We start from the raw sequence: 55,955 nt of genomic DNA on the forward strand, positions 1-55,955 counted from the left end.
CTGTATCTTATTTGAGCTGATTTTAGTGTAGAAAATACTGTTTAAAGTAATATTCTCTCTTTTTTATTTTTTAAAAATCATTTGCGGAATCTCTGTGAACCGTCAGCATTAATTGAAGGGTTAATATAAATATGTTATAATTAGTTAAAATGCAGATGGTGCAGTATTCTAGTCAGCATACTATCTTTGAAGGCGGGCCTAAAAATCCGTCAACGGGCATATCGATGAAGTTCTTTGTAATGGCTGCTGACGCCCAGTCGGGGGCCATTGCAGGGAGATAAGGGCTTGGGGCGATCCACAACGGCATGTGGGCGTTGACCCCTTTCCCGCGGAGGCCTGGTCGAGTTATTAAATACATAGCAAGGCCAGGTTCACCTGTTCTAACCGCAAGGTTGAGCAGTGTAGCCTGCTTTGAAGTGGTACTGGAGACAGTAGCAAAACACAGGCGCCTGGATCCAGCCCTGGGTTGAACCTGCTGGAAACCAGTACTGCAAAAGAAGCTAGGAGATAGTTTAAATGCTGTCAAGGAAAACTTCTAGACTGTCCAGAAGGGATATAATAGGGATTAAAGTGTGTTCTGAGTGGTAATCCAGCTCTGCAGTGGGAGACCCTGCAGCGGGAATTTAAAGAGAAATCTCCTGAATGGCGACAGACAGGAATTCCCGGGGAAAACCTGCTGGACCTATGACACAGCATTTATCTATTATATTACCATCTGTTATTTTATTAATTGAGGTGAATATATTGGCTAATTTAAAGAGCAGTATTATTATTGCTATTATGACTTTTTTTATTGCGGTAAGTGTCTCATCAGTCTCGCAGACACAGGTACAATTTGTACCCCTACCGATGGCAGTAATAATACTGTTAATTATTATTATAGTAGGTGTTTTATCTGATATGGTTGGAGTGGCAGCTACTGTTGCCAGGACTGAACCGTTTAACGCAAAGGCAGCAAAAAAAATATTTGGTGCTAAAACTTCCCTTTATCTGGCGAAAAATGGTGATAAAGTAGCAAGTTTAATGTGTGATATAGTTGGTGATATCTGTGGAACTATCAGTGGTGCAATCAGTGCAGTTATTGCAATTGATTTGATTAACTACTATGGTTTTTCGAATTTATGGACCAATCTGACATTAATTGGACTGGCTTCAGCCTTAACTGTTGGTGGAAAGGCATTTTTTAAATATTACGGAATGAAGAACTCGACAAAGATTATTTTTCTAGTTGGCCGTTTTCTAGCATTTTTTCATCTGACTTATGATAAAATTTACGGTTTTCTAAAAAAGAGGTGGATTTAATTTAATGAGTGACTATTTAGCGAAAATAAATGGAGTAGATGATTTAAAAAGATTAAAGGGGTCTCAGCTGAAAGAACTGGCTGCTGAAATTAGAGAATTTTTACTGGAAAATATTTCAAAAACAGGCGGCCATCTGGCTTCAAACCTGGGAACAGTAGAACTGACAATTGCCCTGCATCATTATTTGAACAGTCCCACAGATAAAATTATCTGGGATGTTGGCCACCAGGCTTATACCCATAAAATTTTAACCGGACGCAGAGACTGCTTTGCAAATTTGAGACAGAAAGACGGAATGAGTGGTTATCCCAAGTGTGCTGAGTCTCCTCACGATATCATTGGAGCCGGCCACAGCAGCACTTCAATTTCAGCAGCAGTTGGACTGGCTATGGCAAGAGAAAACCTTGACGAAATGGGAGATATTTACGCAGTAATCGGTGATGGAGCCCTGACTGGCGGAATGGCTTTTGAAGCCCTAAACCATGCCGGTCATATTGGTGCTGATATAAATGTGATTTTAAACGATAACGAGATGTCAATCTCCAATAATGTGGGAGCTATTTCTAATTATTTAGCCAATTTAAGAAATGATCCAACTCTAAAAAGAGTCAAGGAAGATATAGAATTTTTAATTAATAAGATTCCCCGCTTTGGTAAGACTGTTTCTAATACAGTTGATCGGGTTAAGAGCGCTTTAAAATACAGCTTTATTCAGGGAGTTCTTTTTGAAGAATTTGGTTTTAACTATCTGGGACCTGTAGATGGTCATGATATCATCGAATTAATGAAATACTTTAAGCAGGCAGAAGCGATCGAAGGGCCTGTGCTTTTACATGTTATAACTAAAAAAGGAAAGGGCTACCCACCTGCTGAAAATAACCCTGATAAATTTCACGGTGTTGGAGCTTTTAATATTGAAGACGGCAGTTCAAAGACGGTCAAAACAAAAGCAAGCTACAGTAAAGTCTTTGGTGAAACTCTAACTAGAATGGCTGAGTCAGATAAAAAGATCGCTGGAGTGACAGCAGCAATGCCCTCTGGAACAGGAATGGAGATATTTGCTCGTTCTTACCCAGAAAGATATTATGATGTCGGGATAGCCGAACAGCATGCAGTAACTATGTCAACAGGTCTGGCCAGAGGTGGAATGAAACCTGTCTGTGCAATTTATTCAACTTTTCTGCAGCGGGCCTATGATCAGGTTATTCACGATGCTGCGATTCAGAATTTAGATTTAACTATCGCTGTCGATCGAGCAGGTATTGTCGGCAATGATGGTGAAACTCATCAGGGGTTATTTGATTATTCTTTTCTGCGCCCTGTGCCCAATTTAGTTATGATGGCTGTCAGAGATGCAGAACAGCTGCAGCATATGTTATATACTGCTGTTAATTATGAGGGTCCAGCTGTACTCCGCTATCCACGGGGTAGTGCTGCTGGAGATTATAAGCCTCTTAAAGTTGAAGAATTAAAAAATCTGGAGATCGGTAAGGCAGAGGAGTTAATCAAAATCGAAGCAGAAATGGATCTCACCATTCTGGCAGTTGGCTCAACTGTCTATCCAGCTCAAAAAGCAGCTGAAATTTTAAATAATAATGGCTATAAAACAGCTTTAGTTGATGCTCGTTTTATTAAGCCTCTGGATGAAGAAATGATCACCAGAGCACTTAAGAACTCAGAAAATATTATTACTGTTGAAGAACAGGTACTGGCTGGAGGTTTTTCTTCTGCTGTCCTGGAGTTTGCTGCCGACCGAGGTATTTCTCCCAAAAATATTAGGAGAATTGGTGTTGGCGATGAGTTTGTCAGCCAGGGCGGAATGGATGAAATGAAGAAAGAATATCAGCTGGATGCCAGAGGTATTCTTAAAAATGCACTTTCTTTGCTTGCTCAGGCAGAGGAGGTAAATAAGTTATGGCCAGAAAAGAAAGATTAGACATTGTAGTAACTGAAAGAGGTATGTTTAGAAGCCGCTCTCAGGCAAAAAGAGCAATTATGGCCGGTCTGGTTTTTGTTGATGGTCAGAGGGAAGATAAGGCAGGAACTCAGATTGATCCGGAAGCTGAAATTGAGTATCGGGGTGATAAAAACCCTTATGTTAGCCGAGGAGGTCTTAAGCTGGAGAAGGCACTTGAAATTTTTGCTGTTGACCCTGCAGCTAAAGAAGCAATTGACATCGGTGCCTCTACAGGTGGTTTTACTGATTGTCTGCTTCAGCACGGGGCGACAAAAGTTTATGCCATTGATGTCGGTTACGGTCAGCTGGCCTGGAAACTTCGTCAGGACAAAAGAGTTGAGGTGCTGGAGAGATGTAATTTCCGCCATTTAGAAAAGGATCAGCTGCCGGTTGAAGTTCCACTGGTAGTCACTGATGTTTCTTTTATTTCCCTGCGGCTGATTGTACCGGGGGTTAAGAAATTTATTAAAAACAATGGTGATTTTATTGCTTTAATTAAACCACAGTTTGAAGCCGGCAGAGAACGGGTCGGCAAAAATGGTGTGGTTAAAGACCCGGCAGTACATATAGATGTAATTGAAAGCTTAAGTGATTTTTTTCTTAAAGAGGGTTTTGAACCACTTGCCCTAAATTATTCGCCAATTACCGGTGCCCAGAGTAAAAATATTGAATATTTAGTTCATCTCAGATATTGCGAAAATAAGCCTGAATTTGACCGCCAGAGCTGGCAGGATAAAATAAATAAAACTGTCAGGACGGCCCATACAGAGCTGGGGGGTTCTTAAAATGAAAGCTGCATTAATAGTTAATTTAGATAAAAAAGAAGCCTTTACTGTTGCTGAAAGAGCTGTTGAGTGGTTTGAAAAAAGGGATAAAGAATTTCTGATTGAAAAGAGGGCTGCCTATCAGCTTGGTCAGAAAAAAAGAGGAGCAGATTACCAGCAGATTAAAAGAGAAGCAGACTACATAATAATCATTGGTGGTGATGGAACTTTTCTGCACAGCTCTCACCATTTTATCGGCAGTGAGATTCCACTCCTGGGAATTAATGTCGGCCACCTGGGCTTTTTAACAGATGTAGAAACTGATGAATTGATCAAAGCACTGGAAATGATCGATAATAATAATTATAATATCGAAAAGAGAATGATGCTGCAGACAGAACACTACCGAAGTGAAGAAAAAATAAACAGCAGTTATGCCCTCAATGATTATGTCATTAATCGAGATCCAGATTCTCAGATGCTTAAAATAGAGCTTTATATCAATAATGAGCTTGTCAATAATTTTCGGGGTGATGGTTTGATTATTGCTACCCCAACTGGATCTACAGCTTACTCTCTTTCGGCTGGAGGACCAATTATTAATCCCCGTCAGATCAAAGCGATTTTGATTACTCCAATCTGTCCTCATAATCTCCACCTGCGGCCGATGGTGATTTCTGCCGAAGAAAGAATCAGAATCAAAGTAGATAGTGATGGCCGCTCTGTTAAAGGCTGTGCAGATGGCAGACAGAAGAATGAGATTATTCCCGGTGATGAGATTTATATCAGTGGGGCAGACCAGGAATTATCAATTATTAAATTGCCTGACCGAACTTTTTACACTACTGTTAAAGAAAAAATGCACCTTGCCTAACTGTAACCGACAGGAGGAAAAATTATGCTCAGTGATCTACAGGTTAAGAATTTCGCCTTAATCAATAAGGTGAACATTAATTTTAAACAGGGATTAAATATTTTAAGCGGAGAAACCGGTGCCGGTAAATCTATTATTATCGGAGCCCTGGATCTTTTGCTTGGAGCCCGGGCAAATACTGATATAATCCGCAGTGGTAAAGAAGCAGCCTATATCTCTGCTTTTTTTCAGCCTGAAGAGCTCGAAATAATTAATCAAATTTTGAGTGAGGCCGGAATCGAAAAAGAGGAGAGTGGAATCCTGATTGCCAGGGAAATTCGGGAAAATGGGCGCAACCGCACCCTGATTAACGGTCAGCTTGCCACCCTGAAAATCGTTAAAAAAATCAGCCGCTATTTGATTGACATCCACGGTCAGCATGAGCATCAGCTGCTTTTGGATCAAAGCTCTCACCTGATGGTTCTCGATGCTTTTATCGGTGATAAAATTAAGCCTTTAAAAAGCGAAATTAAAAGTCAGTATCAAAAACTGCTTCAGCTGCGCCAGGAGCTCTCTGAAATTGAAATTGATGATTCTCAGCGGGCAAGAGAACTGGATATTATTAATTTTCAGATTGAAGAAATTGAAGAGGCAGCTTTAAAAGAAGGTGAATACGAAGACTTAAAAGAGGAATACCAGACCCTTTCTCACGGAGAGGAAATCTACAGAGTTGTGGCAGAATTAATATCTGCTCTTAGTGGTGATGATTACAAAGATAAGGGGATAATGGACCGGCTCTCAGTTCTAAAAAATAAATTTGCAGAAATTGAAGATTATAATCAGGAACTAAAAGAGCTAAATCAAAAATTTGCTGATATTTATTATGGTCTGGAAGAGTTCAGCTTTGATTTAAGTGATTTTGAAAGTTCTTTTGCCTATGATGAGGAAAGAATCTCAATGATTAGTGACCGTCTGGATCTGATCAATACTCTGCTGAGAAAATACGGAGAAGATGTGGAGACGGTAATTTCTTATCTGCAGGAACTTTATCAAAAAAGGGATAAATTAGAGAATGTTGAAGAAAAAATTGCTTCACTAACTAAAAGGGAACAAGAATTAAAAAAAGAGCTTACTGATAAGTCTAAAAAGCTTTCCCGGCACCGAAAAGAATCTGCTAAAAATCTAGAAACACAGTTAAAAAATGAACTTCAGGATCTGGCAATGGAAGATGTCAGGTTTAAAGTTGATTTTAAAGAAAAAGAAATTTCTGCTGATGGTACTGACCAGATTGAATTTTTAATTTCTCCCAACCGGGGTGAAGAGTTAAAATCACTTTCTAAAATTGCTTCCGGAGGAGAGTTATCGCGGATAATGCTCTCACTAAAAACCATTACCGCTGATCTTGATCAGGTTGATACCCTGGTTTTTGATGAGGTTGACAGTGGTGTTGGTGGCAAAACAGCTGCCAAGATGGCTTCAAAACTTACCCAGATTTCCAGAGACAGACAGATTATCTGTATTACACATCTGCCTCAGCTGGCAAGTGCAGCCAACCATCACTTCTTAATTCAAAAAGAAAAGGGAGAAAACAGAACTTTTACTCAAATTTATGCTTTAGATAGAGCCGAAAGAGTTAAAGAGATTGCCAGGATGATTGGTGGGACAAAAATGACTGAAAAAACTCTTGCTCATGCAGAAGAATTACTGCTGATGGCTGAATAATAAGGAGATACTATTTTTATTAGGGATCATAATTTATAAGGGATATTAACAACATATTTTCAGCAGGGACTGAAAATGCTTTTTTAAATAAATGAGGGGGAAATATTATGGAAAAGACTATTGATATTTTGATTGTTGATGATAATAAGGAATTTTGTCAGCTCTTAGCTGAATTTTTTGATGAAAATGATGATTTTAATGTAGTGGGAATGCTTTATGATGGTGAGCAGGCTTTAGAATATCTTGAAAACAATAAAAAGCCGGATGTATTGATTTTAGATTTGATAATGCCTCATCTGGATGGAATTGGAGTCTTAGAAGAGTTAAACTCCAAAGAACTAATAGATGAAATGAAAATTGTTGCTTTAACTGCAATGGGACATGATAAAATAATGAAAACAGTCCTTGAACTTGGAGTTCATTATTATATTATGAAACCCTTTGACCTGGATAAATTGACCCAGAGAATAAAACAGCTGATGGAAGCAGAGAGTAGCGCTGCTGATAATTTTACAGTTCAAAATGCAGAATTAGAGGTTGAAAATGGAAACTACAAGCCCCTGATAACTAAAATTATTCAGGAACTTGGAATCCCGGCGCACATCAAAGGCTACCGCTATGTGCGTCAGGCTGTTGAACTGGTAATTAAAGATATGGATTTACTTGGTGCGGTAACTAAAGAACTTTACCCCCAGGTGGCAGAGAAATTTGATTCTACCCCGAGCCGTGTTGAGAGAGCTATTAGACATGCAATTGATGTTGTCTGGCAGCGGGGAAATCAAAAAGCACTGGAAAAATACTTTAAAAATAATATTAACGAAAATGTTAAGCCGACCAATTCACAGTTTATTGCCAGAATCGCTGATACAATAATGGTTAATTTAAAAGTTTCATAAACGGAGGCTTATAATGGAGATAAAAAAAGAAAAAAAGACTGCAGGTAAAACAATATATGAAGGAAATATTTTAAGATTATACAGAGATGAAGTTGAATTTCCTGACAAACATAAATCCGCCCGAGAAGTAGTAGAACACAGTGGTGGGGTTTCTGTGCTGGCAGAAAATGAAGCTGGAAAGGTTTTATTAATCAAACAGTACAGATACCCGGTTGATGAAGTTATTTATGAAATTCCGGCCGGAAAATTAGAGCTGGATGAAGATGTGGTTGACTGTGCCGGCAGAGAATTGCGGGAAGAAACAGGCTATAGTGCTGAAAAATTTACTAAGTTATTTGAATTTTTTCCAACCCCGGGTTACAGTACCGAAACAATTTATATCTATCAGGCGGAAGATTTAAGATTTGTCGGTAGAGATTTAGAAGAGGGAGAATATATTGAAGTTGTTCCTAAAAGTAGAGAAGAATTAAGGGAACTGCTTAAAGCTGGAAAAATTAAAGACAGTAAAACTCTGATCGCAGTAATCTATTATCTTGGTGATTTTTAATGTTAAAGCAGTACTTTGCAGACTTACATATTCATATTGGCGGGGGCAGTGACGGCAGTCCTGTCAAAATAACTGCTTCCCGAAAGCTCAACTTTCCCAATATTTTAAAAGAAGCTGCTTTTAAAAAAGGGCTTGATATTATTGGGATTATCGACTGTGCTTCACCAGTGGTTTTAAAAGATATCGATAGAATGCTGGCTGCCGGTGAGATGAGAGAGCTGCCTGAAGGAGGAATACTCTATTCAGACCAGCTGCTGGTTTTACCAGGGGCAGAAATTGAAAGTAGAGAAAAAAATGGTGGTCAGGTTCATTACCTTGCTTTTTTTCCCAGAATAAAACAGATTAAGAATTTCAGCACCACAATGGATAATTATATCACTAATATAACTTTAAGCTCTCAGGCTGCCAGTCTAACAGGAGATGAGCTTTTAAAAATTGTCGATTATCATGGAGGAATCCTAATTCCCGCTCATATCTTTACACCCCATAAAAGTTTTTACGGCAGAGCTTTTAGTAATTACAGCCAGGTTTTTTCAGATGAAGAGTGGGACAAAATTCCTGCTATTGAGCTCGGGCTCAGTGCAGATACTGTGATGGCAGATTTAATGCCAGAATTAGCTGCCAAAACTTTTTTAAGTAACTCTGATGCTCATTCACTTCCCAAAATAGCCAGAGAATATAATATTATGGAACTGGAAGCTCTAAATTTTAAATCAGTACTGAAAGCTTTGAGGCGGGAATCCGGTCATCGAATTAGCAAAAATTACGGTTTAAATCCTGAACTCGGAAAATATCACCGCAGTCACTGTGAGGAATGTGACAAAATTTTCAGTGGTTCTAAAGCTGTACTAAAGTGTCCTGACTGTGGTTCTGATAAAGTTGTAGTTGGGGTAAAAGATAGAATTTTAGAAATTGCAGATAACTTAAGCCCCCAGCATCCTGACCACAGGCCGGAATATACCTATCAGGTTCCACTGCTTGATATTCCGGGGATTGGTAAAAAGACTGCCGCTAAGCTTTTTGAAAACTGCGGTACAGAAATGGATGTTATTCACAATCTAGCTCAGGCTGAGCTGAAAGAGTGTATGAGTTCTCGAGTTTTTAAAAAGATTAAAAAAGCCCGTGAACATGATTTTAGTTTCCAATCAGGTGGTGGCGGAACTTACGGCAAAGTTTTATTTTAATTTTTAAAGATCTTTTCTTCAATTTTAAAATAAAAAAGAAAGAAGGTTAAATTATGGCAGATATGAAATTAAAAAAATATGCTGAATTACTTGTTAACTATTCACTTGAGATAAAAAAAGGAGATCAGGTTTTAATCCAGGGCGAAGATGTCAGTCAGGATTTGATCAAAGAAGTTTATATAGAAACTTTAAAAAATGGAGGCCACCCGCTGGTAATCACTAAATTTGCCGAGCAGGAAGAACTTTTTTATAAACATGCCTCCGAGGAACAGCTTGATTACAGTGCACCATTTACCAAATATTTAATGGAAAATGTCGATGCTTCTTTAAGAATTCTCGGCCACAACAACACAAAAAATTTAGCCGGTGTTGACCCAGAAAAAATAAAAAAACATTCAATTGCCAGAAAAGAAATAAGCGAAATTGTAATGAATCGGGCTGCAGAAGGTTCATTAAACTGGAATATCTGTCAGTACCCAACTCACGCTGATGCTCAGGAAGCAGGAATGTCTTTAGCCGATTACAGAGAGTTTGTCTACAGAGCCTGTCACCTTAATAAAAAGGATCCGGTTGCATACTGGACTGAATTTGGCAGGGAACTGGAAAGAATCGCTAAGATTTTAAATCAAAAAAATGAGCTGCATTTCATCTCCAAAGATACAGATTTAAAGTGTAAGGTTGGCGGCAGAACCTGGGTTGCAGATAAGGGTAAGGAAAATTATCCAGGTGGTGAAGTTTTTACAGGACCGATTGAGGACAGTGTTGAGGGTAGGATTAGATTTTCTTTCCCCGGGATATACAGCGGCAAGGAAATTGAAGATATCCGACTGGAATTTAAAAATGGAAAGGTGATCAACGCCTCAGCTGCTAAGGGTGAAGAATTACTGCATTCACTGCTGGATACAGACGAAGGTTCCCGCTATGTAGGAGAGGTAGCAGTAGGCTGTAATGAAGGAATTACCCAATTTACAAGAAACATGTTGTTTGATGAGAAAATTGGAGGTACAATTCATCTAGCACTGGGCCGCAGTTATCCAGAAACAGGCGGCGAGAATATTTCTACTATCCACTGGGATATGCTCTGTGATATGAAAGACGGTGGAGAAATTTATGCTGATGGTGAATTGATCTATCGTGATGGTAAATTTATAATTTAGTTTTTTTTTGAATAATTATTTCTAAACAGAGAAAAATTCAAACTAAATCAACTTTTAACTAAAATTTTTTCCATTGATTTTTAGAGAAAAATAAAAAATTACTAATTTGGAGGTTTTAATTATGCTTGAAGATATTAAAAATAATGCCGAAATTATTGCTGACGAGCTTGATTACAGGCCCGAAATTGGACTTATTTTGGGTTCAGGGCTTGGTGTAATGGCTGAGGAAATTGAAAATCCTGTTTATATAGATTATGGTGAGCTCAATAACTTTCCTATTTCCACAGTTGAGGGTCATGCTGGTCGCTTTGTGATTGGCGAGCTGGAAGGAAAAAAAGTTATTGCCATGCAGGGAAGAACCCATTACTACGAGGGTTATTCAATGCAGGAACTGGTTATGCCGGTTAGAATAATGAAAGAAGTTGGAATTGAAAAATTGATTCTGACTAATGCCGCTGGTGGAGTTAATGAAGAATTTTCTGCCGGGGAATTTATGATTATTTCTGATCACATCAACTTAATGGGAGATAACCCGTTAATTGGTGAAAATTTTGCTGACTTTGGTCCTCGTTTTCCCGATATGTCTGAGGCCTATAACAAAGAACTAATTGAAGTAGCAGAAAATGTTGCTAGAGAAAACGGTATTTTGACCAGAAAAGGTGTTTATGCTGCTGAATCAGGTCCCAGTTATGAAACACCGGCTGAAATTAAATTTTTAAGAACAATTGGCGCTGATGCTGTTGGAATGTCTACAGTTCCAGAAGTAATTGCAGCCAACCATATGGGGCTTGGAATTGTTGGAGTATCCTGTATAACAAACATGGCTGCAGGAGTTTTAAATCAACCTTTAGATCATAAAGAGGTTGTAGAGATTGCCGAAAAAGTAAGACCTGATTTTATTAAACTGATGAGAGGTATTATTAAAAATATCTAGCAGGAGGGTTTAGAAATGCGTGCATATGATATAATATATAAAAAAAGAGAAGGTCAAAAACTTAATAAAGAAGAGTTAGAATTTCTAATTAACGGTTATGTTGAGGGAAATATACCTGATTATCAGATGTCAGCCTGGGCAATGGCAGTTTATTTTCAGGGGATGGATGCTGAAGAAACTGCTGATTTAACCATGCTGATGGCAGAGTCAGGTGATATGATAGATTTAAGTCCGATTGAGGGGATTAAGGTTGATAAACACAGCACCGGTGGAGTTGGAGATACAACTACTCTTATTTTAGCTCCCTTAGTTGCTTCAGCCGGAATACCAGTTGCTAAAATGTCAGGCCGCGGTTTGGGCCATACTGGAGGTACAATTGATAAATTAGAATCAATTCCTGATTTTAATACTTCTTTAAGCAGAGATAAATTTTTCGATAATGTAAATCAGCATGGAGTAGCAGTTGTCGGTCAGACAGGAAATTTAACCCCGGCTGATAAAAAGCTTTATGCCTTAAGGGATGTTACAGCTACAGTGGAGTCAATTCCTCTGATTGCCAGCAGTATTATGAGTAAAAAACTGGCTGGAGGAGCGGACGCAATTGTACTTGATGTTAAAACCGGTAATGGTGCTTTTATGAAAGACTTTGCCAGTGCTAAAAAGCTTGCAGAAGCAATGGTTGCTATCGGTAAAGAAGTTGGCAGAGATACAGCAGCTTATATAACTGATATGAATCAGCCCTTAGGTAATGCAGTGGGGAATGCATTAGAAGTTAAAGAGGCTATTAAAACCCTTAGAGGTGAAGGACCGGAAGATCTAACAGAACTCTGTATTGAACTTGGTTCTGGAATGCTGCAGCTGGCAGGTAAGGTTGAAAATGCAGCAGAGGGCAAAAAGATTTTAAGAGAGAACTTAAAAAATGGTAAGGCTTTAGCTAAATTTGCTGAGATGATAACTGCTCAGGGCGGTAATGCAGAAGTTGTTGAAGATTTGTCACTGCTGCCAACTGCTGCTGGAGTTTTTGAAGTAAAAGCAGAACAGTCAGGTTATATTTCGGAAATTAAAGCTTTAGATGTCGGCCTGGCAGCAATGATTTTAGGTGCTGGTCGTGAAAATAAAGAATCCGAAATTGATCTTGCTGTTGGTTTAGAGCTAAATAAAAAAACCGGAGATCAAGTCAGTCAGGGTGACACTTTAGCAGTTTTACATTATAATGATGATAAAAATCTTGAAGAAGCAGAGCAAAAACTACTTAAAGCGTTTACGATTACTGATGCAGAGAAAGCAAAAAACAAGTTAATCTATGAGATAATTAAATAAGTGAATTTTTAGAGGTGAGTTTATGACTATTTTTAATGGTGAGCGTCTGGAAACTGAACTCTTCCAGTTAGATAGAGAAAGAATGGCTGATGGCTGGTATTCAGATGTTTATTTTCGTAATATTGCAGGTATTTTAACTGCTATCTCTGAGGAAGGCTATCAGTTTCAGGGACAGGATATTGGAAATATTGAAGTGGAAATGCAGATTTTTCCCAGACGTCAGCCATTTTGTATTCTTGGTGGGATAGATGAAGCACTTTCAATTTTAAAAACTGCTACAGGCTATAAAGATGAAGACGGAAACTTTATCAACACCTCATCTAATTTAGAGGTAGAGGCCTGTCATGATGGGGAAAAGGCATATTATAAAGGTAATCCTCATAATGTTGATCCGGTAATAAAAATTAGGGGTAGGTATCGTGATTTTTCAATTTTAGAAACTCCAATGCTTGGCTCACTAACAGAAGCCTCAAGAATTGCTACCAATGTCTATGAGGTGATGGTTGCCGCTCGGGGAAAAGATATTCTTTTCTTCCCGGCTCGTTTTACCCATTATAAATCACAGGCGATGCACGGTTATGCTTATTCTTTAGGGGTTAATGCCTATAATAATGAATATGGAACTAACACTCAGCGCTATATTTCGACTGATGAGCAGGGAGCCTGGTGGGGAGGAAAAGGTGGTGGAACTATCAGCCATTCTTATGTAGCTTCATTTTTGGGTGAGACTGCCGAAGCAATGCTGCAGTTCTGTCGTTTAATGCCGCTTGATGTGAACCGGATTGCTCTGGTTGATTTTGATAATGACTGTGTTAATACAAGTTTAGAAGTTTTAAAGGCGATGTTCGATAAATATCTTGAATTATTAAAAGCCGGACAGGAAGAGGAAGCAAAAAAATATAAATTATTTGGGGTAAGACCTGATAATTCCTCTGATTTAAGAGACAAAAGTGTTGAGCCACTCGGCAAAAAAGAACTTGATAATGGTGTTAATTCCAGACTTATTTTCAACCTGCGCAACGCCCTGGATAATGCCTACCAGGAGTGGGATTTAAGACCTGAAGATCTGGAAATAGCTAAAAATTACTGTCAGGATGTAAAAATTATTGCAACTGGTGGTTTTAACCCGGCAAAAATTGATCGTTTTGAATCATCACAGGTACCGGTGGATATTTATGGAGTCGGTAGCTGGCTCTTATCCAACTGCTCCTGTGAGGGAACCAAAAATGATTTTACAGCAGATGTTGTTAAGGTCAAATATGATGGGGAATGGATTGACCTGGCAAAAGTTGGCCGTTCAGCTGCGGAAAATCCAAAACTGGAGAAAATTGACCTCAGTAAAATTGGATAGAAATAAAATTTTGATTATAATTCAGGCTGTCTCTATTGAGGCAGTCTTTTAAAGTGGTGAATAATAATGAAAAAGAAAAATGAATTATTAGATAAACTTCTTAATTCAATGGCAGAAGAATATTATACTTTTAATGGTCAGATCATCAAAGTTAATAATTTAAAAGAAGTTGATTTCAAAAAAATAGCTTTAAAAGTTGATCAGGAAGATCAAAGATATTATGTCGAAAACAATTATCTGATTGATGAAGATAATGTTTATTTTAATAAAGAAAGTGTTAACCTGTTAAAATATAAAATTCAGTTTTTAGGCAAATTAAAAGCAGGAGAGCATAAGGTTAGCTATCATAAAAATTATAAGTATCAGAGTTTAAGTATTGATCTGGACAAGGGTCTTGATTTATTAAAAAAATATCAGAAGAACAATCATAATCAGGCATCTTTCCTCCACTATAAATCAGATTTAATAAAGCAACTGCCTGAAGAGAGACGAGAACTGCTCTTAAAACTTGCTGCAGAAGCTGCTGAGCTGGGATATAACCTCTATCTGGTTGGAGGCCAGGTTAGAGATTTATTGATCGATCTGCCGTTAAATAAAGATCTTGATATCTTACTTGATGGTGATTTAGAAGACTTTTTTGCTCATTTAGAAGCTAAATTTGGTTATGACTATGATTACAACAACAAGTTTTCCACCGGCTTTTTACACAATGAATACGGCTACTCAATTGATATAGCAAGCTGCCGGGAAGAAAAGTATCATTTCCCTGGTTCCCTGCCGCTGGTAGAAAAAGCTGATCTTTTTTCTGATTTGTTTCGCCGTGATTTTACAATTAACACCCTGGTAATTGATCTGCATCCAGATAGAAAAGGTTTTTTATATGATTTTTTTGGTGGTCTTACTGATTTAAAAAATGGGATCCTCAGGGTGCTTCACAATTACAGCTTTCGGGATGATCCTTTAAGAATTCTAAGGGGAATTCGCTTTCAGACTTTAAAAGATTTTAAATTAAGTGCTGAAACTGTAGAATTAAGCAGGCGTTCTTTAAAAAATTATGATTATCATAAACTGGCCTTAGAAAGAATTTTTACAGAACTTGCCTACCTTTTTGACGCCAGAAAAGATATTTCGCAGTTTTCATCTATTCTCTTAAATCAAATTCCAGTTTTAAATTTGATTAGAGATAATTACCAGTTTAACAGCAGTATAGATGCTGATTTTCTGAAGGGAGAAAAATTGCTTGCTTTAAGCAGAGAAAAAGGGCTGGAAGTTAATCATTTCCTTGTCAGATTAATGATTTTGTTTTATAATAATAAAGAAAGCGTAATAAAATCCTGGCCGCTTTCGATTCCGGAAAAGAAAACTTTTATTCATAAAAACTGGGAAGAGCTTAATGCTTCAGTTTTTGACCTTAAAGATCCGGCTTTGAGATTTAGGGAACTGGAGTCCTATCAGGCAGAAGAACTAATTATGTATACGGTTCAGAATTATAAGCAGGAATATGTAGAAGAAGTTTTTAATCACCTGCAGCTCAGAAATGAGGTAGAAATACCTATTTCCGGTCACGATCTGCTGGAGATGGGAGTGGAGCAGGGACCGGAAATCAGAGAATATTTACTTGAAGTCCGGGATCAGATACTGCGCAGACAGCTCAGTACTCGCGCTGAGGCTTTAGAATATCTAAAAGAAATTATTTAATTTAAATAGATTTATTGAGAGGTGAAATAATGAGTACAGTTTATGAACTACTATTATTAATACCCGTGCTTTTACTTTCTTTATCTTTACATGAGTTTATGCACGGCTATGTTTCCTATAAACTGGGAGATCCAACTCCCAAAGCACAGGGGAGACTGACTTTAAACCCGCTGGCCCACCTGGATCCGATTGGCAGCCTGGTTTTAGTTTTAACCAGACGTTTTGGCTGGGCTAAGCCGGTACCGATTAATCCGAATTATTATAAAAAGCCGAGACAGGGAATGATGCTCGTCAGTCTGGCCGGCCCGGGATCTAATTTTTTTCTGGCCGCCGTATTTGCTTTAATTGCAAGAGTTATTGTTTATTTTAGTTCGGCAAGTTTATATCAGCTGCAGATGGCCGGTTATGGCAACCTTGTTCAGACATTTTTTGTCTTTTTTCAGCTGGCAGTGATTATAAATTTAAGTCTGGGCTTTTTCAATCTTTTGCCGGTGCCACCACTTGATGGTTCCAAAATTTTAATGGGAATTTTACCACCTAAATTTGATAAGTATATCCGCAAACTGGAAGGACCTTATGGAATGATTTTATTACTACTCTTAGCTTATACAGGTGTTCTCTGGAGTATTATCGGTCCACTGGTTAATACCATTTACGGAATATTACTTTAAGCGAAAGAGGTTAAGTTATGGATTATAAATTAGTGCTCGATGACTTTGAAGGTCCACTGGAACTTTTATATCAGCTGGTCAAAAAGAATGAAATTAATATCAGTGAGGTCTCACTTGCCAAAATTACTGATCAGTATCTTGATTATTTAGATCAGATGCGGGAATTTGACATTGATCTGGCAAGTGAGTTTTTGATTATAGCTGCCGAGCTGATCGAAATTAAAATTAAGGCTCTGCTGCCTCAGGAAGAAGATGAAGAGGAAGAAGAAAGTGAGCATGAGCTAATAACTCGCCTAAGAGAATATGAATTATTTAAAAATATTGCTCAGATGCTTAAAGAATGGGAAGAAGAGGCCGGCAATCGCTATCAGGCTCAGGTTGATATTGAAGAATTAATGCCGGAAATGCTGCAGGTTGATCTGGAAATTTCCTCAGCTGAGCTCTATGAGCTTGTTGTTAAGGCTTTAACAGCCGAAAAAGAGGAAGAAACAGAGGTCTTAAGAAATCCCAAACTTGAATATCTTAAAGAAGAGAAATTTAATATCCGCAATAAAATTAGAGATATTTTAAAAGATATAAGAAAGGTCAATCAGGAGATTTCTTTTTATCAGTTAATCAGAGAAGAGAACAACCAGCTGGAAATTGTGGTTAGTCTGCTTGCTTTACTTGAGCTGATGAAGAGAAAGAGAATTAAGGTGGTTCAGGATAATAATTTTTCTGATATCCGAATCAGTATGGAAAGGTGATTTGATGAGCGAAGATAATATAAGTTATCTCAGTCAAAAGAGAAGAGAAAAGGAACAAAAAATTCTGGAGAATCTTGGTTTTGAAGATTTAAAGCCAAAGGAAATCGCTCTGGTGGAGGCCCTTATTTTTAGTAGCAAAAAAAAGCTTCCCCGGGAGGTAATTAAGGAGATAACTTCATTTTCAGAAGAAAAATTAGAAAGAATTATTATCTATTTAGAGCAGAAATATCAGGGAGTAGAATTTGGAATTCAGCTCAAAGAATATAATGATAGTTATTTATTTCAGACTAAAAAGGAATTCGCCCGTGAGATAGAGCAGTTATTTGATATCACAAAGGTTTCTTCTCTTTCTACTGCTTCTATGGAAACACTGGCAATAATTGCCTACAGACAGCCGGTGACCCGCTCAGAAATTGAGGAAATTAGGGGAGTTAGTGTGGAAAGAACTCTGACTACTTTAAGTAAATATGAGTTAATAGAAGAAGTTGGCAGAAAAGAAACTATTGGTAATCCAATTATTTATGGAACAACAGATCAGTTTTTAGAGTATCTGGATATTGAAGATTTAGCTGAACTGCCCGAAATTGAGAGGGTGGAAAAATTATTTGCAGAAGAAATAGAAGAGGCGGCCGAAAAGGCAGCTGCTGAGGAAAAAGAATTAGATGAAGAAGAAACTGACCAGAAGGAATAATCAGTTAAAGGAAATTAATTTATTAAGAAAACAATATTATCTAAAATAATTTTGAGGTGAAAAAATGGAGAGACTGCAGAAAGTTATGGCCCATGCAGGGGTTGCTTCTCGCAGAAAATCGGAAGAAATTATAGCAGAAGGAAGAGTCAAAGTTAACGGCGAAGTTGTTACTGAGATGGGATTTAAGGTTGACCCCGACGAGGACGAAATAGTTGTTGATGGTGAACTTATAAGTGAAGAGAAAAAGAGATATCTTTTATTGAATAAACCGGAGGGTTATATTACTACAGTTTCTGACCCGGAAGGTCGGCCAACAGTTATGGATTTAATTCCTGACTTAAAACAGCGTCTTTACCCTGCCGGCAGACTTGATTATGACAGTTCAGGACTTTTAATTATGACCAATGACGGTGATTTAACCTATAAACTGACTCATCCCAAAAAAGAAGTAGATAAAAAGTATCGAGTTCTTGTTCAGGGAGAAATGACTGAGGAAGACTTTAATAAATTTGAAAATGGAATGGTTATTGATGGTCAAAAAACAGCACCGGCTAAAATATCAAATGTCAATTATAAAGGTGATAAGACCGAGTTTGATATAATTATTCATGAAGGCAGAAACAGGCAGGTCAGAAGGATGGCCCAAATTGCAGGTTTTTCAGTAATTTCTTTAAAAAGAATTGGATTTGCCTTTCTTACCCTTGCTGGAGTTAAAGAAGGAGAATTTAGATATCTCAGTAACCAGGAAATAACAAAATTGAAAAATATGCTTTAATTTAGCATAAAAGAAGGAATAACTCCTTCAATCAAGAATTAAGTAACTAGCTGTTTAAATATTCTCATGATTATTTTTAATAATCCTGAAGATTCTCCACCTGTTTTTAGAAAAAAATATTATATTAATTTTGAGGGGGAGTTAAATTATTTATGGAAGAATTAAAGGTTTCATCACATTCTGATCCAAAAGCTGTTGCAGGTGCCTTAGCAGCAGTAGTAAGAGAGGATAAAAAAGTTGAGTTACAGGCAGTAGGAGCTGGAGCAGTCAATCAGACTATCAAAGCGATTGCAATTTCCAGAGGCTATGTTGCCCCCAATGGAATGGACCTAATTATGATTCCGGCATTTACTGAAATTGAAATTGATGGAGAAGAAAGAACAGCTATTAAATTTTTAGTAGAACCGAGATAAATCACGATTTTTTAAAACCTATCCGTGAGGGTAGGTTTTTAAATGTAAAATCAACTTGTGAGGTTGGTGGTTAATATTTTTCTAAAAAAAATTAGACTCAAAGGATTTAAGTCCTTTGCCAATAAAACTGATATAGAAATTGAAGAAAATATAACTGCTGTCGTGGGTCCAAACGGTAGTGGTAAAAGTAATATTGTGGATGCTATCCGCTGGGTTTTAGGGGAGCAGAGTGCCAAAAATCTGCGGGGAAGCAGAATGGCTGATATTATTTTCTCCGGCAGTGAAGAATTAAATGCCAAAAGGAAAGCCAGTGTAACCCTCTTTTTTGATAATTCCAGTGGTGAACTGCCAGTTGAAGGAAAAGAGCTGACACTTGGGCGTGAAGTTAGAGATGATGGCCGCAGTGATTATTTAATTAATGGTGCTTCCTGCAGGTTAAAAGATATAGAAATGCTTTTAATGGACAGCGGACTGGGCAGTGATGGGTATTCAATCGTCGGTCAGGGCAGAATTGATTCAATTATCAAATCCAAACCGGATAAAATGCGTCTTTTCTTCGAAGAGGCAGCGGGGATTATGAAGCATAAGTCCCGCAAGGAAGAAGCCGAAAAAAGACTTGAAAATACAAATAATGATTTAAATCGAATTCATGATCTGGTTGATGAACTGGAAAAAAGGCATGATCCCTTAAAGAAAGCAGCAGAAAAAGCTAAAAAATATAAAGGTTATAAAGATGAGCTTTCTGATCTGGAAATTAGCCTTTTAAATAAACAGTGGAAAATTAATTCAACTAAATTTGAAGACTTAAGTAAAAAAAGAGAAGCACAGGAAAAAACATTAAATGAAAAGCAGAGCAGCTATAATGCCCTTTCTTATCAGCTGGATAATAATAAAGATCAGCTTAAAGCTCTAAAAAATGAAAAAGAAGAGGTCAGCAACAGCTACTTTCAGAATCAAAACAAGGTAAATGAGATTAAAAACAATCTTAATGTTATGGAAGAGCGAAAAAATAACTACATAGAAAATAAAGAAAACCTAAAAGCTAAAATTGCTGAACTCAAAAAAGAGTGTCAAAATAAACAGGCAGAAGTAAAAAAAGCAGCCGAAAATTTTGAACTAATAAATTCTGACCAGCAGAATATTAAAAAAGAGATTGATAAGTTAAAAAATAATATTACTCAGAATCAAGAAAAGATTGAATCACTCAATCAGCAAATTCAGGCAAAAGAAAATAAAATTGAGGCTAAAAAAAGGGAAATCCAGCAGGAAAATTCTGCTCTAGAGAGATTAAAAGAGCGGGTTGAAATTTCCAGTGATCGACTCCAGGAAATATCTTCAGATCAAAATCAAATAGATGAGAAGATAAAGACTGAATCTGAGCACGCCTCTCAAATAGAGGAAGAACTGACTGCAGTAAAAAAAGAGATCGAAAATAAACAGGATAAATTAGAAGCTTTAAAAGCTAAAATCAAAGAAGAAGAGCAGGCTTTAGAAGCAGGTAAAGATCAGCTATTAGAGACAAAAGAAAATTATCAGCATTATAATTCTCGGCTGCAGCTGATGGAAGAGATGCAGGAAAGTTACGAGGGCTATTATAATGGTGTACGCAGTATTTTAGAAAAGAGAGAGCAGTTTAGTGGTTTGATTGATGTGGTAGCAGAAATAGTATCTGTCAAAGCTGAATACGAAGAGGCCATAGAAACTGCACTCGGTGCCAAGATGCAGAATATTATTGTTGAAGATGACCAGACAGCAAAAGATGCTGTAAAATACCTTAAGCAAAATAACAGAGGTCGGGCAACTTTTTTACCTCTCAATATGGTTAATGGTTCCCGCCTTGGTGATCGTTATTTAGACAAGCTGGCCGATCAGAAAGGATTTATTGGGCTGGCAGTTGATCTGGTAGATTTTCCGGAGCGCCTGGAAAATGTATTCAATTTTCTTTTAGGGCAGATTGTAGTTAGTGATAACCTTGACCACGCTGTTAAGATGGCCAAAAATATCAGGCGCAGTTTTCGGATTGTTACCACCGAAGGAGATGTTGTTTATCCTGGTGGTGCTATTTCTGGAGGAAGCAGCTCCAGCAACAGTAGAGATTTAATTGGCCGCAGTCGAAAAATTGAGGAACTAAAGTCACGCAGAAGTAAATTACAACAAAAAGGAAAATCACTTGTTGAAAGATTAGAAAATGATAAAAAAGAGCTGGACCAGAAAAGAGAGAAGTTGGAGGATTTCAAATCAGATTTACAGGCTCTAAAAATGAAAGAAAACAATATTAAAAATGATAAAAATAGAGCTGAAGAAAATTTAAAAGAATTAAAATCTGACCGGAATTTAAGACAGGATAATTTTTCTGAGCTGGACACCAGTCTTCAGGATAATAAAGAGACCATTAAATTCAAGCAGGAGAAAATTGAAGACTTCAAAGCAGAAATTAAAAATCTTAGTTCGGAGATCAATGATTTAAAAGCTGCTTTAAAGATAAAGCAGGAAAATCTTAAGGAACTGGAACCTCAGCTGAAGGAATTGGAACTTGATGGAGCCAGAATTTCAGAAAAAAGAAATAATGCTCAGGAAAAACTAAATGATAAAAAGCAGGCTTTAGAACTTAAGGAAAAAGAAATTAAAGAGCGTGAAAAAGAAATTAAAGAGATCAGCAGTGATCTGGAGAGAATTGCTGACCGCAAAGTTAAACTACAGCAGCAGAAAAAAGAGCTGGAATCTGAGGGTGAAAAACTAAAACATAAAAAGGATAGTTTAACAACTGAAGTTAAAAACCTGGAAAAAGAAGTTGAAAGCAAGGAAAAAGAAGCAAAAGAACTGCAGGAGCAGTTAAATAAGGTAAAAGATAATTTTCATCAGCTTGACTTAAAATATACCAAGTTAGATGATAAGCTGGAAAATATTAAATCAATTTTAATTAATGACTATGAGCTCCGTCCAGAGGAAATTGAGGAAGATCAGTTAATTAAAATTGAGGATGAAGATGAAGCTGAAGTAGAAACCAAGATTCATGATCTGAAGAAGAAGATGGACAGCCTGCATCCTGTTAACGAGGCGGCTGTAGAAGAATATGCTGAATTAAAAGACCGACTGGATTATCTGCATGAACAGCAGGCTGATTTAAAACATGCCCGCAATTCAATTGAACTTGTAATCTCTGATATAGAAGAATCAATGGAAAAAATGTTTGCTGATACTTTTTATCAGGTTAAGGAAGAGTTTTCAAAGGTCTTTAAGGCCCTCTTTCAGGGAGGAAAGGCAGAACTTAAATTAACCGATCCAGAAGAACTGTTAACAACTGGAGTAGAAATCCACGCTCAGCCGCCGGGTAAGAGTTTAAAGAGTTTATCCTTACTTTCTGGTGGGGAAAGGGCTTTAACAGCGATTGCTTTAATTTTTGCCTTTATCCAGGTTAAGCCAAGTCCTTTTTATGTGCTGGATGAAATTGATGCTCCTTTAGATGATGTTAATATTGTTCGTTTTGCCAGCTTTATCAAAAAATATGCAAAAGTAGCTCAGTTTATTATTATAACTCACAGACGTTATATGATGACTGAAGTAGATTCGCTTTATGGTGTAACTATGGAAAAATCTGGTGTATCACGTCTGGTTTCTTTAAAGTTAGATCAGGCAGAAGAATTTAATGATAATTATATCAAGGAGGCTTTATAAGTGGGATTTTTACAGAGATTAAAAGATGGACTTAAAAAAACAAAAGAAAGCTTTGTCAATCAGGTAACAAATATTTTTACTGGCAGAACAAATATTGATGATGATTTATTTGAAGAATTAGAAGAAGTTTTAATTCAGGCAGATGTTGGTGTAAAAACAACATTTACCCTGATTGAAAAATTAAGAGAAGATGTTGATCAGGAAGAAATAACTGAACCAGAGGAATTAATGGACTATTTTCAGAAAGAGCTGCAGAGTTTACTGCAGAATGATGAAGGTGGCTTTAAATTTGATAAAGATTTAAATATTATCATGGTGGTTGGAGTTAATGGTGCTGGAAAAACCACCACCATTGCTAAGATTGCCGGTCGTTACAAAGAAGAGGGTAAAAAGGTAATGCTGGCAGCTGGTGATACTTTTAGAGCTGGGGCTATTGAGCAGCTTCAGATCTGGGGTGACCGTCTGGGAGTTAATGTAATTGCTCAGCAGGAAGGTTCAGATGCAGCAGCAGTTGCTTATGATGCTGTTCAATCTGCCAGAGCTAAAGATGTAGATCTCTTAATTGTAGATACAGCAGGCCGCCTGCACACTCAGACGAATTTAATGGAGGAGCTCAAAAAAGTAAAAAGAGTAATCGACAGAGAGGCAGCAGAAATAAGTGCCGGGGTAGAAGTTCTGCTTGTCCTGGATGCTACAACAGGTCAGAATGCAATTTCTCAGGCCAAGCTCTTCAACGATGCTGTAGATGTTGATGGAGTTGCTCTAACCAAACTCGATGGTACTGCCAAAGGTGGTATTGTAATTGCTGTTAAAAATGAGCTCGATATTCCAATCAAACTGATTGGAGTTGGAGAAGCAGCAGAAGACCTGCAGAACTTTGATCCAGAAGAATTTATAGAAGCCCTTTTCAGCAGTGAAGAGTAATTAGTTACTTTTTAATAAAAGAAAAAGAATATGCGGCTAAACTTTTTAAAAAGATATTTAAAAAGAGAGTTTTGTAAGCTTAAAATTTCAAAACTTAATTAAAAATTTAATTAAAGAGTAGATTGAGCCCAGAAAAAATTAGATAAACTTGACTTAGTAACTTTTTATTGTAGTACTTAATGAGTATTTATTTAAAATCAGACCTACAAACAGGAGGTTTGTAGCTGAATGCAGCACAGGAGGTGCTGATCAAGAAGGTAGTCTGATTTTAAATGAATATAAATTTTTAGTGCTACAAAAAAGTTAATTTGGAGATTTAGATAATTTTTCTGGGCTCAATCTTAACCTATTAAAAAATTTAAGGATGTTTTGAAATTTTAGCTTGACAAAAGCTCCAAAATATCATATACTATCACCTGTGTTAAGTAAATTAACTTTACAGGTGATTTTTTTGCTAAAGAAAACAATTAAAATTACAATGTTATTTGATTTTTACGGATCTCTGCTGACAGAAAAACAGCAGCAGATAATTAAAAGTTACTTCTATAATGATTTATCTCTTTCTGAGATTGCTGATAATATAGGCATCAGCCGGCAGGGAGTTTATGATCATTTACACAGAAGTGAAGAGAGCTTAGAAGATTATGAAGCTAAGCTTGGACTTTTAGAGAAATATAATAAAATTAGAAAAAATATAAATGACTTAGAAGAAATGATGACAGCTAAAGGTATTTTAGCTGTAGATCAAAATCAGGATCTGCGCAAAAAACTGGAATCGATCAAATCGATCCTCTAGAGGAGGTAAATTATGATTTTTTCAAATCTAGCTGAAAAGCTTCAGGATACCTTTGATAAGTTAAGAGGAAAAGGTAAACTGACAGAAAAAGATGTTAAAGCTGCTTTAAAAGAGGTAAAAATGGCTCTTTTAGAGGCGGATGTTAACTACAAAGTTGTTAAAAACTTTATTTCAAAAATTGAAGATAGAGCTGTTGGTAAGGAAGTTATGGACAGTTTAACTCCCGGCCAGCAGGTTATTAAAATTGTAAATGAAGAAATGCAGGAATTGATGGGTGGAAGTAAAGAAGATATTGCTATTGCTTCGGAACCACCTACAATTATTATGATGGTTGGACTGCAGGGTTCTGGTAAGACAACAAGTGCAGGTAAGCTGGCCCGCAAATTATCAAAGGATGGTAAGAGTCCTTTGTTAGTTGCAGCAGATGTTTACCGCCCGGCTGCGATTAGACAGCTACAGGTGCTTGGAGAAAGACTAGACCTGCCTGTGTTTTCAATGGGAGAAGACAGTGACCCGGTTGATATAGCTAAAGGAAGTATTAATTATGCTTCTTCTCACAACTGTGACACTATTATCCTTGATACAGCAGGACGACTGCATATAGATCAGACTATGATGGAAGAGCTTGAGTCTATCAAGTCTACAGTTGAGCCAAATGAGATTCTGCTGGTTGTTGATGCAATGACAGGTCAGGATGCAGTTAATGTAGCTAAAAACTTTGACGATCGTCTTGACATTGATGGAATTGTATTAACCAAAATGGATGGTGACGCCCGTGGTGGTGCAGCCTTATCTATTAAAGCAATCACCGGTAAACCAATTAAATTTGCCGGTACTGGAGAAAAACTTGCGGATCTAGAAACATTCCATCCTGATCGTATGTCATCTCGTATCTTAGGTATGGGAGATGTTTTAAGCTTAATCGAAAAGGCAGAAAAGAGCATTGATAAAGAAAAAGCTCAGGCTCTGGAAGAAAAACTGAGAAAGAACGAATTTACTTTAGAAGACTTTATGGAGCAGATGGATCAGGTAAGAAACATGGGTCCAATGGAAGATATTCTGGGCATGATTCCCGGGATGGGTGGAGCAAAACAGCTTAAAAATATGCAGGTTGATGATAAACAGCTTGATTATATTGAAGCTATAATTTCATCTATGACACCGGAAGAAAGAAGAGATCCAGAAGTTATTAATGGTTCTCGCCGTAAGCGGATTGCTCAGGGAAGTGGAACCAGCATCCAGGAAGTAAATCGTCTTTTAAAGCAGTTTAGACAGACTAAAAAGATGATGAAGCAGTTAAACAGTGGTAAAATGAAAAAAGGTGGAGGCTTTAATCTACCATTTTTCAATTAAAATAGAATTTGCAACTTTTATTAGTAATGGAGGGAGGTGTTTGATAGATGGCAGTTAAGATTCGTTTAAAAAGAATGGGAAGTAAGCGTAATGCATCATACAGAGTTATTGTTTCTGATTCCAAGAGAGCTCCTCAGGGATACTTTGTTGAGGAATTAGGTTTCTATGACCCTACAACTGAACCAGAAACATATAATATTGATGAAGAAAAAGCACTCAAGTGGTTAAATAATGGTGCAAAGCCTTCAGATACAGTTAAGACTTTGTTAAAGAAGTCAGGTGTAATGGCTAAGTACCACGGTAATGAGTAATTAAAAGGAGGTTTTCTCCATGGAAGAACTTATTCAATTTATTGCCGAATCCATAGTAGACAATCCTTCCGAAGTTTCAGTTAATAGGGTTGAAGATAATAATTCTATTACTGTGGAGCTTTCTGTTGCAGATGAAGATATGGGAAAGGTCATTGGAAAAAGAGGCCGAATTGCTAAAGCAATTAGAACCGTTGTCAATGCTGCTGCAGCCAAAGAAGGAACAAAAGTAAGAGTTGATATTAAATAATTTTTCAGGCTGGTGAAATAATTGAGTGATAATTATTTAGAAATTGGGATAATAACTCGTTTTCAGGGAAACAAAGGTGAGGTTCGTGTCAAAGCAACCACCGATATTCCAGAGCGATTCTTTGATTTAGATACTGTTTATCTTAAAAGAGGAGATGAGCTTAAAGAGCTGGAAATTGATTATATCCGTTTTCACAAACAATTTGTAGTCATTAAGTTTTTTGACATTAATTCAATTAATGAAGCAGAAGAACTTAAAAATTATCAGGTTTTAATTGATGAGTCTGAAAAATATTTACTTCCAGAAGATAACTTTTATGTCGATGATTTAATAGACTGTGAGGTCTATCTTGAATCTGAGAAATATCTGGGAAAATTAATAGATGTTATTGACACTTCAGGCACAGATATTTTCCTGGTCAAAGGCCAGGATAAAGAATATATGCTGCCTGCCAGTCGTGAAATGATTATAGAAATTGACCTTGAAAACAAAAAAATTATTGTTGATCCTATTCCAGGGATCTTAGATCTTTAGGAGCTGAATTTATGTTTTTTGATATTTTAACCCTTTTTCCCGAAATGTTTACGGGACCTTTTAGTGAGAGTATTTTAAAAAGAGCCAGAGAAAAAGATTTGATAGATATTAAAACAGTAAATATCCGTGATTTTGCTGAAGATAAACACCATACAACAGATGAGCCACCCTATGGTGGAGGTGCTGGCATGGTGATGAAGGCAGAACCGATCTTTAAAGCCTGGCAGGATACTCAAAATAAGAGGGGACATAAATCAAAAACTATTTTAATGAGTCCTCAGGGTCAGGAATTGACTCAGGATTTAGTAAAGGATCTAAGTCAGGAAGAAGGTTTAACGATAATTTGCGGCCGTTATGAAGGTGTGGATGAGCGGGTCAGAGAAACAATTGTCGATCAGGAAATCTCTATCGGTGACTATGTGCTTACCGGGGGAGAACTGCCGGCAATGGTGCTTGTTGACTCAATCTCCAGACTTTTAAGTGGAGTTCTGGGAGATGAAGATTCTTCTAAAAAGGATTCATTTTATAATGGGCTTTTAGAACATCCTCATTATACCAGACCCCGAGAGGTTAATGGCCTTAAAGTCCCTGATGTGCTGCTCAGCGGTAATCATCAGTTAATCGAGCGCTGGCGTAAAAAAGAGTCTTTAAAAAGAACTCTTTTAAGAAGAGAAGACTTACTGGAAGATAGAAATCTTAGTGATTTAGAAAAAGAATTACTTAAAGAAATTAAGCTGGAACTAAAGGGTGAAGTTGATGAGTAAAATTGAGGCAGATGTTTATCTTGGCTTAGTCCATAATCCTATTTATAATAAACTGGGTGAAGTTATAACAACAACTGTAACAAATTATGATCTACATGATATATCAAGAGCCGCAAAAACTTATGATATTAATAAATACTATATTATCAATAATCTAAAATCACAGCAGGAACTGGTAGAAAGAGTAAGAGACTACTGGACCGGGGGCCGGGGTGCTGATTATGTATATAACCGCCACCAGGCTTTTTCTGTTCTCGAGATTGCTTCTGAACTTGAAGAAGTAAAGGAAGAAATTAGAGAGGAAACCGGTCAGGAACCTCTGCTGATTGCTACTGATGCTCGTGAATATCCAAATACAATATCCTATAAAGATATGCGCAGTGAATTACAGCAGGTTGATCGCCCCTTTTTGATTATATATGGAACTGGTTATGGATTAACTAAGGAAATGGTTGCTGACTGTGACTATATACTCTATCCGATCTGGGGTAGGGGAGATTTTAATCATCTGTCAGTTAGAAGTGCTGCTTCAATCATAATGGATCGTCTGTTATCTGATCCCTGGTGGGAGGCATAAATTTAATTATTTTTTGAGAGGAGGTTTATAGATGAACATTATCAATGAAATAGAAAAAGACCAAATTCGTGATGATATCCCCGAATTTGCTGTTGGAGATACATTAGATCTGAAAGTATTAATCTCTGAAGGTGGCAAAGAAAGACTGCAGCCATTTAGAGGTGTTGTAATCAGAAGAAATGGTGGTGGTCTGAGTGAGACTTTCACTATTCGTAAGGTTGCTCACGGTGTAGGAGTGGAAAGAACTTTCCCACTACATACTTCTAAATTAGATACAATTACAGTAGTACGCCGTGGTGATGTTAGAAGATCTCGTCTTTACTATCTGCGGGATAGAAGAGGTAAGGCTTCTAGAATTAAAGAAAAAAGAGAAGAAAGAAAATAATTATTTTGATTTTAAGGTGGGGCTTTCTCCACCTTTTTTCAATATTAAATGGCTTAAAAATTAGTTTCAGAAAAAGTTTTAAGGAGTTTTAATTATGATACAGTGGTATCCCGGCCATATGGCCAAAGCAAAGAGAATATTAAAAGAAGATTTAAAGTTAGTTGATATTGTTATTGAGGTGGCTGATGCTCGAGTCCCCTTAAGCAGTCAGAATCCTGACCTGAGGAAATTAATAGATAAACAGGCCAAGGTAACTGTTTTAAATAAAAAGGATCTTGCTGATCCAGAATATAATCAGAAGTGGATTGACTATTTTCAGGATAAGACAGCTGAAGAAGCAGTTTTATTAAATTCTCTTACCGGAGAGGGTGTCAGTGAATTAAAGAGTATTTTAAATAATACTTATGACAAAATTGCTGCCAAACTTTCAAAAAAGGGAAGAAATCCTCGGAGACTGCGGGCAATGATTATTGGAATTCCCAATGTTGGAAAATCAGCTTTAATTAATCTTTTAGCCGGTTCTAATATTACAACAATTGGTAATAAACCCGGAGTAACTCGAGGCAGGCAGTGGGTTAATGTCAGTAAAAAGGTGCGTCTCCTTGATACACCTGGAATCTTATGGCCAAAATTTAGTGATGAAGATAAGGCATATAAGTTAGCTCTAACCGGGGCTGTGGACAATGATATCTTTGATCCTGAGCTGGCAGCTTACAAATTGATTAAATTTATTAAGGAGATCAATGAGGAGATCTTAATAGACGCTTACAGCCTTGATTATTTAGAAGCCCACCCTTATGATGTCTTGGCCGATATAGCCCGCAAAAGGGGCTGTTTAATGACAGGTGGTAAGGTTGACCGCAATCGAGCAGCTGGAATAGTAATCAATGATTTTAGAGATGGCAGGTTAGGTCAGATAACTTTAGAAAAACCAGCAGAAGCAGAAAGTTTAAAGGAAGCTGATCAGAATGAAAAATAATAATTTAGATCTACCTGAGTTTAGTCAGTTGACAGTTAAAGAGGTTAAAAACTTTGCTGCAGAGCTGAAAATTGATAAAAATTTACCGGAGATAATTAAAATTTTAAACCAGGATTCCCGCAAAGGAGTCCAAAAAGTTGCTGCCAGACTGCAGCGCAAAATTAAGCAGCAGCAGCAAATAGAAGCTAAGTGGGAGCGGATGAATACTGTGGAAGCAGAGCTTAGAACTCAGGGCCATCAGATTATTGTCGGGCTGGATGAAGCTGGGCGTGGACCTCTGGCAGGGCCTGTAGTAGCTGCCGCAGTAGTCCTTGACCCAGAGGCTAAAATTTATGAACTTGATGATTCCAAAAAATTATCAAAAAAGAAAAGAGAAATTCTATTTTCAAAAATCAAAGCCAGGGCAAAAGTGGGTATCGGTAAAGCAACAAGCAGTGAAATTGATAAATACAATATTCGTGAAGCTACCTTTGTTGCTATGAAGAGGGCAGTTAAGGATTTACTGCCGCAGTTAGCTGCAAATCCTGATATTTTACTGGTGGATGGAAATGCAGTTATACCTGAACTGACTGTAGCTCAAAAATCTATAATTGATGGAGATGCAGATGTAAATGCAATTGCTGCTGCTTCAATTATCGCTAAAGTTACCAGGGATAATATTATTTTTGAATATGCAGAGAAATTTCCTCAGTACAACTTTAAGTCCAACAAGGGCTATGGTACTGCTGAACATATAGCTGCTTTAGAAAAATATGGCTCTTCTTCGATCCACCGCAAATCATTTGGGAGAGTTCCAGAGTAAATTTAACTGAGTTTAATAACTTTGTTATTTATTAAAATTTAAAAATATAAGCTCTTAAGAAAGGAGATAAGAAAATGAATACAAAAAGATTAGCTCGTGGAGCAGCGATTACTGCCTTATATGTTGTGATTACATATTTTTTGGCTCCAGTAAGTTTTGGACCAATTCAATTTAGAGCAGCTGAAGCTTTAACAGTTCTGCCAATTTTATTTCCAGAAGCAGTTCCGGCCCTATTTTTAGGAGTACTGCTGGCCAATGTGATTGGGGGACTTGGTTTAATTGATATTATTGGAGGAAGTCTGGTTACTCTGCTGGCTGCTTATGTGACCTATAAAAACAGAGATAATATTTTCGCTTATTTAAGTCCAATTTTATTTAATGCATTTTTAATCAGCATTTATCTTCACATTTTATTTGACCTTCCTTACTGGTTAAATGTTATTCAAATTGGTCTAAGTGAGGCAGCTGTTGTTTTAATTCTTGGTGTACCACTAATTAAATATCTAAAGAAGCATTTCTGATTTTTCTGCGTACCAGCGAAAATCAACAGCTTCAATCAGATCTGATTCTGTAATTTGGGGATTTGAATTCAAGTCAGCAATAGTTCTCGCCACCCGCATCAGGCGGATATAACCGCGAACACTTAATTTAAGGCTTTCATAGGCCTGTTCCAAAACCTTTTTGGCACTGCTGTTAGGCTGACAGTATTTTTCTATATCCTCTAAGTTCAGCTCTGAATTATTTTTGATTCCAGTATCTTGGTATCTTTGAGCCTGCATTGAGCGGGCTTTTTTTATTTTTTTGAGATAATTTATTTTTTCAGCAGTAGAATTTTTAAATAAGATTTCATCTTTTTTTAGAGGTAGAACTTCAATCTGCAGGTCAATCCTATCTTTTAATGGACCTGATAATTTTTGCTGGTAGCGGACAATATCTCTTTCCGAGCACTTACAGTCACGATCTTTAACTCCTGCAAAACCACAGGGGCAGGGATTCATTGCCGCCAGAAACTGAAAATCTGCTGGAAAATAGTAACTTCCCTGCTGCCGGACAATTTTAATTTTCTTTTTTTCCAGAGGTTCTCTCAGATTGGCCAGAACAGAATTTTTAAATTCCGGCAGCTCGTCTAAAAAGAGAACTCCATTATGTGCCAGAGATATTTCTCCAGGCACAGGTATCTGACCTCCTCCAATTAAACCAGCAGAGGTAATAGAATGATGAGGAGCAACAAAAGGGCGATATTTCTTCTTCAGATTAAGTTCATTTAAATTATTGTTGATGCTGTAGATGGAGGCTGTTTCCAGCAGTTCTCTTTTATTGAGTGGTGCCAGCAGTTTTACAATAGATTCTGCCAGAACTGTTTTGCCACAACCGGGAGGTCCAATTAAAAGTAAATTATGGCCTCCAGCAGCAGCTGTGACCACAGCTTTTTTGGCACTTTTCTGACCCCTGATCTGGTTGAGTTCTGGATAATTTAGGCTGGAATCTTCATTTAATTTTGGTTTAAATTTACTTCTTTTTGCTGCAGCTTCCAAATTGTTAAGGTCATGCAGGTGTTTTAAAAGATAGGGAGTTAAATTTTTAACCAGCACAGCTTCCTTTTGGTTTGCGCCAGGCAGTACAGCCTCTAAATAATTGTTTTCTGCAGCTGTAAGCAGCATGGAAAGCACACCTTTTACATGATTAATATTCCCATTTAAATTTAATTCACCAGCAAAAAATTTATTTTCTTTATTTTTAATTTTAATCTGCCCGGAGCATTCCAGCAGAACTGCAGCGATTGCCAGGTCAAAATGAGAGCCATATTTATTGATATTACCGGGAGCTAGATTAACTGTTATTTTCTTAACCGGCCATTCGAAACCGGAATTGATAATTGCTGAGCGGACTCTTTTAGCAGATTCTCGAACTGTTTTTCCAGCCAGCCCAACAATATTAAAGCCGGGCAGTCCTCTTGAAATATCTACCTCAACTTTTACCATTTCTGCTTTTACTCCATGTATTACTGCTGAATAGAGATAGGAATACATTCAATTCTCCTTTCTAAAGTGGGTCGAAACTACAAATTATTCTATTATATTTTTAAAATGCTTTAATTTATCAATACGTCTGGCAGCAGGATCAATTTTTAAAGCAATCAAGTCAAAACGAATTGAACTTAAATGGATGTTTTTTTCAGCAAAATAATAGATTGCTGCTCGACGGAGGTGAGCAATCTGTTGATTATAAAGAGAGTGGGCCAGCTCAATATAACTTTCGGAGCTGCGGCTCTTAACTTCAATAAAAATTGTATAATTATTTTTAGCAGCGATAATATCAATTTCTCCAAACTTATTTCTATAATTCCTTTCAATAATATAATAACCCTCCTGCCTTAAATATTTTACTGCAATATCTTCACCAATTTCTCCGATTTTATTGTGTAAAGCCATCAAAATACCTCCTTAAATAGAATATATTATATAATTATGTAAATAAATAGAAACTCCTGCATAAAAAATTAATTTTTTTATTATAATCTGGGAGAAGAAAAGTAAAGATCTTATTTAATAAGTAATTTCTATAATATTCAAAAGATAATTATTTTGGATTATTATAAATTAATTAGAGGATTTCAGCTGAATTTAAAGAATAATAATTATTAGAAAAGAAAATAATGTTCTCTTTTTAGGTGCTTCTTTAAATTAGAAGATAATAGGGAATCAGGTGAAATTCCTGAACGGGTCCGCCACTGTTAATCAGTAGGCCGATTAATTACCACTCACTCATCAATGGCGCTGGGGAAGGTAAATCGGTAGAGCTGTAAAGTCAGGAGACCTGCCTAAAAGGATAACAGCCATCTTCGAGACAGGACTGGTTGTGGGCTAACTATATCTATTCTGACACCCTCAATGTATCCTTAGGGTGTCATTTTTTGTTTGTTTAGCCTTTTTTGTCTTAGGTGGCTGTGAGCAGACAAAAAACTCAAGGAGGAATTATTTATGTTAAGAAAAACAGTTTTAGTCATGCTTACAGCACTCTTGATTTTTGCAGTGCCAGTAAGTGCCGAGGAAGAAGTTATGGAATTGGATGAGGTAGTCGTGACAGCAAGTCGTTATCAGGAAAGTATTATGGAGACTCCTGTCAGTATTGAGGTTATTGATCAGGAAGAGATAGAAGAGAGCAATGCCAGGAATTTAGCAGATCTTCTGCAGGATGCAGGTGGGGTTTATATTAAAAACTTCAGTGGGTTAACTGGAAAAAAAGATATAATAATTAGAGGAGCAAGACAGGACCAAATATTATACTTACTTGATGGTCAGCCTTTAAATAGTCCTCAGGATGGTGTAATTAGACTGGAGGATATTCCTATTTCAGTTATTAAAAAAATTGAAATTTCTAAGTCTGCCTCATCTTCAATTTATGGTGCAAATGCTATGGGAGGCGTAATCAATATTGTAACTCAAGACGCCGATCAGGAGAATAAAACAGAGATTGATTTTGGTTTAGGTTCATATAATACTCAAAATTATATTTTAACAACAAATTATAATTTTGATAATTCTTCAATATTTATCTCGTATGATAAATTAAGTAGTGATGATCATCGAGATGATCCTGATCAAGAGTCGGCATTGGATCGTAATGATTTATTTTTAAAATACAAATATAATCTGAGTAAAAAATCAACTTTTAACTTTTCATACAGATATAATAATGTTGAATCAAATTATCCAGGCTCAGATGCAAATGATGACTATGGTTTTCGTGATGACCAGGATAAGAATATCAAAATCTCTCTGAATCAAAATTTAGATAATAGAGATAGAACATTTTTATTATACAGTAATAATCGAGAGATGTATGATAGAACCAGAAGTACCTGGAGTTTAACTGGATATAATCTAACTGATATAGATATTTTAAAAAGAGGTTTTAATTATAAAGAAACAAATTATTATTTTGACAACCATACATTAATTTATGGTTTTGAAATAGTAGAAAATGAAGTTAAAGATAATCAATTAGAAACTAATAATAAACATAGCAATCTAAATAAATCTTTATATATCCAGGATAAATTTAGAGTAAATAATAATATTTTTGTTTATGGAGGAAGATATGATGATCATGAAGAGTATGGATCTAATTTAAGCCCTAAATTTGGATATATTTATCAAATAAATAATAATTGGAATTTTAATTTTAATTATGGTGAATCATATAGGGCACCAACATTTCTAGATTTATATACTGGTTTTGGTAGCAACGAAAATTTAAAAGTGGAAGAGGGTAAAACTTTTGATTTAGGTTTTAAATATTCAGATTCAATTTGTAGCAGAGAGATTACATTTTTTAAAAGAAATTTCGAACAGTTAATCAATTATAATTCTGATACATTTATGATGGAAAATATTGATGAAGCTGAAATCAAAGGAATAGAGTTATTAACATCTAGAAAAATAGATGATAATTGGAGTGTTGATTTTGCATACACCTATTTAGAAGCTAGAGATGATAGTGTTGATGGCCAGTCATTAAATATGCCATATAATCAGATTGCTTTAAATACAAAATACAGCGGCAAAAATTATAAAGTTGTTCTTGACAATAGATATGTTGGTGAAACAAATTCTTATGGTGGGGAAACGGTAGAATCATATTTCTTATCTGATTTAAGATTATCTACAAATTTAAGTAAAAACAAAGAACTTTCAGTTGAAATCAACAATCTTTTCGACAAAGACTATGAAGTAGTAGACGGTTATCCAATGCCGGGCCGCAACTTTATGGTGAACTTAAGCACTAACTTTTAATTAAAAGCAAAAGAAAGGATGATGATAATGAAGTATAATAAAACAATATATCTGACAGCCTTCCTCTTATCATTATCCCTTATCCTGCTGCTGGAAGCTGCTTCTTTAGGGCTTCTGGCAGAGGATATAAAACCTGTTGAAAAAAAAGAGGTTGAAATTGAACTATTATTATCTACTTCTAATCATCCTGCCGCAGAAAATACTCAGTCAGAAGGGAAGCAAAAACTTAAAGAAGCAAAAGCTGAGCAGGGAGATAATTTTTCTGAAAAGAAAGAGACACTGGCTGAGGAAACAGTTAAAAGTAGTTCAAACAAAAATGAAGAAAAGAATGATCATTTTGTCGAAGAGGAAGAAAAAGAAGTAGATGAAGCAGAAATTAAAACAGAAAAGATTCAGCAGGAGAATGATTTAAAAACCGAAGAAACAGACGAAACTTCTTCAGAAAACAAAGAAGTAGAAGAAAAACAGGAGACAATGCCGGCCTGGTTAAATAATTCAAAAAATGAGACAGAGGAAGATAATTCAAAAGAAGCAGCAACTAAAAAAGAAGAAAATGAAGACAAATTTGATTTGGATAGTTATCTGGCTGAATTAGAAAATGATGATTCAGCTGTTCAAGAAAACGAAGTTGATAAAGAAGTTAATAAAAAAAATGAGAATAAAAGTGATCATAATTTAAGAGAAAATGAATCAGAAACAGAAGGAGAGAGCAGAGAAAAAAACACAGTAAGTAAGTCAGAGAATAAAAAGGACAATGCTGCTGAAGAAGGTGCTCGGAATAATGAGGAACAAGAAGTTTATAATCTAAGAGAGGGCGGGAATGATATTCAAAAGCCTGGTCTGAAAAATTATGCTCAGCCAGAATATCCTTCTAACTTGAGAAAAAGAAATATTGAAGGTGAAGTAATAATATCTTTGAGAATAGATAAAGCTGGTAAGGCTCATGATTTAAAAATCAGTCAAAGCTCGGGTTATGACTCTTTCGATCAGGCTGCTCTTAGTGCAGTTTCCAACTGGAGATTTGAAGCTGCAGAAAAAGATGGTATTAAAGTTGAGGTAATTGTTAATCTGCCAATTCGTTTTAAGTTAAATTAACTGGAGGTAAAATTTATGATTACAGAGTTTATTGAAACAGCAGGTATTGTTTCCTATCCACTGCTTTTAGCAGCATTTTTAATGATTTTTATAGTTTTTGAGAGGAGTATAATATTTTTTTTAAATTATAGGCAAATTGATAAGGATAAATATTTAAAAGCAGTTCTTAATTTTAATGATAATAAACAGCAGGCCAGTATTTTAAAGAATAAAAAGGGAGTAGCTGCTGAAATTTATAATAATATTTTAACTAAAAAGCCAAAAAGTAGAGAGGAATTCAACTTATATCTTGATGCAGAAGAAGTTGATAAACTGCCGCAGCTTGAAAAACACTTAGGTTTTTTAAATTTTATTGCTCAGGTTTCACCAACCTTAGGTCTGCTGGGAACAGTAAGCGGTATGATCAAAACATTTCAGGTTTTAGGTGTGGGAGGCAGTCCGGAGCAGATGGCAGTAGGAATTTCAGAAGCTTTATTTACTACTGCTGCTGGCTTAATCATATCAATACCTGCTGCAGCTTTTTACCACTATTTTTATGCTAAAATAGAAAAACTCCATAATCAGCTCAATAACTTAAGGTTAGAAAGTGAGAGCATTCTTTATAAAAAAGAGATTAAGGAGCTGAATAATAATGAAATATCAGCCTAAAAAGAAAAGTTCAACTTTAAATCTGGCTCCAATGATAGATATTGTCTTTTTACTTTTAATTTTCTTTCTTGTTTCTTCAACTTTACAGGGAGAAGAAGCATTATATAATATTAGCGTGCCGGAGAGCAGCATCGGTCAGAGTTCAGAGCAGAAAAATATAAGTGTCTTTTTGGATCAAAAAAACCAGATATATTATCAGGAAAAGGAATATAGCAGGCAGCAGCTGGATAAATTATTTGCTGAGTTAAATGCTGGCCCGGTCGAAAAAGTTAAAATCTATGCTGATCAGGAGAGTAATTTTGATTCCCTGGTATTTTTAATCGAAAAATTTAAAAATAACGGCTATCAAAATATATCTTTTGCCCTGAGGGAGGAAAAATAAAAAAGGATTTTCTCCATCTTATTAGAATTATATAATTAAGAGATTAATTATTAAGCAAATAAAAATAATGATTAGTAAACGGAGGGGTTATTTATGAACAGAAATGTAGGTATGTTTTTAGTTTTTATAGCTTTGATTTTATTATCTGTAATAGTAGTTAATGGTTTGTATTTTAATACTCCAGCTGTAGAAACAGCAGAAAGAGAAGCTCCAGTTGAAAAAATAGAAAAAGATTATATTACAACTAATTTAAGTATCAGCCAGCAGCAGGAATATGATCCTGATATTGTTGATGTGGTGCTTGGCTTTGAAAATGAAAGTAGAGAACAGTCAGCAGCAGTAGAAGAAAACAACCGAATAATGAGTGAAGTAATGGCTATTTTAGAAGCGGAAGAACTGGAAAATTTAGAAACACAGGGATTTAGAGTTTATCCCTATACCAGATATGAAGAAAGAGAAGATAGTGGTGAGGAAAGAGTAACTTATTATCAGGTCAACAATCAGATAAAATTCACTTCAAAAAATTTAGGAGAATTACCGGTCCTTTTAGGCAGATTACTGGACGCAGGGGCCAACAGAGTTGTTAACATAAACTATCGTTTAGAGAGCAACGAAAAAGCTTTAGAGGATGTTACAGCAGCAGCGTTAAGCAGTCTTAAAGATAAAGCTGCTTTTATGGCCGCAAATCTGGATAAAGAAAATTACAGAATCAAAGAACTTAATTTTGGTCAGCAGAATATTTATGGCAGTGATGCTTTAAAAGCAATGAGCAGAACTGCAGAGTCAGCAAACTTTTCTGAAGTGCCTCTGGCAGAACAGAAGGTAAACATTAGTGTTTCACTTTCAGCAGAAATAGAATTATACTAAGTTAAAAAAACTGAGTGCATTAGTTGCACTCAGTTTCATTTATTTATTATATAAAAGAAAATTAGCAGCACTTTCCATATCATCTTTGGAGGCAACCAGGAAAACCTGATTTCCTGCAAAAATTTCTCTATTTCCGCGGGGAACAATGTATCTGTCCTGAGCTTTATCATAAATTCCTGCGATTACACAGTTTTCTGGAAAAGTTTTCTGGCTCACTATATCAGAAATTTTCATCCCGGAAATTGGTGATTCAGGTGGAATGGTCAAAATTGAAACCTCAGCCTTACCATCTCCAAGTGAAGCCACCTTCCGCACATCCGGTTCTTCAATATCAGTAATAAAGCGATCTACTATTAATTCCATAGTTGCTGCAATATTGGTAGCTCCAGCCATCTGGTAGGCATTTTCATATTCTGGCTCTCTCATTCTGACCAGAATTTTTTCTACCCCAAAATTTTTGGCTAAAAGTGAAAAAGAAAGATTATCAGCATCATCCCGCATTACTGCAATTGCAACATCACATTTTTCAATTCCAGCTTCTTTTAAAATATCAATTCTCGTAGCACTTCCCAGTACAGTTACTGCTCCATAACGGCTGTATATTTTTTCTGCAACACTCTGTTCTTTTTCAATTACAATTACATCATGTTTTTGAACAAGATTTTTAGTTAAGTTCCTTCCCGCAATACCTCCACCAGCAATAATAATATACATATCAATACCTCCAATTTGCAAAATAATAAAAACTATTCTTCCCAGGCTTTTTTGGTAAATAAAATAATAATCGGTAGAATTTCTAATCTTCCAGCCAGCATTCCTATTATATAGGTCATCTTGATTACAGGAGAAAGAGACGCCATCTTTTCTACAGAAAAGAAGAAAGGACCTATATTACCCATAGCTGAAAACATTCCAGAAAAAGCCTGCCAGCCATTTAAATCAGAAAAGACTGAGGTTATAATCCCCCCGACTACAATTAAAAAAAGCCAGAAAGAAAATAAACCTGTTAATTTATTTATTTCATCACTATCAATAATACTTTTATCAAGTGTAACCGGTAAGACAGCATGATTTGGCAAATATATTTTCTTTACCTCTCTTTTAAATAAGCCTCCCAAAATATTTAAGCGCATAACCTTAATCCCACCTGAGGTGGAACCAACACTCCCGCCAATCAGCATAAAAACTATAAAGATCTGTCTGGCTGCAGCCGGAAAAAAACTGGAATTAATATTATGCGTTCCAAAACCGGTTGTAGTAATAATCGATGTTACCTGAAATAAAGTTTTACGAAAAATTTCTTCAGCATTGAAATCTGCGGCAGTATTTAAAATTATAATTAAAACACTAATAAAAATAGTTGAATATAAAATCAGCCTGACAAAAGTCTTTAATTCACTATTTTTTTTGATGCTTGCAAAATCTTTTGTAAAAAATCTAAAGTGAAGTAGAAAGTTAACCCCACCTAAAAACATAAAAAATGTTATTACATATTCAATTAAAATATAATTGCTGTAGCCGCTATTTGCATAGTGAGCGATGCTGGCATCATAATGAGAAAAACCTCCGGTTGATAGGGTTGTAAAACTGTGAGTAAAAGCATCAAATGGAGATAGACCCAGTAAAATTAAGATCAGACTCTGCAGCAGCATAAAACCAAGGTAAATCAGCCAGAGTATTTTTACAGTTTTAAAAACATTAGGTACAGGCCGGGAAACATTAATTTTATGACTTTCTGCACTAAAAAGCTGCCAGGTTTCTCCCTGAGCTCTAGTAGAGATCAAAAGAAAAAATGTTAAAATTCCCAGACCACCTAAGAGCTGCATCAAACTTCTCCAGAAAATTATAGATTTTGCCATTGAATCAAGGCCGGTAAAGACGGTGATTCCTGTAGTAGTAAAGCCACTTACAGCTTCAAAAAAGGAATCAATAAATGATTTTTCGATCCCAATCATAAAGGGTAAGGCTCCGATTAGGGAAACAATTATCCAGCCTGTGGCACAAAGCAGCATGGCTGTTGTTAAATCTATGTAAATATTTTCAGGGTCAGTCGGCAGTTTTAAGAGGGTACCGGTAATTAAGGCTATAATAATTGTATAGTAAAATGCCTGATAGATCTCATTACCATCCTGGTAAATAAAGGCCAGTATCAGAGGGATGACCATAATAAAGCCCATAATAAAAGCCAGGATGCTCAGAAAATATAAAATAGTATTATACTTAGTAGATTTCAGCAATAACTTTACCCCCTTTTAAAATTTTAATGATTTCCGTTAATTATATTATTCAAGAATAAATGAGTATTTCCTTTTTTAGCCTAAATTTTAATTACTTAAATTGATTTTTACATTATTTGGGTATATAATATAATTAAAATAAAGGAGGTAAATTATGGATATAAACAGCCTGGCAGTAATTTTTTTAAATCAGTTGAGCGGTTTTGGACCCCGAACTATTATTGAATTAATGAGTAATCTAAATAATCTTAACAAAATGTGGAGTTTAAATAAACAGCAGTTAAGAAATTTAGGCTTAACAGAAAAGAAAATAAGGATATTTAATGATCAGAAAGAAAAATTTAAGCCTCAGAAAATAACTGCTGAATTAAAAAAGAAAAATATTAATTATCTAACCTTATATAATCAAGAATATCCAGCTAGATTAAAAGAAATTTATGACCCACCACCAGTAATTTTCTATAAAGGGGTATTAAACTTTCAGCTTCCTGCTGTTGCTGTAATTGGTTCCAGAAACTCTACTGTCTATGGACGCAAAATTGCAAGCAGAACAGCTTCTAAGCTGGCAGAGAAGGGAGTAAATATAATTAGTGGGCTGGCCAATGGAATAGACAGCACTGCTCATCAGGGGGCACTAGCAGCAGATTGTGGTATCACTACAGCTGTTTTAGGAAATGGCTTTGATTATTTATATCCTTCTCAAAATAAACTGCTCTCGCAAAAAATTATTGAAAAGGGTTTAATGCTGACAGAATTCAATCCAGCTGTAGCTCCGCGAGCCAAAAATTTCCCCCGCCGGAATAGAATTATCAGTGGTCTGGCAGATTTAATTTTAGTAGTAGAAGCTGGCGAAAAAAGTGGGACTTTGATTACAGTTGATTATGCTTTAGACCAGGGGAAAGATATTATGGCTGTACCAGGAAATATTGATCGACCAAATTCTGTTGGCTGTAATAGATTGATTAAAAAAGGAGCAGCAATTTTTACGCAGGTAAGTGATATTATAGATTTTTTAAGCAGATATTTACAGCAGATTGATAGTGAAAATGAATTTGTAAATGATGATAAACAAATAAGTAAAATTTATCCCGAATTAAATCCAGATGAAATTAAAATACTGAAACTTTTTCAGCATGAAGTTGAAATATATTATGCTGATTTATTAAAATTAAGTAATCTGACTACAGAAAAAGTTGATAAAATACTGATAAAATTAGAATTAATGGATCTGATAATTCGCTTAAAAGGGAAAAAATATCAGTTTAAGGGTTTACAAAATCTCCTTAAACCAATATAATAATATACTAGTTAAAGATTTTTTACGATAGGGAGGCCTAAACGGCAGAAATGCCAGAATAATATGAATAAAAAAGTTATAGAAATTTTAAGCATTCTTATTCAAAAAATGCTCCATGATGAAGATCTCTGGCGGAAACAGGAAGATATTATAATTGAACTTGAAAATCAGGGATATACAATTGAAAATATCAGTGAGGCATTTGAAGTTATATTTAGTGAAGTGATTTCTGTTGAAGATCGTGATTTTTATATAGATTATGAAATGTCAAGCGGCTACAATCGAGTTTTTACTAAAGTGGAAAATTTTTATTTTAGTAAAGAAATTAAAGCTATCATTTATAAATTAAACGCTCTTGGCATCTTATCAGCAGATGAACTGGAAATAATAATTTATAGAATGATGGAAATTGCAACAATTGATGATCTTAAAACTGACCTTGTTTGGGATATAATTAATGATGTAGTTGATGATTCAGAGTTAATGATGACAATTTCTGCTGAAATTAATGAGTTTGATGGAAATTTTTCAAAACAGCAAAGAGTAAACTAAGAGTTTACTGGAGGTATCAATTTAATGGCAAAGAAAAAAAAGAATTTAGTAATTGTTGAGTCACCCGCAAAGGCAAAGACTATCAAGAAGTTTTTAGGTAGAAATTATAAAGTTGAAGCTTCAATGGGACATGTCCGTGATTTACCTAAGAGTAAATTAGGGATAGATTTAGAAAATGATTTCGAACCAAATTATATAACTATTCGTGGTAAAGGAAAAACTTTAAATAAATTACGCAAAGAAGCTAAAAAAAGTGAAGAAGTTTATCTTGCAACTGACCCCGATAGAGAGGGTGAGGCTATTTCCTGGCATTTAGCCTATGCCTTAAAATTATCTGATGAAGAAAATAATAGAATCGAATTTAACGAAATTACAAAAAATGCGATTCAGAATGCTATCAAAAATCCGCGCTCGATTAACAAAGACCTGGTAGATGCTCAGCAGGCAAGAAGACTGCTGGATAGACTTGTAGGTTATCGCTTAAGCCCTTTACTCTGGAAAAAGGTTCGTAAGGGTTTAAGTGCTGGTAGAGTGCAGTCCGTTGCAGTGAGGATTATCTGTGAACGAGAAGAAGAAATTCGTAATTTTGATGAAGAAGAATACTGGACCTTAGAGATTCAGCTTAAAAATGAAGATGGGGAACAGCTTAAAGCAGATTTATACAGAATTGATAATAAAAAGTTTAACCTGGAAAGTAAAGAAGAAGTTGATCAGGTAGTAAATGATATTCAAAAAGAAGATTTTGAGATCATAAAAGTTAAAAAGCGTAAAAGAAGACGCAATCCTAAATCACCTTTTACAACTTCAACTTTACAGCAGAGAGCTTCTAATAAGCTTAACTATACTGCTAAAAAGACTATGTATTTAGCCCAGCAGCTTTATGAAGGTATAGATATTGGAAGTGAAGGTACAGTTGGTTTGATTTCTTATATCAGAACTGACAGCACCAGACTTTCTAATGAAGCAAAAAATGGAGCTAAGGATTATATTTTAAATAAATTTGGAGATAAATTCTTAAAAAGCTCGAAGAAAAAGTCTAAAAATAATTCTAATGCTCAGGATGCTCATGAGGCTATCAGGCCGACCGATACTCAGCGCACACCTGAAAAAATGAAAAAGCACTTATCTAAAGATCAGTATAAATTGTATGATTTAATCTGGAAGCGATTTGTTGCCAGTCAGATGAGTCCAGCTCTTTATGAGAGCATTTCAGCTCAGTTTAAGGCTGGAGATAAATATAAATTTAGAGTCAGTGGATCTCGTCTTTTATTCCCCGGTCATTTAATTTTAACCGGTAAGGAAAAAGAAGATGACATTGACCTTCCAGTCTTAAATGAAGGTGACAGTTACAGTTTGGTAGATACAAATCCCGAGCAGCATTTTACCACTCCACCGCCCAGATACTCTGAGGCGACTCTGGTAAAAACTCTGGAAGAAGAGGGAATAGGACGCCCAAGTACCTATGCGCCTACACTTTCAACTATTGAATCCAGAGATTATGTTGAAAAAGAGGGAAGATATTTTAAACCAACAGAGTTGGGAGAGACGGTAACTGAGTTATTAACTGAATATTTTCCGGATGTAACTGACGTAGAATTTACAGCTGAGCTTGAAAAGCGGCTTGATGAAATTGAAAAAGGAAATGAAGAGTGGAAAAAAATCCTTAGAGATTTTTATGAGCCATTCTACGAAAGACTGGAAAACGCAAGAGAAAATATGGAAAGTGTTCAAATAGTTGAAGAAACAGATGAGGTCTGTGATGAATGCGGCAGTCCAATGGTAGTTAAATACGGACGCTATGGTAAATTCTTAGCCTGCTCCAGTTATCCAGAGTGTAAAAACACAAAACCTTATTTGATTAAAACTGGAGTTGACTGTCCGGAATGTGAGGATGGCGAGATCATTGAACGGACATCCAAAAAAGGAAGAACTTTTTATGGCTGCAGTAATTATCCGGACTGTAATTTTATGAGCTGGAATAAACCGGTCAAAAAGCCGTGTCCTAAATGCGGCAGTCTGATGGTAGAAAAAACTACAAAAGCCAAAGGTAAACATTATAAATGTACCAACAAAGAATGTGGACATACTGAAAAAGCAGATTAAGGTATATTATCAAGCTTTCTCCGGACTTTTTGTCGAATTCTGGAGAAAGCTTTTAAAAACCAGACTCAGAAAGCGTTTACAATAATAATAATAACTAATAAGAGCTAAGGCTGAGTATGGAAAAGATTAAAAAATGATTAAAATATTGTGAAATTTAGAGCGATAGCTTGACTTTTTTAATCTTTTCATGGTAATATAAACAAAATAGATTAAAATATTTTGAATCATGTGACAATTTAAAAAATATAAGATTATAAGTGAAGGAGGTTCTAAATTGTCAATTACAGATTTTGATGCAACTACCATAGTTGCTGTAAAACATAATGGTTGTATGGCTCTGGCAGGAGACGGCCAGGTAACACTGGGCAATACTGTTATGAAGAGTACAGCCAGAAAAGTCAGAAGATTATATAATGGTGAAATTTTAGCTGGATTCGCCGGAACATCTGCAGATGCTTTTACCCTTTTTGAAAAATTCGAGGGAAAGCTGGAAGAGTACCATGGAAGTCTGCAGCGGGCAGCTGTCGAGCTGGCCAAAGAATGGCGGACAGATAAAATTTTACGAAAACTTGAAGCTTTGCTAATTGTTGCAAATCTGGATGAAATCCTTATTATTTCAGGTAATGGTGATGTGATTGAACCTGACGGCAATATTACTGCTATTGGTTCTGGTGGCCCTTATGCACGTGCGGCTGCTACAGCACTAACAAAACACAGCCAGGGTCTGAATGCCGGGGATATCGCCAGTGAAGCACTCAAAATAGCGGCTTCTATTTGTATTTATACCAATGAAAATATTACTTTAGAGGAGTTAAATGGAGGTGAGTCTGAAGCAGGTGAATAATCAATTAACCCCAAAAGAGATCGTTGCTGAACTTGATAAATATATAATTGGACAGGACAAAGCAAAAAAATCAGTAGCTATAGCTTTAAGAAACAGATATCGAAGAAAACTGGTTAAAGATGACATGAAAGACGAAATCATTCCCAAAAACATTTTAATGATTGGACCTACTGGTGTTGGTAAAACTGAAATTGCTCGCAGACTTGCTAAAATTGCCAGAGCTCCATTTATAAAAATTGAAGTGACCAAATTTACTGAGGTAGGTTATGTTGGTCGTGATGTAGAATCAATGATCAGAGATTTAACCGAATCAGCGATCCGAATGGTCAAGGAAGAAAAAATGGAAGAGGTTGAAAAAGAAGCAGAAAATCAGGCTATTCAGCGAATTGTTAATCACATGTTTCCTGCTAAATCAAAAGGAAAAGATGATTATTATTCAAATTTAGTTGATGATATTAATGCTTCTAAGTCTGATACTGATGATCGAGTAGCTGCCAGACGCAAGAGAATGTTTAAAAGAATTAAAGAAGGCAAACTTGACGATCAGAAAATAGAAATTGAAGTCGAGGAAAACAACTCTCAGATGATGGAGGTTTTTTCTGAATCCGGTGTAGAGCAGATGGGAATTAACTTTCAGGATATGCTGGGAAATATTTTTCCTAATAAAAAACAGAAGAAAAAAGTTACAGTTGCTCAGGCTAAAGAAATGCTTAAAGATGAAGAGGCTCAAAAACTGATAGATATGGATCAGGTCAAGGCCGAAGCAATAGAAAAAGTTGAGGAAGACGGAATAATCTTTTTAGACGAAATTGATAAAATTGCAGGTAGAGAATCTAATTCCGGTCCGGAGGTTTCCAGACAGGGTGTGCAGCGTGATATTCTGCCTATAGTTGAAGGCTCAACTGTAAGCACCAAGCACGGTTCAGTTAAAACAGATCACATATTATTTATTGCTGCTGGTGCCTTTCATGTTTCTTCACCAGCTGATTTGATACCGGAGCTGCAGGGTAGATTCCCGCTGAGAGTTAATTTAGACAGCCTCAGCCGCGAAAATTTCAAAGATATACTCCTGCTGCCGCAGAATTCTCTGGTCAAGCAGTATAAGGCTTTACTGGAGACAGAAGGAGTAAAGATTGAATTTACTGAAGCTGCTGTTGATGAAATTTCTAGTTTTGCTTATGATATCAATGAGGAAACAGAAAATATTGGAGCCAGAAGACTGCATACAATAATGGAAAAGCTGCTTGAAGACCTTTCTTTTGAGGCTCCAACCTTAGAAGAGGAAGAAATAGAAATTAATGTGGACTATGTTAATGATAAATTGAAAGATGTTGTGGCAAATAAAGATTTAAGTAAATATATTCTATAATTTAAAAACTGAAAATGGAGGAGATAAAAATGGGTAGTTTATTAGAAAAAAGTAGAAAGATTAACCGGTTATTACAGAGAACAGGTGGAAATGCAGTAGATTTTTCTGATATGGCTTATGTTCTAAAAGAGGCAGTTCAGTGTAATGTATATGTGACAAGTAAAAAAGGAAAGATTTTAGGTTACAGTCTGCTCGATGATTTTGAATGTGATATTATGGAAGAAGAAGTTATTGATCATGGTGAATTTCCTGATGAATATAACAAAGGTCTTTTACGAATCAGAGAGACTAAGTCTAACATTGAACAAAAAGACGGCAAGTGTGTTTTCGCTGATGGAGAAGACTGCTTATTTGAAGATAAATTAACTACAATTGTACCTGTAATTGGTGGTGGCGACAGACTGGGAACTTTAGTCTTAGCTCGTTATGGATCTGAATTTGATGATGAAGATTTAGTTTTAGCTGAGTATGGTGCTTCAGTTGTGGGAATGGAAATTTTAAGAGCCCGCAGTGAAAGAGTAGAAAAAGAAGCCCGCAAAAAAGCTGCAGTGCAGATTGCTATTGATACTCTGTCCTATTCTGAGCTGGAAGCAATTGAACATATCTTTGAGGAATTAGACGGAGAAGAAGGTCTATTAGTAGCCAGTAAAGTTGCAGATAGAGTCGGTATTACAAGATCTGTTATTGTAAATGCACTTCGTAAATTCGAAAGTGCTGGAGTTATTGAATCCCGCTCATTAGGAATGAAAGGAACATATATTAAAGTTCTTAATGATAATTTATTAGATGAATTAGAAAAACTTAAAGCGTAAATAAAGTTTAGTATGCTGATATCAAAGGCTCCTTAATTTATTTGGGGAGCCTTTTAACTGCCAGACAAAAAAGATTTTTCTAAAAAACGCTTGATTAAAACTCAAGTCTATGGTATACTTTTTTGTGGCAAAATACACACGACAGTTGATCTAAATGCTGGTGCTGTATTTAATACAGTTGTGTTTAGAGTTGATGCTGTCGGAGGCTAAAACCAGAAAGGAGGTGCAGGAGTTATGTCAGTTGTAAACATGAAACAACTCCTCGAATCGGGTGTTCATTTTGGTCATCAGACTAAGAGATGGAACCCAAAGATGAAACCATATATTTTCACCGAAAGAAATGGGATTTATATCATTGACCTACAGCAGACAGTTAAATTAATTGATAAAGCTTATAACTTTGTTAAGGATGAGGCTGCTGAAGGTAAAAATGTACTGTTCGTTGGAACCAAGCGTCAGGCACAGGAAACTGTTAAAAAAGAAGCTGAAAGATGCGGAATGCCTTATGTTAATCAGCGCTGGTTAGGTGGTATGTTAACAAACTACCATACTATCAAAAAGCGTATTGACCGCTTAGAAGAAATCGAGCAGATGGAAGAAGAAGGTATTTTTGAAGTTCTTCCTAAGAAAGAGGTTATCGAGTTAAACAAAGAACACGATAAACTTCAGAGATTCCTCGGTGGAATTAGAGATATGAATGGTTTACCAGATGTAATCTTTATCACAGATGCAAGAAAAGAAGATATCGCAGTTTCTGAAGCTAGAAAACTGGATATTCCAATTGTATCAATCTTAGATACAAACTGTGATCCAGATCTGATAGATTATGTCATTCCTGGTAATGATGATGCTATTAGAGCTGTCAAATTGATTACCAGTGTTATTTCTGACGCAGTACTTGCTGGAAAGCAGGGTAAACAGGAAGCTGAAGTTCAAAAAGAAGCTGAAGCTGAAGAAAATACTGCTGAATAATTAAGAATTAATAAAAGCGCTGGTAAAGTTTTATGCTTTGCAGCGCTTTTTTTCTAGCATAATTTAGTTAATATTTATTCGTTATTATAAGGAGGTTTTTAATAAATGGGAGTTACAATGAAAGATATAAAAGAGCTTCGTTCCCGAACTGGTGCAGGTGTACTTGACTGCAAGAAGGCTCTTAATAAGGTTGACGGCGATATTGAAGCTGCTGTTGAGTTTTTAAGAGAAAAAGGTATGGCAGCCGCTGCTAAAAAAGCAGGTAGAGTTGCAGCTGAGGGATTAGTAAGCTTAAATATAAGTGATGATCGCAAAAAAGGTGTTCTGGTTGAAGTTAATTCTGAAACCGACTTTGTTGCTAAAAATGATAATTTCCAGGCCCTTGTTAATGATATTTCTGAGCATTTAATGCAGAGTGAAGCAGCTGAGGTAGAAGCTGTTGAAAATGAAGCCTGGTTTAAAGATGACAGTGAAACAGTAAGTGAGGTTATTAAGGCAGCAATTGCTAATATTGGTGAGAATATCAATCTGAGAAGATTCAAAAGAGTTGAAACAGATGGCTATTTATTTGGTTATATCCATATGGGCGGTAAAATTGGTGTTTTAGTTGAATTTGCCAATGAATTCACTGAAGAAAAGGCTCAAACTGCCAAAGATGTTGCAATGCATATTGCAGCTATCAATCCAGAATTCTTAGATCGTGATTCTGTAGATGCTGAGTCTATTGAAAAAGAAAAGAAGATTTATAAAGAGCAGATGTTAAATGAAGGTAAACCTGAGCATATTATTGATCAGATTGTAGAAGGTAAGATCAATAAGTATTATACCCAGGTCTGTCTTTTAGAGCAGCCATTTGTTAGAGACGATGATCAGACTGTTGCTGAAATATTGGAAGCAAATGATATGGAAGTTAAGCAGTTTACTCGTTTCGAAATTGGTGAAGGTATTGAAAAGAAAGAAGAAGACTTCGCTGCTGAAGTTGCTGCAATGACAAAAAATCAATAATAATTAAAAAAGGAGAGCACTTAGAGATAGTGTTCTCTTTTTTTAAGTAAATTTGCTTATAAAAAAGGAATTAGCTTAAAATTGAAGAATAATATTTAATGGAGGTTAATTATATAATGACAGAAAAACCAGTTTATTCAAGAATACTGCTTAAGATTAGTGGGGAGGCTCTCGCCGGTAATAACGGCTTTGGTATTGACCCGCAAATGATCAAAAAAATTGCAGCCGAAATTAGTGATGTTGTCAAAACTACAAATGTTGAAATGGCAGTTGTAGTTGGTGGAGGTAATATTTTTAGAGGTATTGCAGGTAGTGCTAAGGGAATGGACCGCGGAACTGCTGATTATATGGGGATGCTGGCTACAGTAATAAACGCCCTCGCCCTGCAGGATGCGATAGAAAAATTTGATATTGAAACTCGAGTCCAGTCTGCAATAGAGATGCGCCAGATTGCTGAACCTTATATTAGAAGGAGAGCAATCAGACATCTGGAAAAAGGAAGAGTTGTTATTTTTGCAGCAGGTACAGGTAATCCATTTTTCTCAACAGACACAACTGCTGCCCTCAGAGCTGCCGAAATATCTGCAGATGCAATTTTGATGGCTAAAAATGTTGATGGAATTTATGATTCTGATCCAGCTGTTAATGAAGACGCTCAAAAACACGAAACACTTTCTTATATTGATTTATTAAACAACTCCCTTAGAGTCATGGACTTTACAGCTGTTTCTCTCTGTATGGATAATAAAATTCCTTTAAAAGTATTTGCAGTTAAAAAAGAAGGCAACATTAAGCGGGTATTACTCGGCGAAAATATTGGAACTTCTGTTAGTTAATAATCATATTTTAGGGGGTCAAATTTATGTTTAGAGAAGTAATGAAAGAAACAGAAAACAAAATGGAAAAAACACTTGAAAAAACCAAAGAAGATTTAAATACTATTAGAACAGGTAGAGCCAGACCTTCACTTGTGGAAAATATTAAAGCAAATAATTACGGGGTAGCAACTCCCATTCAGCAGATGGCTAAAGTTTTTGCGCCTGAGGCCAGACAAATTGTAATTGAGCCCTGGGATAAAAATAATATTGAAGCAATTGAAAAAGCAATTATGCAGGAAAATCTCGGCTTAAACCCCAGCAATGATGGTAGTGTAATTAGAATTAATATTCCACAGTTAACTGAAGAAAGAAGAAAAGAACTGGTTAAAATTCTACATGAAAAAGCAGAAAAAGGTAGAATAGCGATCAGAGCTATCAGAAGAGACGCCAATGAAGAACTTGAAATGCTGGAAGATGAAGGTGAAATTTCTGAGGACAATATGCACAGAGGACTGGACAATGTTCAGGAACTGACTGATGAATATATAGGAAAATTAAATGATATTGTTGATAAAAAAGAAGAAGAGATTATGGAAGTTTAAATATGGAGCTAGAAAACTTTTTAGCTTCTCCACTAGAGAAAGCAGTAGATTTTATGGAAGATAATGAGTTTGATTATCAACTTAAGCAGATTAAACCTCCAACTCATTATGATAATAAATTTAAAAATAAAGGACAGAAAAGAGTCCTAAAGATCGAAAAAGAAAAAGATTATTATCTTATAACCTGGTCTTTTCAATATAACAGCTAATTTATACCCCCTTTTTAGGGGGTAATTAATTAATTGGAAGGGATGATTTAATGACTACTCCCAAAAACATTGCAATAATTATGGACGGTAATGGCCGCTGGGCAGAAAAGAGAAATAAAAGTAGAAGTGCCGGTCATAAAGAGGGTGTTAAAACCTTAAAAAAAATAGTAAAAGCTGCAGCAAACTTTAAAGTAGAGTCTTTAACTGTTTATGCATTTTCTACAGAAAACTGGAAAAGGCCAAAGGCAGAGGTTAATTTCTTATTAACTCTCATGAAAAGGACAATAAGTAATGAAATAGAAGAATTATTGGATAGAGGAGTTAAAATAAAATTCCTGGGCAGAAAAGAAAACCTTTCTAAAAATTTAATTGAAGAATTTAATTATATTGAAGAGAAGTCAGCAGAGAATAAAAATTTAACATTAAATATTGCTTTTAATTATGGCGGCAGGGCAGAAATTATTGATGCTGCTAAAAAGATAGCTGCAGATTATAAAAATAATCAACTAGAACTGGATAATCTGCAGGAGAATGATTTCAGCAGTTATTTATACAGTCAGGATTTAAAAAATGTTGAACTTGTAATTAGAACCGGAGGAGATTTGCGTTTAAGTAATTTTCTGCTCTGGCAGTCGGCTTATGCAGAATTATATTTTACAGAAAAGTTCTGGCCTGATTTTAATGAAGATGATTTAAAAAATGCAATTGAAGATTTCAAAAATCGTGAGCGGAGATTTGGCGGCCTAAAAGACGGTGATGCTAATGCTTAAAAAAAGAGTGATTAGTGCAATTATCGGTATTTTATTATTAATATTTTTAGTTTTTTCAGGTTCACTTCCGTTTTTTTTAACTGTTAGTGTAATTGTCAGTCTGGCAGTTAGAGAATATAACCGCATGCTCAATATAGAATCAAAAACACTTAAAAGTATAATATCAGTAGCTGCAGTTTTAATAGTTTTTAATGTTTACCTCATTTCTAATGATTTTAATTATCTTCCATCCGGCATTATATTTTTCATTATTATTTTTGCGCTTTATCTATATAATTTAAATAATTATCAGGAAGAAAATTTTATTAAAAATATCAGTCACCAGCTTTTTTCTGTGATATATATTGGTGGTGGTCTATCTTTTGCTGTTTTTTTAAGAGATCTCAATCAGGGGCCATTTTTTGCAACCAGTGCCTTATGGCTGGTTTTAATTGCTACCTGGCTGACTGATTCCGGTGCCTATTTTGTTGGTAAAAAATACGGCAAAACACCAATGGCTCCTGTTATCAGCCCTAATAAGACTGTGGCTGGAGCAGTTGGAGGAATTTTGACTACTGCTTTATTTATTATCTTAGCAGCTTTATTTTTTGAAGTTTTAAATATCTATTACTTTATTTTTGCATTTACTTTTCCTGTAATAGCAATTTTAGGTGATCTTTTTGAATCTTGTGTTAAAAGAAGTTTTGGAGTTAAGGACACAGGAACAATTATCCCGGGGCATGGTGGAATACTTGATCGTTTTGACAGTTTTATTTTCACCGCACCATTTACATATTATTTTATAATCTTACTACTGGGGTGAATTAGATGAATATCAGCAAATGGTATATTAAATATTTTTTAATGTTTTTATTTTTATTAATCAGTCTGGTTATTTTAGAACATGTTTTTATCTATTTCACTCCCTTTATTATTGCGGCTGTCATTGCAAGTTTAATCAACCCGGTCGTTGATTTTCTTGATCAGAATATTCCAATTCACCGCGGTTTTACAGTGGTTATAGTGCTCGTGCTTGTAATAGTAATTCTGGTGACGATGATTATAATTGGTGGTGCCCAGGGGTATCTGGAATTAAACAGACTGCTGAAAAACTTACCTGATTATCGCTCAATTGATTCTCAAATCAAATGGGTATCGGAACAGAATGAACAGCTGGAACACTTTATGGAAAACTGGGAAATATCAGATGCTGTAAAAGATGCAATCAACAGCAATTTACAGCTTTTATATAATGGGATAAGAGATGCTCTGATCTCAGTAATTAATAGTATTTTAGAGTTTTTAACAAAGCTTCCAAGCTTATTTATGATTTTATTTATTGCATTTATAGCTACTTTCTTTATCAGCAGAGATCGTGATAATATCAAGCTCTTTTTAGTGAATTTATTTCCAGAAGATGTTCAGCCTAAAATAGCAAATGTTTTTACTCAGCTGATTCGCTCAGCTATTGGATATATAAGAGCAATGCTGATCTTGATTTCTATCAGTGGTCTGGTAGCTGGTATAGGTGTTAAAATTATTGGTAACCAGTATGCTTTAATTGTTGGAGCAACAGCAGCTGTGCTGGACCTGATCCCAATCATTGGTCCTGCTCTTCTGTTTTATCCCTGGATTGTAATGTCAATAATTTTTGGTAATTTTTCTCAGGCTTTCGCTCTTTTTATTCTGCATTTATTTCTGGCAGCCATTCGCTCTGCTTCTGAGGGTAAAATTATGGGTAAAAGCCTCGGCCTGCACCCTCTGGCAACAATGATTGCTCTATTTTCGGGTTTCAGAATTTTGGGAGCTATAGGTTTTGTTGTAGGACCGACTTTTTTAGTTATTATAAAAGCGATTGTTGACTCTGACTTAATTGATATCAAAAAATAATAAAATCTAGTTTTTGAGGTGAAAATAAATGAAAGAAATTACTATACTTGGTTCTACAGGTTCAATTGGATGTCAGGCGCTGGAGGTAATAAGTGAATTAAAAACATGGCAGGTTAAGGCCCTGACTGCCTATCAAAATATTGAACTTTTATATAAGCAGATCAAAAAATATCAGCCGGAATTTGTAGTAGTAGTTGATGAACAGGCGGCTCAGAACTTAGAAAATAAATTAACTGCGACTTCGAACAAAACAGAGGTTCTAAGCGGTAAGGATAACTTAAAAACTGCTGCTGCCGAAAAAGTGGATCTTTTATTAAATGCAGTTGTTGGTTTTGCGGGTCTTGAGCCCTCTGTTGCAGCTGCTGAAGCTGGTAATGATATTGCTTTAGCTAATAAAGAATCGCTGGTTAGTGGAGGTCCGGTTTTGACCAGACTGGTTAAGGAAAATAATGTTAAGCTGCTTCCGGTTGACAGTGAGCATAATGCGATTTTTCAGCTTTTAAAAGGACACCAGAGTGAACTGGATGAGATTATTTTAACTGCTTCAGGTGGGCCTTTCTTTTCTTATTCTCAGGAAGAATTAACTGAGGTAACAGTAGAGGATGCTCTTAATCATCCAAACTGGGAAATGGGAAGCAAAATCACTATTGACTCTGCATCTTTGATGAATAAGGGACTTGAAGTGATTGAGGCTCACTGGTTATTTGATTGTGATTATGATGATATTAAAGTGCTGGTTCACCCCCAGAGTATTGTTCATTCGATGATTAGACTGCTTGATGGTACAATTCTGGCAGAGATGGGACCGGCAGATATGAAAATACCGATTCAGTACTGTTTAACTTATCCCCGAAGACTGGAAACAGCAGGCAGCAATCTGGAACTTGATCAAATTGCCGCTTTAGAATTTTTTCAGGCAGATACCGATAAATTTCCGAACTTAAAGTATGCCTATACTGCCGGTAAAGCTGGCGGTACCTTCCCAGCAGTATTGAACGCAGCAAATGAAATTGCAGTTTACAGTTTTTTAAAAGGAGAAATTCCATTTTTAGCTATGAGTCGAGTTGTAGCTTCAGTTCTGGATCGCCATCAGAATATTTCTGAGCCTGATTTAGAGGCAATTTTAAACGCCGATCAGGAAGCTCGCCGACTGGCAGTGGAGGTTATTAAAGAATGGTTCTAACTATTGTTTCATTTATTATTGTTCTCGGAGTTTTAGTCTTTATTCATGAATTTGGACATTATATAACAGCAAAAAAATCTGATATAATGGTTTCTGAGTTTGCGCTTGGTTTTGGTCCTAAATTGATTTCCAAAAAAGTTGGAGAGACTCTGTATTCGATAAGAGCGATTCCGCTTGGTGGTTTTTGTAATATGGTGGGAGAATTCCCTGCTGATGATTCAATGCCTGAAGCTGAAAGAGAAATTTATGATCAGGCAAAAGCAGATGGACGCCTTTTTACACAAAAGTCAACCTTTAAGAGGCTTGCAGTCATCCTAATGGGGCCAATAATGAATTTTCTGCTGGCAGTTTTAATTTTTATACTTGCTTTTGCAATTTTTGGTGTTCCCACCTCAACTACAGAAGATGCAGTTTTGGGTGAAGTAATACCGGAACAGCCTGCAGCTGAGGCCGGCTTAAGAGCAAATGACCGCATTCTGGCTATAAATGAGCAGGAAATTAACAGCTGGGAGGAAATGTCTGCTGTAATTAGAGAAAATGTTGATCAGGAAATTAGTATTCGTTATCAGCGAAATGGAGAAGTAAATACAATTAATGTTACCCCGGTTCAGAGTGAAGATAGTGACCGTGGAGTAATTGGGGTTTATCCGCAGCTGATTCGAGAAAATGTCTCTTTTCTGAGGTCTATTTCTCTTGGCCTGCAGCAGTCGTACCAGGTTTTTGTGATGACTATTTCCGGTTTTGTGCAGATGTTTAGAGAAAGCTCAGCTGAAGATATTGGTGGACCAATAATGATTGCTTCAATCATTGGTCAGGCTGCCAGAGTAGGTATTTTGAATGTTTTAAACTGGACAGCGATAATCAGTATTAATTTAGGAATTATCAATTTACTTCCTTTTCCTGCTCTAGATGGGGGAAGAATACTATTTATTGTCATTGAAATGATTAGAGGTAAGGCTGTAGATCCGCGCAAAGAAAGCTATGTGCATATGATCGGCTTTGCAATTTTAATGCTTTTGATGCTCTTTATTATTTATAATGATTTGATGAGAACTTTCTTTTAAACAGATAAACAGAACTTTATTATTTGAACTAATTATTTTATGATTGCACTGCGAAAAGTCTAAAATAATTCAAAACGAACTAAATTTACAAAAATATTGCTAAAACAAAGCCTTTAAACCTGGGCATCTATGC

The 55,955-nt window shown here is 36.0% G+C and carries 57 protein-coding genes and 1 riboswitch; of the genes, 53 read left to right on the top strand and 4 right to left on the bottom strand.

The genetic code is table 11. From position 1 onward, the window contains the following. The first annotated feature begins 305 nt into the window (after positions 1-305). The 32 genes from C8C76_RS15145 (at position 306) to C8C76_RS08885 (ending at position 30,849) form a co-directional block, all read left to right on the top strand. Entirely contained in the window at positions 306-470 is a 165-nt protein-coding gene (locus C8C76_RS15145) for a hypothetical protein (protein ID WP_166637118.1), read from the top strand. 265 nt (positions 471-735) lie between these two features. After that, positions 736-1,302, top strand: a complete 567-nt coding sequence (locus tag C8C76_RS08735; protein ID WP_258222463.1) for a hypothetical protein — start codon at positions 736-738, stop codon at positions 1,300-1,302. A gap of 4 nt (positions 1,303-1,306) precedes the next feature. After that, a complete protein-coding gene (gene dxs, locus C8C76_RS08740; protein ID WP_108140779.1) occupies positions 1,307-3,238 on the top strand; it encodes a 1-deoxy-D-xylulose-5-phosphate synthase in 1,932 nt (643 codons plus the stop codon). Continuing rightward, the gene (locus C8C76_RS08745) at positions 3,217-4,044 is read left to right on the top strand and encodes a TlyA family RNA methyltransferase (RefSeq protein ID WP_108140781.1); all 828 of its coding nucleotides are present in this window, start codon (positions 3,217-3,219) and stop codon (positions 4,042-4,044) included. Before dxs ends, C8C76_RS08745 begins: the two co-directional genes overlap by 22 nt. A 1-nt stretch (position 4,045) precedes the next feature. After that, a complete protein-coding gene (locus tag C8C76_RS08750; protein ID WP_108140782.1) occupies positions 4,046-4,897 on the top strand; it encodes an NAD(+)/NADH kinase in 852 nt (283 codons plus the stop codon). Between the two features lie 24 nt (positions 4,898-4,921). Next, positions 4,922-6,598 (top strand): DNA repair protein RecN, encoded by a 1,677-nt coding sequence (recN, locus tag C8C76_RS08755; protein WP_108140784.1) that lies wholly within the window; start codon positions 4,922-4,924, stop codon positions 6,596-6,598. 107 nt (positions 6,599-6,705) lie between these two features. Continuing rightward, positions 6,706-7,494 (top strand): sporulation transcription factor Spo0A, encoded by a 789-nt coding sequence (gene spo0A / locus C8C76_RS08760; RefSeq protein ID WP_108140786.1) that lies wholly within the window; start codon positions 6,706-6,708, stop codon positions 7,492-7,494. 13 nt (positions 7,495-7,507) lie between these two features. Further along, a complete protein-coding gene (locus tag C8C76_RS08765) occupies positions 7,508-8,041 on the top strand; it encodes an NUDIX hydrolase (RefSeq protein WP_108140788.1) in 534 nt (177 codons plus the stop codon). Beyond that, positions 8,041-9,225, top strand: coding sequence for an endonuclease Q family protein (locus C8C76_RS08770; protein WP_108140790.1), 1,185 nt, complete (start codon positions 8,041-8,043; stop codon positions 9,223-9,225). The genes C8C76_RS08765 and C8C76_RS08770 overlap by 1 nt, the downstream gene beginning before the upstream one ends. 53 nt (positions 9,226-9,278) lie before the next feature. Further along, complete coding sequence (locus C8C76_RS08775) at positions 9,279-10,382, top strand: aminopeptidase (RefSeq protein WP_108140792.1); 1,104 nt, start codon at positions 9,279-9,281, stop codon at positions 10,380-10,382. A gap of 121 nt (positions 10,383-10,503) precedes the next feature. Then, positions 10,504-11,316, top strand: a complete 813-nt coding sequence (locus C8C76_RS08780) for a purine-nucleoside phosphorylase (protein WP_108140794.1) — start codon at positions 10,504-10,506, stop codon at positions 11,314-11,316. A gap of 15 nt (positions 11,317-11,331) precedes the next feature. Then, positions 11,332-12,636: a pyrimidine-nucleoside phosphorylase gene (locus C8C76_RS08785; RefSeq protein ID WP_108140796.1), complete on the top strand. Its 1,305-nt coding sequence runs from the start codon at positions 11,332-11,334 to the stop codon at positions 12,634-12,636. 22 nt (positions 12,637-12,658) lie between these two features. After that, entirely contained in the window at positions 12,659-13,987 is a 1,329-nt protein-coding gene (locus C8C76_RS08790) for a nicotinate phosphoribosyltransferase (RefSeq protein WP_108140798.1), read from the top strand. 66 nt (positions 13,988-14,053) lie between these two features. Beyond that, entirely contained in the window at positions 14,054-15,685 is a 1,632-nt protein-coding gene (locus C8C76_RS08795; protein ID WP_108140800.1) for a CCA tRNA nucleotidyltransferase, read from the top strand. A 29-nt stretch (positions 15,686-15,714) separates the two neighbouring features. Next, the gene (locus C8C76_RS08800) at positions 15,715-16,356 is read left to right on the top strand and encodes a site-2 protease family protein (protein ID WP_108140802.1); all 642 of its coding nucleotides are present in this window, start codon (positions 15,715-15,717) and stop codon (positions 16,354-16,356) included. 17 nt (positions 16,357-16,373) lie between these two features. After that, complete coding sequence (locus C8C76_RS08805; protein WP_108140804.1) at positions 16,374-17,102, top strand: segregation and condensation protein A; 729 nt, start codon at positions 16,374-16,376, stop codon at positions 17,100-17,102. Between the two features lie 4 nt (positions 17,103-17,106). Then, positions 17,107-17,793: an SMC-Scp complex subunit ScpB gene (gene scpB / locus C8C76_RS08810; protein ID WP_108140806.1), complete on the top strand. Its 687-nt coding sequence runs from the start codon at positions 17,107-17,109 to the stop codon at positions 17,791-17,793. Between the two features lie 64 nt (positions 17,794-17,857). Then, entirely contained in the window at positions 17,858-18,568 is a 711-nt protein-coding gene (locus C8C76_RS08815; RefSeq protein ID WP_108140808.1) for a pseudouridine synthase, read from the top strand. Positions 18,569-18,720: 152 nt separating this feature from the next. Beyond that, positions 18,721-18,981: a stage V sporulation protein S gene (locus tag C8C76_RS08820; RefSeq protein ID WP_108140810.1), complete on the top strand. Its 261-nt coding sequence runs from the start codon at positions 18,721-18,723 to the stop codon at positions 18,979-18,981. A 66-nt stretch (positions 18,982-19,047) separates the two neighbouring features. Beyond that, positions 19,048-22,656, top strand: coding sequence for a chromosome segregation protein SMC (gene smc / locus C8C76_RS08825; RefSeq protein WP_108140886.1), 3,609 nt, complete (start codon positions 19,048-19,050; stop codon positions 22,654-22,656). Beyond that, complete coding sequence (gene ftsY, locus C8C76_RS08830; RefSeq protein ID WP_108140812.1) at positions 22,657-23,580, top strand: signal recognition particle-docking protein FtsY; 924 nt, start codon at positions 22,657-22,659, stop codon at positions 23,578-23,580. It abuts the gene before it with no gap. A 442-nt stretch (positions 23,581-24,022) separates the two neighbouring features. After that, positions 24,023-24,376: a YlxM family DNA-binding protein gene (gene ylxM, locus C8C76_RS08835; RefSeq protein ID WP_258222464.1), complete on the top strand. Its 354-nt coding sequence runs from the start codon at positions 24,023-24,025 to the stop codon at positions 24,374-24,376. Between the two features lie 12 nt (positions 24,377-24,388). Continuing rightward, positions 24,389-25,729 carry a signal recognition particle protein gene (gene ffh / locus C8C76_RS08840; protein ID WP_108140816.1) on the top strand — a complete coding sequence of 447 codons (1,341 nt, stop codon included), beginning with the start codon at positions 24,389-24,391 and terminating at the stop codon, positions 25,727-25,729. Between the two features lie 47 nt (positions 25,730-25,776). Beyond that, the gene (rpsP, locus tag C8C76_RS08845) at positions 25,777-26,040 is read left to right on the top strand and encodes a 30S ribosomal protein S16 (RefSeq protein ID WP_076543573.1); all 264 of its coding nucleotides are present in this window, start codon (positions 25,777-25,779) and stop codon (positions 26,038-26,040) included. A 19-nt stretch (positions 26,041-26,059) separates the two neighbouring features. Then, complete coding sequence (locus C8C76_RS08850) at positions 26,060-26,287, top strand: KH domain-containing protein (protein ID WP_108140818.1); 228 nt, start codon at positions 26,060-26,062, stop codon at positions 26,285-26,287. A 21-nt stretch (positions 26,288-26,308) separates the two neighbouring features. Further along, the gene (gene rimM / locus C8C76_RS08855) at positions 26,309-26,821 is read left to right on the top strand and encodes a ribosome maturation factor RimM (RefSeq protein WP_108140820.1); all 513 of its coding nucleotides are present in this window, start codon (positions 26,309-26,311) and stop codon (positions 26,819-26,821) included. 11 nt (positions 26,822-26,832) lie between these two features. Further along, the gene (gene trmD, locus C8C76_RS08860) at positions 26,833-27,585 is read left to right on the top strand and encodes a tRNA (guanosine(37)-N1)-methyltransferase TrmD (protein WP_108140822.1); all 753 of its coding nucleotides are present in this window, start codon (positions 26,833-26,835) and stop codon (positions 27,583-27,585) included. Beyond that, a complete protein-coding gene (locus tag C8C76_RS08865; RefSeq protein WP_108140824.1) occupies positions 27,578-28,162 on the top strand; it encodes an RNA methyltransferase in 585 nt (194 codons plus the stop codon). Before trmD ends, C8C76_RS08865 begins: the two co-directional genes overlap by 8 nt. Positions 28,163-28,193: 31 nt before the next feature. Further along, positions 28,194-28,547 carry a 50S ribosomal protein L19 gene (gene rplS / locus C8C76_RS08870; protein WP_108140825.1) on the top strand — a complete coding sequence of 118 codons (354 nt, stop codon included), beginning with the start codon at positions 28,194-28,196 and terminating at the stop codon, positions 28,545-28,547. A 94-nt stretch (positions 28,548-28,641) separates the two neighbouring features. Then, positions 28,642-29,526, top strand: a complete 885-nt coding sequence (gene ylqF, locus C8C76_RS08875; protein WP_108140827.1) for a ribosome biogenesis GTPase YlqF — start codon at positions 28,642-28,644, stop codon at positions 29,524-29,526. After that, positions 29,516-30,328, top strand: coding sequence for a ribonuclease HII (locus tag C8C76_RS08880; RefSeq protein WP_108140829.1), 813 nt, complete (start codon positions 29,516-29,518; stop codon positions 30,326-30,328). The genes ylqF and C8C76_RS08880 overlap by 11 nt, the downstream gene beginning before the upstream one ends. A 74-nt stretch (positions 30,329-30,402) precedes the next feature. Then, complete coding sequence (locus C8C76_RS08885; RefSeq protein ID WP_108140831.1) at positions 30,403-30,849, top strand: QueT transporter family protein; 447 nt, start codon at positions 30,403-30,405, stop codon at positions 30,847-30,849. On the opposite strand, the gene C8C76_RS08890 is transcribed toward C8C76_RS08885, so the two are convergent. Further along, complete coding sequence (locus C8C76_RS08890) at positions 30,832-32,358, bottom strand: YifB family Mg chelatase-like AAA ATPase (protein WP_108140834.1); 1,527 nt, start codon at positions 32,356-32,358, stop codon at positions 30,832-30,834. The genes C8C76_RS08885 and C8C76_RS08890 overlap by 18 nt on opposite strands. Before the next feature lie 36 nt (positions 32,359-32,394). Then, on the bottom strand, positions 32,395-32,760 hold the full coding sequence (locus C8C76_RS08895) for a YraN family protein (protein WP_108140836.1): 366 nt from the start codon (positions 32,758-32,760) through the stop codon (positions 32,395-32,397). Between the two features lie 220 nt (positions 32,761-32,980). After that, positions 32,981-33,167, top strand: a riboswitch (cobalamin riboswitch). A gap of 142 nt (positions 33,168-33,309) precedes the next feature. On the opposite strand from C8C76_RS08895, the gene C8C76_RS08900 reads away from it, so the two are divergent. From C8C76_RS08900 to C8C76_RS08920, 5 genes are all read left to right on the top strand, one after another. Then, positions 33,310-35,124 carry a TonB-dependent receptor plug domain-containing protein gene (locus tag C8C76_RS08900; RefSeq protein ID WP_108140838.1) on the top strand — a complete coding sequence of 605 codons (1,815 nt, stop codon included), beginning with the start codon at positions 33,310-33,312 and terminating at the stop codon, positions 35,122-35,124. 27 nt (positions 35,125-35,151) lie between these two features. After that, the gene (locus C8C76_RS08905) at positions 35,152-36,219 is read left to right on the top strand and encodes an energy transducer TonB (RefSeq protein WP_166637119.1); all 1,068 of its coding nucleotides are present in this window, start codon (positions 35,152-35,154) and stop codon (positions 36,217-36,219) included. A 15-nt stretch (positions 36,220-36,234) separates the two neighbouring features. Then, entirely contained in the window at positions 36,235-36,867 is a 633-nt protein-coding gene (locus tag C8C76_RS08910) for a MotA/TolQ/ExbB proton channel family protein (protein WP_108140842.1), read from the top strand. Continuing rightward, a complete protein-coding gene (locus tag C8C76_RS08915) occupies positions 36,851-37,249 on the top strand; it encodes an ExbD/TolR family protein (protein ID WP_108140843.1) in 399 nt (132 codons plus the stop codon). Before C8C76_RS08910 ends, C8C76_RS08915 begins: the two co-directional genes overlap by 17 nt. A 93-nt stretch (positions 37,250-37,342) precedes the next feature. Further along, on the top strand, positions 37,343-38,116 hold the full coding sequence (locus C8C76_RS08920) for an SIMPL domain-containing protein (protein WP_108140845.1): 774 nt from the start codon (positions 37,343-37,345) through the stop codon (positions 38,114-38,116). 39 nt (positions 38,117-38,155) lie between these two features. On the opposite strand, the gene C8C76_RS08925 is transcribed toward C8C76_RS08920, so the two are convergent. Together C8C76_RS08925 and C8C76_RS08930 are read right to left on the bottom strand one after the other, a co-directional pair. Beyond that, positions 38,156-38,830, bottom strand: coding sequence for a potassium channel family protein (locus tag C8C76_RS08925; protein WP_108140847.1), 675 nt, complete (start codon positions 38,828-38,830; stop codon positions 38,156-38,158). A 32-nt stretch (positions 38,831-38,862) separates the two neighbouring features. Continuing rightward, a complete protein-coding gene (locus C8C76_RS08930; protein WP_108140849.1) occupies positions 38,863-40,353 on the bottom strand; it encodes a TrkH family potassium uptake protein in 1,491 nt (496 codons plus the stop codon). Between the two features lie 154 nt (positions 40,354-40,507). Here C8C76_RS08930 and dprA point away from each other — a divergent pair, with 154 nt between their 5' ends. From dprA to rseP, 16 genes are all read left to right on the top strand, one after another. Next, on the top strand, positions 40,508-41,650 hold the full coding sequence (gene dprA / locus C8C76_RS08935; protein ID WP_108140851.1) for a DNA-processing protein DprA: 1,143 nt from the start codon (positions 40,508-40,510) through the stop codon (positions 41,648-41,650). 63 nt (positions 41,651-41,713) lie between these two features. Next, positions 41,714-42,202 carry a DUF494 family protein gene (locus C8C76_RS08940; protein WP_108140853.1) on the top strand — a complete coding sequence of 163 codons (489 nt, stop codon included), beginning with the start codon at positions 41,714-41,716 and terminating at the stop codon, positions 42,200-42,202. A gap of 24 nt (positions 42,203-42,226) precedes the next feature. After that, complete coding sequence (gene topA, locus C8C76_RS08945) at positions 42,227-44,305, top strand: type I DNA topoisomerase (RefSeq protein ID WP_108140855.1); 2,079 nt, start codon at positions 42,227-42,229, stop codon at positions 44,303-44,305. A gap of 274 nt (positions 44,306-44,579) precedes the next feature. Continuing rightward, positions 44,580-45,149, top strand: coding sequence for an ATP-dependent protease subunit HslV (gene hslV, locus C8C76_RS08950; RefSeq protein WP_108140857.1), 570 nt, complete (start codon positions 44,580-44,582; stop codon positions 45,147-45,149). Beyond that, entirely contained in the window at positions 45,121-46,518 is a 1,398-nt protein-coding gene (hslU, locus tag C8C76_RS08955; protein WP_208108975.1) for an ATP-dependent protease ATPase subunit HslU, read from the top strand. The genes hslV and hslU overlap by 29 nt, the downstream gene beginning before the upstream one ends. A gap of 29 nt (positions 46,519-46,547) precedes the next feature. Next, the gene (gene codY, locus C8C76_RS08960) at positions 46,548-47,330 is read left to right on the top strand and encodes a GTP-sensing pleiotropic transcriptional regulator CodY (protein ID WP_108140862.1); all 783 of its coding nucleotides are present in this window, start codon (positions 46,548-46,550) and stop codon (positions 47,328-47,330) included. 234 nt (positions 47,331-47,564) lie between these two features. Next, positions 47,565-48,302 (top strand): 30S ribosomal protein S2, encoded by a 738-nt coding sequence (gene rpsB, locus C8C76_RS08965; protein ID WP_108140864.1) that lies wholly within the window; start codon positions 47,565-47,567, stop codon positions 48,300-48,302. A 105-nt stretch (positions 48,303-48,407) separates the two neighbouring features. Further along, a complete protein-coding gene (gene tsf / locus C8C76_RS08970) occupies positions 48,408-49,307 on the top strand; it encodes a translation elongation factor Ts (protein WP_108140866.1) in 900 nt (299 codons plus the stop codon). 116 nt (positions 49,308-49,423) lie between these two features. Beyond that, positions 49,424-50,143 (top strand): UMP kinase, encoded by a 720-nt coding sequence (gene pyrH, locus C8C76_RS08975; protein WP_108140868.1) that lies wholly within the window; start codon positions 49,424-49,426, stop codon positions 50,141-50,143. A 26-nt stretch (positions 50,144-50,169) separates the two neighbouring features. After that, positions 50,170-50,727, top strand: coding sequence for a ribosome recycling factor (gene frr, locus C8C76_RS08980; RefSeq protein ID WP_108140870.1), 558 nt, complete (start codon positions 50,170-50,172; stop codon positions 50,725-50,727). Between the two features lie 2 nt (positions 50,728-50,729). Next, entirely contained in the window at positions 50,730-50,936 is a 207-nt protein-coding gene (locus C8C76_RS08985; protein ID WP_108140872.1) for a hypothetical protein, read from the top strand. Positions 50,937-50,986: 50 nt separating this feature from the next. Beyond that, the gene (locus tag C8C76_RS08990; RefSeq protein ID WP_108140874.1) at positions 50,987-51,706 is read left to right on the top strand and encodes an isoprenyl transferase; all 720 of its coding nucleotides are present in this window, start codon (positions 50,987-50,989) and stop codon (positions 51,704-51,706) included. Next, positions 51,699-52,508 (top strand): phosphatidate cytidylyltransferase, encoded by an 810-nt coding sequence (locus C8C76_RS08995; protein ID WP_108140876.1) that lies wholly within the window; start codon positions 51,699-51,701, stop codon positions 52,506-52,508. The genes C8C76_RS08990 and C8C76_RS08995 overlap by 8 nt, the downstream gene beginning before the upstream one ends. A gap of 5 nt (positions 52,509-52,513) precedes the next feature. Then, positions 52,514-53,575: a sporulation integral membrane protein YtvI gene (ytvI, locus tag C8C76_RS09000; protein ID WP_108140878.1), complete on the top strand. Its 1,062-nt coding sequence runs from the start codon at positions 52,514-52,516 to the stop codon at positions 53,573-53,575. Positions 53,576-53,603: 28 nt separating this feature from the next. Next, a complete protein-coding gene (locus C8C76_RS09005; protein ID WP_108140880.1) occupies positions 53,604-54,758 on the top strand; it encodes a 1-deoxy-D-xylulose-5-phosphate reductoisomerase in 1,155 nt (384 codons plus the stop codon). Further along, complete coding sequence (gene rseP, locus C8C76_RS09010) at positions 54,749-55,822, top strand: RIP metalloprotease RseP (protein WP_108140882.1); 1,074 nt, start codon at positions 54,749-54,751, stop codon at positions 55,820-55,822. Before C8C76_RS09005 ends, rseP begins: the two co-directional genes overlap by 10 nt. Positions 55,823-55,955 lie beyond the last annotated feature (133 nt).

It is taken from the genome of Halanaerobium saccharolyticum (genome assembly GCF_003053565.1).
Classification (GTDB): Bacteria; Bacillota; Halanaerobiia; order Halanaerobiales; family Halanaerobiaceae; genus Halanaerobium; species Halanaerobium saccharolyticum_B.

Coding starts and splice junctions, on each gene's coding strand:
- C8C76_RS15145 (WP_166637118.1), top strand. CDS start 306: ATGTGGGCGTTGACCCCTTTCCCGCGGAGGCCTGGTCGAGTTATTAAA.
- dxs (WP_108140779.1), top strand. CDS start 1,307: ATGAGTGACTATTTAGCGAAAATAAATGGAGTAGATGATTTAAAAAGA.
- C8C76_RS08745 (WP_108140781.1), top strand. CDS start 3,217: ATGGCCAGAAAAGAAAGATTAGACATTGTAGTAACTGAAAGAGGTATG.
- C8C76_RS08750 (WP_108140782.1), top strand. CDS start 4,046: ATGAAAGCTGCATTAATAGTTAATTTAGATAAAAAAGAAGCCTTTACT.
- recN (WP_108140784.1), top strand. CDS start 4,922: ATGCTCAGTGATCTACAGGTTAAGAATTTCGCCTTAATCAATAAGGTG.
- spo0A (WP_108140786.1), top strand. CDS start 6,706: ATGGAAAAGACTATTGATATTTTGATTGTTGATGATAATAAGGAATTT.
- C8C76_RS08765 (WP_108140788.1), top strand. CDS start 7,508: ATGGAGATAAAAAAAGAAAAAAAGACTGCAGGTAAAACAATATATGAA.
- C8C76_RS08770 (WP_108140790.1), top strand. CDS start 8,041: ATGTTAAAGCAGTACTTTGCAGACTTACATATTCATATTGGCGGGGGC.
- C8C76_RS08775 (WP_108140792.1), top strand. CDS start 9,279: ATGGCAGATATGAAATTAAAAAAATATGCTGAATTACTTGTTAACTAT.
- C8C76_RS08780 (WP_108140794.1), top strand. CDS start 10,504: ATGCTTGAAGATATTAAAAATAATGCCGAAATTATTGCTGACGAGCTT.
- C8C76_RS08785 (WP_108140796.1), top strand. CDS start 11,332: ATGCGTGCATATGATATAATATATAAAAAAAGAGAAGGTCAAAAACTT.
- C8C76_RS08790 (WP_108140798.1), top strand. CDS start 12,659: ATGACTATTTTTAATGGTGAGCGTCTGGAAACTGAACTCTTCCAGTTA.
- C8C76_RS08795 (WP_108140800.1), top strand. CDS start 14,054: ATGAAAAAGAAAAATGAATTATTAGATAAACTTCTTAATTCAATGGCA.
- C8C76_RS08800 (WP_108140802.1), top strand. CDS start 15,715: ATGAGTACAGTTTATGAACTACTATTATTAATACCCGTGCTTTTACTT.
- C8C76_RS08805 (WP_108140804.1), top strand. CDS start 16,374: ATGGATTATAAATTAGTGCTCGATGACTTTGAAGGTCCACTGGAACTT.
- scpB (WP_108140806.1), top strand. CDS start 17,107: ATGAGCGAAGATAATATAAGTTATCTCAGTCAAAAGAGAAGAGAAAAG.
- C8C76_RS08815 (WP_108140808.1), top strand. CDS start 17,858: ATGGAGAGACTGCAGAAAGTTATGGCCCATGCAGGGGTTGCTTCTCGC.
- C8C76_RS08820 (WP_108140810.1), top strand. CDS start 18,721: ATGGAAGAATTAAAGGTTTCATCACATTCTGATCCAAAAGCTGTTGCA.
- ffh (WP_108140816.1), top strand. CDS start 24,389: ATGATTTTTTCAAATCTAGCTGAAAAGCTTCAGGATACCTTTGATAAG.
- rpsP (WP_076543573.1), top strand. CDS start 25,777: ATGGCAGTTAAGATTCGTTTAAAAAGAATGGGAAGTAAGCGTAATGCA.
- C8C76_RS08850 (WP_108140818.1), top strand. CDS start 26,060: ATGGAAGAACTTATTCAATTTATTGCCGAATCCATAGTAGACAATCCT.
- trmD (WP_108140822.1), top strand. CDS start 26,833: ATGTTTTTTGATATTTTAACCCTTTTTCCCGAAATGTTTACGGGACCT.
- C8C76_RS08865 (WP_108140824.1), top strand. CDS start 27,578: ATGAGTAAAATTGAGGCAGATGTTTATCTTGGCTTAGTCCATAATCCT.
- rplS (WP_108140825.1), top strand. CDS start 28,194: ATGAACATTATCAATGAAATAGAAAAAGACCAAATTCGTGATGATATC.
- ylqF (WP_108140827.1), top strand. CDS start 28,642: ATGATACAGTGGTATCCCGGCCATATGGCCAAAGCAAAGAGAATATTA.
- C8C76_RS08880 (WP_108140829.1), top strand. CDS start 29,516: ATGAAAAATAATAATTTAGATCTACCTGAGTTTAGTCAGTTGACAGTT.
- C8C76_RS08885 (WP_108140831.1), top strand. CDS start 30,403: ATGAATACAAAAAGATTAGCTCGTGGAGCAGCGATTACTGCCTTATAT.
- C8C76_RS08890 (WP_108140834.1), bottom strand. CDS start 32,358: ATGTATTCCTATCTCTATTCAGCAGTAATACATGGAGTAAAAGCAGAA.
- C8C76_RS08895 (WP_108140836.1), bottom strand. CDS start 32,760: ATGGCTTTACACAATAAAATCGGAGAAATTGGTGAAGATATTGCAGTA.
- C8C76_RS08900 (WP_108140838.1), top strand. CDS start 33,310: ATGTTAAGAAAAACAGTTTTAGTCATGCTTACAGCACTCTTGATTTTT.
- C8C76_RS08905 (WP_166637119.1), top strand. CDS start 35,152: ATGAAGTATAATAAAACAATATATCTGACAGCCTTCCTCTTATCATTA.
- C8C76_RS08910 (WP_108140842.1), top strand. CDS start 36,235: ATGATTACAGAGTTTATTGAAACAGCAGGTATTGTTTCCTATCCACTG.
- C8C76_RS08915 (WP_108140843.1), top strand. CDS start 36,851: ATGAAATATCAGCCTAAAAAGAAAAGTTCAACTTTAAATCTGGCTCCA.
- C8C76_RS08920 (WP_108140845.1), top strand. CDS start 37,343: ATGAACAGAAATGTAGGTATGTTTTTAGTTTTTATAGCTTTGATTTTA.
- C8C76_RS08925 (WP_108140847.1), bottom strand. CDS start 38,830: ATGTATATTATTATTGCTGGTGGAGGTATTGCGGGAAGGAACTTAACT.
- dprA (WP_108140851.1), top strand. CDS start 40,508: ATGGATATAAACAGCCTGGCAGTAATTTTTTTAAATCAGTTGAGCGGT.
- C8C76_RS08940 (WP_108140853.1), top strand. CDS start 41,714: ATGAATAAAAAAGTTATAGAAATTTTAAGCATTCTTATTCAAAAAATG.
- topA (WP_108140855.1), top strand. CDS start 42,227: ATGGCAAAGAAAAAAAAGAATTTAGTAATTGTTGAGTCACCCGCAAAG.
- hslU (WP_208108975.1), top strand. CDS start 45,121: ATGGAGGTGAGTCTGAAGCAGGTGAATAATCAATTAACCCCAAAAGAG.
- codY (WP_108140862.1), top strand. CDS start 46,548: ATGGGTAGTTTATTAGAAAAAAGTAGAAAGATTAACCGGTTATTACAG.
- rpsB (WP_108140864.1), top strand. CDS start 47,565: ATGTCAGTTGTAAACATGAAACAACTCCTCGAATCGGGTGTTCATTTT.
- tsf (WP_108140866.1), top strand. CDS start 48,408: ATGGGAGTTACAATGAAAGATATAAAAGAGCTTCGTTCCCGAACTGGT.
- pyrH (WP_108140868.1), top strand. CDS start 49,424: ATGACAGAAAAACCAGTTTATTCAAGAATACTGCTTAAGATTAGTGGG.
- frr (WP_108140870.1), top strand. CDS start 50,170: ATGTTTAGAGAAGTAATGAAAGAAACAGAAAACAAAATGGAAAAAACA.
- C8C76_RS08985 (WP_108140872.1), top strand. CDS start 50,730: ATGGAGCTAGAAAACTTTTTAGCTTCTCCACTAGAGAAAGCAGTAGAT.
- C8C76_RS08990 (WP_108140874.1), top strand. CDS start 50,987: ATGACTACTCCCAAAAACATTGCAATAATTATGGACGGTAATGGCCGC.
- C8C76_RS08995 (WP_108140876.1), top strand. CDS start 51,699: ATGCTTAAAAAAAGAGTGATTAGTGCAATTATCGGTATTTTATTATTA.
- ytvI (WP_108140878.1), top strand. CDS start 52,514: ATGAATATCAGCAAATGGTATATTAAATATTTTTTAATGTTTTTATTT.
- C8C76_RS09005 (WP_108140880.1), top strand. CDS start 53,604: ATGAAAGAAATTACTATACTTGGTTCTACAGGTTCAATTGGATGTCAG.
- rseP (WP_108140882.1), top strand. CDS start 54,749: ATGGTTCTAACTATTGTTTCATTTATTATTGTTCTCGGAGTTTTAGTC.